At 59.7% G+C, this 54,121-nt stretch carries 48 protein-coding genes (1 of these 48 only partly in view); 33 read left to right on the forward strand and 15 right to left on the reverse strand.

Annotated elements, in window-relative coordinates:
- The 9 genes from MQW23_RS14185 to MQW23_RS14225 all read left to right on the forward strand — a co-directional run.
- Positions 1–2,499, forward strand: the 3' portion of a protein-coding gene (locus tag MQW23_RS14185) for a tape measure protein (RefSeq protein WP_252108848.1). The gene continues 723 nt to the left of window position 1, outside the view; the window shows 2,499 of its 3,222 coding nt (coding positions 724–3,222); its start codon lies beyond the left edge, outside the window; its stop codon occupies positions 2,497–2,499.
- Positions 2,499–2,993: a hypothetical protein gene (locus MQW23_RS14190; protein ID WP_252108849.1), complete on the forward strand. Its 495-nt coding sequence runs from the start codon at positions 2,499–2,501 to the stop codon at positions 2,991–2,993. The genes MQW23_RS14185 and MQW23_RS14190 overlap by 1 nt, the downstream gene beginning before the upstream one ends.
- 64 nt (positions 2,994–3,057) lie before the next feature.
- Positions 3,058–5,664, forward strand: a complete 2,607-nt coding sequence (locus MQW23_RS14195; protein WP_252108850.1) for an SGNH/GDSL hydrolase family protein — start codon at positions 3,058–3,060, stop codon at positions 5,662–5,664.
- Positions 5,661–6,155, forward strand: a complete 495-nt coding sequence (locus tag MQW23_RS14200; protein ID WP_252108851.1) for a DUF1833 family protein — start codon at positions 5,661–5,663, stop codon at positions 6,153–6,155. Before MQW23_RS14195 ends, MQW23_RS14200 begins: the two co-directional genes overlap by 4 nt.
- Positions 6,156–6,171: 16 nt before the next feature.
- Positions 6,172–6,558 (forward strand): C40 family peptidase, encoded by a 387-nt coding sequence (locus MQW23_RS14205; RefSeq protein ID WP_252108852.1) that lies wholly within the window; start codon positions 6,172–6,174, stop codon positions 6,556–6,558.
- Positions 6,548–9,202, forward strand: coding sequence for a host specificity factor TipJ family phage tail protein (locus MQW23_RS14210; protein WP_252108853.1), 2,655 nt, complete (start codon positions 6,548–6,550; stop codon positions 9,200–9,202). Before MQW23_RS14205 ends, MQW23_RS14210 begins: the two co-directional genes overlap by 11 nt.
- A gap of 68 nt (positions 9,203–9,270) precedes the next feature.
- Positions 9,271–9,723: a hypothetical protein gene (locus tag MQW23_RS14215; protein WP_252108854.1), complete on the forward strand. Its 453-nt coding sequence runs from the start codon at positions 9,271–9,273 to the stop codon at positions 9,721–9,723.
- Positions 9,723–10,613 (forward strand): hypothetical protein, encoded by an 891-nt coding sequence (locus tag MQW23_RS14220; RefSeq protein WP_252108855.1) that lies wholly within the window; start codon positions 9,723–9,725, stop codon positions 10,611–10,613. The genes MQW23_RS14215 and MQW23_RS14220 overlap by 1 nt, the downstream gene beginning before the upstream one ends.
- Positions 10,610–10,999 (forward strand): hypothetical protein, encoded by a 390-nt coding sequence (locus MQW23_RS14225; protein ID WP_252108856.1) that lies wholly within the window; start codon positions 10,610–10,612, stop codon positions 10,997–10,999. Before MQW23_RS14220 ends, MQW23_RS14225 begins: the two co-directional genes overlap by 4 nt.
- On the opposite strand, the gene MQW23_RS14230 is transcribed toward MQW23_RS14225, so the two are convergent.
- From MQW23_RS14230 to MQW23_RS14245, 3 genes are all read right to left on the reverse strand, one after another.
- Positions 10,996–11,274, reverse strand: coding sequence for a hypothetical protein (locus MQW23_RS14230; RefSeq protein ID WP_252108857.1), 279 nt, complete (start codon positions 11,272–11,274; stop codon positions 10,996–10,998). The genes MQW23_RS14225 and MQW23_RS14230 overlap by 4 nt on opposite strands.
- A 26-nt stretch (positions 11,275–11,300) precedes the next feature.
- On the reverse strand, positions 11,301–11,552 hold the full coding sequence (locus MQW23_RS14235) for a hypothetical protein (RefSeq protein WP_252108858.1): 252 nt from the start codon (positions 11,550–11,552) through the stop codon (positions 11,301–11,303).
- Positions 11,553–11,841: 289 nt separating this feature from the next.
- Complete coding sequence (locus MQW23_RS14245) at positions 11,842–12,738, reverse strand: endonuclease (protein WP_286086993.1); 897 nt, start codon at positions 12,736–12,738, stop codon at positions 11,842–11,844.
- 556 nt (positions 12,739–13,294) lie between these two features.
- On the opposite strand from MQW23_RS14245, the gene MQW23_RS14250 reads away from it, so the two are divergent.
- Positions 13,295–13,711: a DUF3617 domain-containing protein gene (locus MQW23_RS14250; protein ID WP_252108859.1), complete on the forward strand. Its 417-nt coding sequence runs from the start codon at positions 13,295–13,297 to the stop codon at positions 13,709–13,711.
- Positions 13,712–13,908: 197 nt separating this feature from the next.
- On the opposite strand, the gene MQW23_RS14255 is transcribed toward MQW23_RS14250, so the two are convergent.
- Together MQW23_RS14255 and MQW23_RS14260 are read right to left on the reverse strand one after the other, a co-directional pair.
- Entirely contained in the window at positions 13,909–14,268 is a 360-nt protein-coding gene (locus tag MQW23_RS14255) for a hypothetical protein (protein ID WP_252108860.1), read from the reverse strand.
- A gap of 120 nt (positions 14,269–14,388) precedes the next feature.
- Positions 14,389–16,305, reverse strand: a complete 1,917-nt coding sequence (locus MQW23_RS14260) for an acetate--CoA ligase (protein ID WP_252108861.1) — start codon at positions 16,303–16,305, stop codon at positions 14,389–14,391.
- Between the two features lie 311 nt (positions 16,306–16,616).
- Between MQW23_RS14260 and MQW23_RS14265 the strand changes: the two genes are divergently transcribed.
- Positions 16,617–16,937, forward strand: a complete 321-nt coding sequence (locus MQW23_RS14265) for an ArsR/SmtB family transcription factor (RefSeq protein ID WP_252108862.1) — start codon at positions 16,617–16,619, stop codon at positions 16,935–16,937.
- Between the two features lie 26 nt (positions 16,938–16,963).
- Here the strand turns inward: MQW23_RS14265 and sohB are convergent, their stop codons facing one another.
- Positions 16,964–18,004, reverse strand: a complete 1,041-nt coding sequence (gene sohB / locus MQW23_RS14270; RefSeq protein WP_252108863.1) for a protease SohB — start codon at positions 18,002–18,004, stop codon at positions 16,964–16,966.
- A 195-nt stretch (positions 18,005–18,199) separates the two neighbouring features.
- On the opposite strand from sohB, the gene MQW23_RS14275 reads away from it, so the two are divergent.
- Positions 18,200–18,511 (forward strand): SCP2 sterol-binding domain-containing protein, encoded by a 312-nt coding sequence (locus MQW23_RS14275; protein WP_252108864.1) that lies wholly within the window; start codon positions 18,200–18,202, stop codon positions 18,509–18,511.
- A gap of 19 nt (positions 18,512–18,530) precedes the next feature.
- On the opposite strand, the gene nudC is transcribed toward MQW23_RS14275, so the two are convergent.
- From nudC to MQW23_RS14295, 4 genes are read right to left on the reverse strand one after another with little or no spacing between them, the layout of a single operon-like run.
- The gene (gene nudC / locus MQW23_RS14280) at positions 18,531–19,316 is read right to left on the reverse strand and encodes an NAD(+) diphosphatase (protein ID WP_252108865.1); all 786 of its coding nucleotides are present in this window, start codon (positions 19,314–19,316) and stop codon (positions 18,531–18,533) included.
- A complete protein-coding gene (gene dnaQ / locus MQW23_RS14285; protein WP_252108866.1) occupies positions 19,309–20,046 on the reverse strand; it encodes a DNA polymerase III subunit epsilon in 738 nt (245 codons plus the stop codon). The genes nudC and dnaQ overlap by 8 nt, the downstream gene beginning before the upstream one ends.
- Entirely contained in the window at positions 20,034–20,534 is a 501-nt protein-coding gene (gene rnhA, locus MQW23_RS14290; RefSeq protein ID WP_252108867.1) for a ribonuclease HI, read from the reverse strand. Before rnhA ends, dnaQ begins: the two co-directional genes overlap by 13 nt.
- The gene (locus tag MQW23_RS14295) at positions 20,531–21,325 is read right to left on the reverse strand and encodes a methyltransferase domain-containing protein (RefSeq protein WP_252108868.1); all 795 of its coding nucleotides are present in this window, start codon (positions 21,323–21,325) and stop codon (positions 20,531–20,533) included. Before MQW23_RS14295 ends, rnhA begins: the two co-directional genes overlap by 4 nt.
- Positions 21,326–21,436: 111 nt before the next feature.
- On the opposite strand from MQW23_RS14295, the gene gloB reads away from it, so the two are divergent.
- The 6 genes from gloB to MQW23_RS14325 are packed head-to-tail and all read left to right on the forward strand — an operon-like array spanning position 21,437 to position 29,194.
- Positions 21,437–22,204, forward strand: a complete 768-nt coding sequence (gene gloB, locus MQW23_RS14300) for a hydroxyacylglutathione hydrolase (protein ID WP_252108869.1) — start codon at positions 21,437–21,439, stop codon at positions 22,202–22,204.
- Between the two features lie 24 nt (positions 22,205–22,228).
- Positions 22,229–23,461: a transglycosylase SLT domain-containing protein gene (locus MQW23_RS14305; protein ID WP_252108870.1), complete on the forward strand. Its 1,233-nt coding sequence runs from the start codon at positions 22,229–22,231 to the stop codon at positions 23,459–23,461.
- A gap of 48 nt (positions 23,462–23,509) precedes the next feature.
- Entirely contained in the window at positions 23,510–25,432 is a 1,923-nt protein-coding gene (locus MQW23_RS14310) for an extracellular solute-binding protein (RefSeq protein WP_252108871.1), read from the forward strand.
- 30 nt (positions 25,433–25,462) lie between these two features.
- Positions 25,463–26,536 carry a microcin C ABC transporter permease YejB gene (locus MQW23_RS14315; RefSeq protein ID WP_252108872.1) on the forward strand — a complete coding sequence of 358 codons (1,074 nt, stop codon included), beginning with the start codon at positions 25,463–25,465 and terminating at the stop codon, positions 26,534–26,536.
- A gap of 2 nt (positions 26,537–26,538) precedes the next feature.
- Positions 26,539–27,609, forward strand: a complete 1,071-nt coding sequence (locus MQW23_RS14320; RefSeq protein ID WP_252108873.1) for an ABC transporter permease — start codon at positions 26,539–26,541, stop codon at positions 27,607–27,609.
- Positions 27,602–29,194, forward strand: a complete 1,593-nt coding sequence (locus MQW23_RS14325; protein ID WP_252108874.1) for an ABC transporter ATP-binding protein — start codon at positions 27,602–27,604, stop codon at positions 29,192–29,194. The genes MQW23_RS14320 and MQW23_RS14325 overlap by 8 nt, the downstream gene beginning before the upstream one ends.
- Before the next feature lie 198 nt (positions 29,195–29,392).
- On the opposite strand, the gene MQW23_RS14330 is transcribed toward MQW23_RS14325, so the two are convergent.
- Positions 29,393–30,097 carry a pseudouridine synthase gene (locus MQW23_RS14330; RefSeq protein WP_252108875.1) on the reverse strand — a complete coding sequence of 235 codons (705 nt, stop codon included), beginning with the start codon at positions 30,095–30,097 and terminating at the stop codon, positions 29,393–29,395.
- Positions 30,097–30,912, reverse strand: coding sequence for an amidohydrolase (locus MQW23_RS14335; protein ID WP_252108876.1), 816 nt, complete (start codon positions 30,910–30,912; stop codon positions 30,097–30,099). The genes MQW23_RS14330 and MQW23_RS14335 overlap by 1 nt, the downstream gene beginning before the upstream one ends.
- A gap of 76 nt (positions 30,913–30,988) precedes the next feature.
- Between MQW23_RS14335 and rarD the strand changes: the two genes are divergently transcribed.
- Entirely contained in the window at positions 30,989–31,891 is a 903-nt protein-coding gene (gene rarD / locus MQW23_RS14340; protein WP_252108877.1) for an EamA family transporter RarD, read from the forward strand.
- Here the strand turns inward: rarD and MQW23_RS14345 are convergent.
- Positions 31,888–33,516 (reverse strand): methyl-accepting chemotaxis protein, encoded by a 1,629-nt coding sequence (locus MQW23_RS14345; RefSeq protein ID WP_252108878.1) that lies wholly within the window; start codon positions 33,514–33,516, stop codon positions 31,888–31,890. The two genes, rarD and MQW23_RS14345, sit on opposite strands and share 4 nt — an antisense overlap.
- Before the next feature lie 220 nt (positions 33,517–33,736).
- Between MQW23_RS14345 and MQW23_RS14350 the strand changes: the two genes are divergently transcribed.
- The 14 genes from MQW23_RS14350 to MQW23_RS14415 all read left to right on the forward strand — a co-directional run bounded on the left by MQW23_RS14350 (position 33,737) and on the right by MQW23_RS14415 (position 52,320).
- Positions 33,737–34,708 (forward strand): IclR family transcriptional regulator, encoded by a 972-nt coding sequence (locus tag MQW23_RS14350; protein ID WP_252108879.1) that lies wholly within the window; start codon positions 33,737–33,739, stop codon positions 34,706–34,708.
- A 46-nt stretch (positions 34,709–34,754) separates the two neighbouring features.
- Positions 34,755–35,909, forward strand: coding sequence for an acyl-CoA dehydrogenase family protein (locus tag MQW23_RS14355; protein ID WP_252108880.1), 1,155 nt, complete (start codon positions 34,755–34,757; stop codon positions 35,907–35,909).
- Positions 35,906–38,023, forward strand: a complete 2,118-nt coding sequence (locus tag MQW23_RS14360) for an acetate--CoA ligase family protein (RefSeq protein WP_252108881.1) — start codon at positions 35,906–35,908, stop codon at positions 38,021–38,023. Before MQW23_RS14355 ends, MQW23_RS14360 begins: the two co-directional genes overlap by 4 nt.
- An 86-nt stretch (positions 38,024–38,109) precedes the next feature.
- Positions 38,110–39,069 carry a Bug family tripartite tricarboxylate transporter substrate binding protein gene (locus tag MQW23_RS14365; RefSeq protein WP_252108882.1) on the forward strand — a complete coding sequence of 320 codons (960 nt, stop codon included), beginning with the start codon at positions 38,110–38,112 and terminating at the stop codon, positions 39,067–39,069.
- Positions 39,070–39,072: 3 nt separating this feature from the next.
- The gene (locus tag MQW23_RS14370) at positions 39,073–39,534 is read left to right on the forward strand and encodes a tripartite tricarboxylate transporter TctB family protein (protein WP_252108883.1); all 462 of its coding nucleotides are present in this window, start codon (positions 39,073–39,075) and stop codon (positions 39,532–39,534) included.
- 31 nt (positions 39,535–39,565) lie between these two features.
- Positions 39,566–41,092: a tripartite tricarboxylate transporter permease gene (locus tag MQW23_RS14375; protein WP_252108884.1), complete on the forward strand. Its 1,527-nt coding sequence runs from the start codon at positions 39,566–39,568 to the stop codon at positions 41,090–41,092.
- 190 nt (positions 41,093–41,282) lie between these two features.
- On the forward strand, positions 41,283–42,983 hold the full coding sequence (locus MQW23_RS14380) for a SulP family inorganic anion transporter (RefSeq protein WP_252108906.1): 1,701 nt from the start codon (positions 41,283–41,285) through the stop codon (positions 42,981–42,983).
- Positions 42,984–43,200: 217 nt separating this feature from the next.
- Positions 43,201–44,355 (forward strand): TAXI family TRAP transporter solute-binding subunit, encoded by a 1,155-nt coding sequence (locus MQW23_RS14385; RefSeq protein ID WP_252108885.1) that lies wholly within the window; start codon positions 43,201–43,203, stop codon positions 44,353–44,355.
- Positions 44,356–44,401: 46 nt separating this feature from the next.
- On the forward strand, positions 44,402–46,408 hold the full coding sequence (locus MQW23_RS14390) for a TRAP transporter permease (protein ID WP_252108886.1): 2,007 nt from the start codon (positions 44,402–44,404) through the stop codon (positions 46,406–46,408).
- A 63-nt stretch (positions 46,409–46,471) separates the two neighbouring features.
- The gene (locus MQW23_RS14395; protein WP_264297489.1) at positions 46,472–47,617 is read left to right on the forward strand and encodes a TAXI family TRAP transporter solute-binding subunit; all 1,146 of its coding nucleotides are present in this window, start codon (positions 46,472–46,474) and stop codon (positions 47,615–47,617) included.
- Between the two features lie 163 nt (positions 47,618–47,780).
- On the forward strand, positions 47,781–49,196 hold the full coding sequence (locus MQW23_RS14400; protein ID WP_252108887.1) for an enoyl-CoA hydratase/isomerase family protein: 1,416 nt from the start codon (positions 47,781–47,783) through the stop codon (positions 49,194–49,196).
- On the forward strand, positions 49,193–50,386 hold the full coding sequence (locus tag MQW23_RS14405; protein ID WP_252108888.1) for an acyl-CoA dehydrogenase family protein: 1,194 nt from the start codon (positions 49,193–49,195) through the stop codon (positions 50,384–50,386). The genes MQW23_RS14400 and MQW23_RS14405 overlap by 4 nt, the downstream gene beginning before the upstream one ends.
- A 10-nt stretch (positions 50,387–50,396) precedes the next feature.
- The gene (locus MQW23_RS14410; RefSeq protein WP_252108889.1) at positions 50,397–51,518 is read left to right on the forward strand and encodes an acyl-CoA dehydrogenase family protein; all 1,122 of its coding nucleotides are present in this window, start codon (positions 50,397–50,399) and stop codon (positions 51,516–51,518) included.
- Between the two features lie 10 nt (positions 51,519–51,528).
- Positions 51,529–52,320: an enoyl-CoA hydratase/isomerase family protein gene (locus tag MQW23_RS14415; RefSeq protein ID WP_252108890.1), complete on the forward strand. Its 792-nt coding sequence runs from the start codon at positions 51,529–51,531 to the stop codon at positions 52,318–52,320.
- Here the strand turns inward: MQW23_RS14415 and MQW23_RS14420 are convergent.
- Positions 52,290–53,249: an NAD(P)H-dependent flavin oxidoreductase gene (locus MQW23_RS14420; protein ID WP_252108891.1), complete on the reverse strand. Its 960-nt coding sequence runs from the start codon at positions 53,247–53,249 to the stop codon at positions 52,290–52,292. The two genes, MQW23_RS14415 and MQW23_RS14420, sit on opposite strands and share 31 nt — an antisense overlap.
- A gap of 114 nt (positions 53,250–53,363) precedes the next feature.
- Positions 53,364–54,121, reverse strand: a 758-nt coding sequence (locus MQW23_RS14425) for an electron transfer flavoprotein subunit alpha/FixB family protein (protein ID WP_252108892.1), incomplete at its 5' end; no start/stop codon positions are given.

A 54,121-nucleotide genomic window follows, 5' to 3' on the forward strand; every position in this document is an offset into this window, starting at 1 on the left:
TCCACGAACACGTTCGCCGATAACCTGACGGTTGCGCGCAACAACATGATCGAGTTCGTTGGCTCTTCCGACAGTGCCCAAGGCGTCGTAGGCAAGCTGGGCGAATCGGTCATTTACCTGTCGAACAATCTGGAGACCGTTACCCAAGGCGCTATCGCACTGTCCGCGGTGATCGCCGGGCGCTATGCCACCTCGCTTGGCGCCGCCGCGATAGCGAATATCAGTCTGGCCGGCGCCCATATTCGGCGCATGCAGGCGTTGCGCGCCGAGGCTCAAGCCTCCAATCAGGCAGCTACTGCGAAGGTCGCTGACCTCCAAGCCAGCCGAGCTATCATTCAGTCCACTATTCGAGAAATCGAAATCGACCGCGCTGCGCTCGCTGCAACGCTGAACACCAATCAGGCCAAAGGAACCCAGATCGCTATCAAGCGCGAGTTGGTAGCGATGGACAATGCGCTGGCGGCGGCAAAAGGACGTTTAGTGGCGGTAGAGAACGCTGAAACAGCGGCTACCATCACTGCTACTGCAACGCATAAGGCAAATGCCTCGACCCTTGCTGCTACCACTCGGACGACACAGATCGCCACTAGAGCCGTTGGCGGCTTAAGAACCGTCATGGCATTTTTAGGAGGCCCGGTGGGAGTTATCGCCCTGGCCGCCTATGGAATTTACAGTTTCAGAGAAGAGCTTGGTCTAGTTCCCAAGCCTGCAAGGGCCGCGTCAGATATCGTCGATGAGCTGCGTCAAAGAATCGATGGTCTCTCAGAGTCGGCGCTAAAATTCGAAATAGCGGGCCTCACTGCTGAGCTCTTCCGCCTTCAGCTTCAGGCAGAGCGCACGAAGTCTCGGCTGGAAGAGCTTCAGCCCGACACAAGCGCAATTAACGGTAGCCAAGGGCCTAGAGAGGCGCTTCGAGCTATCGACCGCCGCCGCGATAACGCTCCTGAAGTGCGAAGTCTTGAACAGGAGCTGGAACAGGCCGGTAATGATATCGAGGCTCGCCAGCGCATACTGGAGCAGATCCAAGATCAGCTGAATGGCTCAAATAGCAACAAGCCCCCCGTCACCCCGACATCTTCCAGCTCTTCAAAATCCGACAATGAAGCCAAGCGACTTGCGCGTGATTTTGACGCTATCCGACAGCAACTCGAAACCCAGCGCGAAACCATCGAGCGCGAATACCTGCGCCGCAACGAGACCATCCGAAAAGCTACCGCCGCCGGCAGCGCCGAGCAAGATGACCTGCTGCGCCGCAGCGGCAACCAGCGCGCGCGTGAACTGCAAGAGCTAACCGATCGTCTAGTGGCTATCAACGCCACCGGCATCGAGCGCATCAATCAGCAGTACGACGGCCAGCGCCAAGAGATCCTCGATATCACCGAGAAAGGCAGCGCTGAGCAGATTGAGGCGCTCGAGCGGAATAGCCAAGCGCGCGCCCGGGCGCTGGCCGAAGAGCGTCGCAACGAGCTTCAAGGCCTGATCTCGCACACAGATGAGGTCGACGCCGAGTACGAGCGTCAGCGCCGCGCGATTCTCGACCACACGCGGGCCGGCAGCGCCGAGCGCCAGGCAATGACCGAGCAGGCCGAGCGCTCTTTCATCGAAGCCAAGATGCAGGCTCAGAATGACGACCTGGCCAACATCGCCCAGCACAACCAGCGCGTGCGTGACTTGGAGGCAGAGCACTACTCGCTGATGCTGCAGCAGATGGAAGGGTTCTCAGCAGCCACCGCAGATAAAATGGCAGAGATTCGCCAGGCAACGGCCAATCCAATGAGAACGCTAGTAGAAGGCCTGAATCATTCGTTTGTAACGCTTGACGATACCATTGCAGGCGCTTTCTCTCGCGGCATGATGGAAGGCGAGAGTTTTAAAAACATACTGAATCAGATTGGACAGACCGTCGTCGGCTCCCTTCTACAGTCTTTCGTCAAGCTCGGCGTTCAGATGCTCATCAACGCAGCGACTGCGCAAACGGCTCAGTCCGCGGCAGCCGCCTCGGCCGCAGCTGGCGGCGCGGCTGCGCTTACTGCTTGGCAGCCAGCCGCCATAGCAGCATCAATAGCGACATTCGGAGCGGCCTCTGGAATAGGCGCGACGTCCTATATAGGGGCTCAGGCAGCCGGAGCCGGTGCCGGCTTCATGTCTCAGATAGCGGGCGTTAGCGGCCGCCAGTACGGTGGTAGCGTCACGGGCGGGCAGCCCTACCGCGTTACGGAAGATGGCAAGCCCGAGATGCTTACCCAAGGCACGCAACGTTACATCATTCCCGGTGCCAATGGGCGGGTAACATCAAACCGCGACATGAGCCGGCCTGCGTCAACCAATGTCACGATAAACCTGATCGAAGATCGCACGCGGGCCGGTAGTGTTGAGCAGCGTTCATCGCCCGAGGGAAATCAGGTCGTTGATATCCTAGTGGCCAACATCTTGGGCGACGGCAAGGCTCACAAAGCCCTTTCGGCAAAATACGGGCTATCAACTAGAGCGAGTAACTGATGGCAGACATCGACTTTCCCGAAGGCCTGCCAACCCCTCTGGATAATGGCAGGAGCGTGGATCACATTGACGCTGTGATGACCACGCAAATGGCCAGCGGCCGCTCTCGATCTCGGCAAGTGTTTACGAACACGCCTAGCCGAATCTCCGTTGAGTGGCTGTTCAATGCAGGCCAGGTACAACTTTTCGAGGCATGGTATTGGGCACCCTACAATCGTGAAAACCCGAGCCTCGGCGGCATTCAGGCGCGAGTAATGCCCTTCAATATCAGACTGCGGACGCCTATCGGACTTCGCTCCTACGAAGAAGTGAAGTTTGCTGAGAAATACCAAGGACCGACTTTGGTAAGTAAGCAGCTTTGGAGCGTGAAAGCCACGCTCGAGATCGCAAAGCGCCCGGTGCTGCCGCCATCGTCGCTCGAGTTCCCAAAATTCATTCTCTACAGCGCGACCATCGATTACGCGGTCAACAAGAAGTGGCCGCCCACCGCCTGACCTAAACCCTCTTTCCTACACCCAGCCCCGCCATCGTGCGGGGCTTTTGCATTGGATACGCGACATGGCCTACAACACCGGCAACCCGCTCGGCTCTACCGACCCCCGCGACTTTTCTGACAACTCCGAGAATCTTGATCGTGCGCTGAACAGCGATAGCCAGACATGGACTAACCGCCTCGGTCAGACACGCCCGACGCTGCGCGCAGGCGAGATTGCGTCGCAAGAAGTGGTGGATACTGCTGATCAGGCCAAGCAGAACATCAATGACCAAGTGGAGGGGCTGCGCGGCGAGGTTGATGATCGCCTGAATAACATCCTGATCGCGGGCGGCCGTATTTTTGATAGCGAAGCGCAGGGGCGCGCGGCGGTCGATAATGGGCAGTATTACTATGCCGCCAGCAGCGATCCGAACGTCAGCAAAACACTGTGGCGCCGGATTTCTTCCACGAGCAGCAAAAAGATCGCAGACGATCCAGATTCAAAACGCGTTGAAGAAGCATTCACTGACATTTCCGTCTATTTCGATGACGAAATTGTCTACGATAGCATTGCACAGACACTGTCTTTTCCATCTGGCACAGCGATGAAGGCCTACGGTATACCGGGTCTAATTCGGTTCGACGCAATTACGCTGGAGGCACCTGGCGCAATCCCTGGCGGAGCAATTTCAGGAGCCGCATATTATTACTATCTAGACTACAACGAGACTGAGTTGTCTCCCATCAAGTTTAAAAGAGGGAGCGGAGTTGATCAGCCATTGCAGGACGGTTCTATCAGAAAGCTGGGAACGCTCTATCAGGGTAACTGGAGCAATTCGGAATTTGCTTTTCGGGCTGTTAGTCAGTCTCGAAACTTTAAGCGTTTCCTCAAAAATGTGATCCCCGGCGCTAATGATGATCCGCGCCTCCAATCCGATTTAATCAGCCTATATGGCGATGTACGCCCAACGTCTACCGACAATGCACCGCTGGTTGCTGCCCCTAGTGATTTACGGGCACTGGGAATTTTTCAGGCAGTTCACATCGATCCGAACGACCAGTTGGTAGGCAATTTTCTGGTTTACCCTATCAGCTGGAAGAGCGATCAGCGGCCTAATATTTTTATGGCAATAACGGTGCACAGCTCTACCGGAGAGTGGAGTTTTGGAAATTACCCAGGACCCTTCTATTACCTTTCTGCCACGAACAAAGAGGGGCAGACGTACACAGTAGAGTCGGGCGCCCTAGAAGTTGTCAAAGAAATAGACGAAAAAAATCGCGTTTACGGAGCAAGCATAATTCCACAAGTCGAGCTGCCCGAAGTAACTGATTTATCGCAATTGACTCTTGGTATGCGGTCAGATTCCGGTATCGAGTACTTTTTTGGGGGCTGGTGGACCAGCATATCCGCTGGGATTGAAAAACTGTTCAAATTGACGACATTGCTCGAAACGTTTTGGCCGCGCTGGGAGTACGTTGACAGTGCCTACTTGCCAAAACCTAAGCCACTGCCTGATACCCCGCCCTCAGGCTTGAAAGCACTCGTTGATGCCATGAATAATCCCGCACACTCGCTGCGACTTCACCTGATAGGCGACTCAATCACATGGGGCTCCGGTGCCAGCGGTCTATCGCCTTCATCGCCTCGTTCGCAAAGTCTTAGCGATCCCCGAAACAATCTCGAATCACGCACATGGACAAATCTGCTGCGCGATTACCTCGGCGCTTGGGGTTGTGGCGTTTTGCGTGCTCGTACTGACTTGGGTGACGGGGCCAGCGTTGACGCTTATGAATACTCAATGCCGCCAATAAACTCACAGACAAGATATATCTACCCAAAGACGCGGCGGGGCATTACTCCGATCAAAGACGAGCGCTATGTAGATCAGACGCCGCATGGCTACGTTTTAGACATTCGTCAATCTGAACCGATCATCCCAGGCTACAACTACAACGCGGAGGTTACGACCCGATTGGTAGGAGACAATATCTCGTACACATATGCACAGCTGAACGGCGACCCTGCGATAGACATGGCAGAAGTGCTGGTAGACGGCGCGGTGGTTGGGGAGTTCTCGTTCGGGGGTGATAGTGCCTTTTTCGGAGCGCGATCTCCGGTTTTCGAATTCCCATTCGGTGAGCATGAAATAATTCTCCGCCGCAAATCATCGGCGAAAATTCAGATTCGATTAGAGGCTATCAATGTCATCAAAAAAGTCGTCGTTGTGAACGATGGCATAATCGGCTCTAACACTACAAGGTGGGTGCCCGATGGCCCTTTGTTAAATGATTCCACAAGTTCGGCTGACGAAGTAGTGATGATTCAGCTTGGCACTAATAACCGCACACAAAGCTCTAGTAATTCGCCGAAAATTTTTCGTGCGCAGCTTGTGGAAATAACCCAGTGGTTGCTAGATCGTGGAAAAAAAGTTGTTTTACTCGCTTCATGCGTAGCAACTATCGAAAACGAGACGGGAGATACTCGGTATCTTCACATGAATGAAATTTCATCGATCATTAAGAGCGTCGCAGAAGAACTTGGGGTTGATTTTATCGACCAGTATTCTTACACACTGCAACACCTTCTTGACGGTGAGGATGTACTATCCGATGGACTCCACCCGAATGATGCCGGGCATCGCATCATGTTCGACAATATCAAGCAGCGCTTGATTGGTGTTAATCAATGACCTATCTCGCCACCGTAAACGCCTCAGCCCCCGCTGGGGTCGTCAAAATCCCCACGCTTGAGATCAGCCGCCCCGGCGCCGCGCCGCTGCGCACCTGCGCGGGCTACGAGAATCAGACCGCAACACTCGAAACCGGCGAAACCGTTACGTTCACGGCGTCAGCCATGGCCGTCGCGCTACCCAAGCGCGGCGACTCTGGACAGCAGAACCTGACGTTCGCTGTCGAGAACGTGCAGGGCATCGCCCAGCGTTTCATTGACGACGGCATCGAGAGCGGCGAGACAATCAATGTGATCTACCGCGAGTACCTGTCAAACGATCTGAGCGCACCGGCGGCACGGCCGCTGCGTTTTCAGCTCGTCGATGGTGTGTTCCAGGGCGCTCACGTCGAGATCATCTCGAGCTATATGGCGCTGATCAGCCAGGAATTCGCAAAGCGCCGCTATACCGCTGCTTTCGCGCCCGGCTTGAAGTACATCGGTCGGCGATAACCCCAAGGATTACCCCATGATTGACCACTACCTAGCCTGCCGGCATGAGTTCGGGGGGCGTGGTCCAACTGCGTTCGATTGTTGGGGCCTGGTTCGTGATGTGCGCGCCCGCGTTTTCGGGTGGGCGTGGCTACCGAGCTACGGCGCTATCAGAGAAAACGATAAACGGGGCCTGACGTCCGCCTGTTGGGCGGAGCGCGAGCGATTTATCGCTGGCCCGGCGGCGCCAGGTGCTATCGCTACCTGCTGGCGGGGCCTTCTGTGCGTCCATGTCGGTGTCGCCGTCGAGCTTGATGGCCGCCTTGGCGTACTGGATACAAACCCGGAAACCGGCCCGCGCTGGCAATCAATCCGCGCGTTTGAGCAACAGCACATGCAGGTGATCTACTACCATGACGATTAATGTTTACCCCTCGACGCTTCCCGGAGAGCCGATTGAGCGCCACGAGGTATCAGGTATCAGTCTCGAGCAATGGCTGTCCGAGAATGCACCTGGCTGCCTTGAGGGTAGCGGCGAGGCACGGCCGATCAGCGCCACGGTTGATTGTCGTGTTGTGCCGCCCAGCGAGTGGGGAGCGTTGATGCTCGAGCAGGGTATCGATGTCGATCTACGCGTCCAGCCGCAAGGTCTCGAGGGCGCGTTACTCGCAGCGGTTGTCGCGGGCGTAGTAGCCACTGCCTCCGCGTTTCTGCTAAAACCGAGCATTCCGAACGTCAATAGTCGCGCTGGCTCTAGTCAGGGTTCGCGCTTACTCGAGGTCGGCGTGCAGGGCAACCAGCCGCGTTTAGGCGACGTAATCCCAGATCAAGCAGGCCGCCGCAAAATTTATCCCGATCTGCTTAGCGCTCCGGTTCGTCGTTTCGTCAATGGTCGCTCGCAGTCGCTTTATATGCTGTTCTCGCTCGGCCTCGGGCAGTACCAGCGCGACGTGAACGACCTGGCGATTGGCTCAACACCAGTTACGTCGTTGCCGGGAATCGCGTTTCAGTTTTTTGAGCCCGGCGAGAGTCTGGCTGGCCACCAAGCTGCCGAAAACTGGTTCAATGCGCCCGAGGTGGGCGCGTCTACCGGCGCAAGCGGCCTTCGCCTGCGCGGTATCAGCACGCAGGACGCCGAGTACGATGCCAGCGGCTCGAGCTCCGGCAATCAGCTAACGCTCAACAACTCGCTTCCAAAAACATGGGAGGGAGAAATACGGCTGATTGTTAACCTACGACAAACCGTCACCGTTGGCGGCAATCAGGCCTCACTGTTTGGCGATTTTACGCAGCTGTCGCCCGGTATTCTGGTCACGATCTCGGGTGAAACCCTGTCTGGCATCTACCGAGTGCGCAGTGTCAGCGATCTGGGAATGCTGCTCGAGGACAGAAATAGCGGCGAGCTAATCGAGAACTTCCCGGTTGGCGATCATATCGTCTTTATCAATCGCTCTAACGTGACGTACTCCATCGTTGATGTTAACGAGGATGACCGCGTAGTGACGCTGCAGCGTCGTTTGTCGGATGATTCAGTTGACCCGACATGGTCGTCGTTTCCTGATTTATCGTTCACTCAGATCATCGCTAGACCGAGCGACAAGACGGCGCCGGCGCTTTATACCGGCCCATTCCTTGCCTGCCCTGAACGAGAGAAAACCAGCACGATTGAATGGGATGTTTTTTGCCCCAACGGTCTTGGCTTCATCAATGATGACGGCAGCATCGGGTACCGCGAGCGCGAAGTAGAGCTTCAATGGCGCGCTTACGGAACCACGGCATGGAACTCTATTGTTCGCACCATAGGGGGCGATACCCGCGATCAGCTGGGATGGACATTCAAGGAGACGCTGCCGAGTTCAATCACACCCGAGGTTCGCGTTGTGCGCCGCACGCTCGAAGACACGAGCACCCAAGCGCTGGACAAAATCGAGTGGTACGGGCTGCGCTCTCAACTGCCCCAAGCCAACAGCTATGACGGCGTGAGCACGATGATCATGGTCATCAACGGCTCTGATCTGATCGCCGCGCAGACCGAGAACCAGGTGAACCTGATCCAGACTCGCCGCCTACCGGTATGGAGCGGCAGCGCTTGGATGGGGCTCGAGCCGACCCGCGACATAGCGCCCTGGATTCGTCATATCGCGCAGACCAGCGGGTACACCGATGACGATCTCGATGACGAGCTGATTCGCCTCGACGGCGTATGGCGAGCCCGCGGCGACCGGTATGATGACGTAATCAATGATTCGATCACCGTCAAAGAGGCGCTCAATACCGCGTTACGTGCCGGAATGGCCGAGCTATCCGTTGATCACGGACGTATCGTGCCGGTGCGTGAATCGACGCGCTCTCAGCCTGAGCACATGTACACGCTACAGAACATGCCGGGCGAGCTGTCCCGCAAATTCACCGGGCCTCGGCCAGAGGACCCCGACGGCATCGACGTTGAATACGTCGACGGCGAGACCTGGACAACAGAGACAGTCGAGTGCCGTCTTCCCGGCGACCAAGGTTTTCGCTCTCGTAAAGTCGTGCTCGAGGGCGTCACCGACCGCACCCGCGCTTGGCGCATCGGCATGCGCGAGCGCCGCAGGCTGAAATACCAGCGCTGGGAATACTCATGGGATACGGAGTGCGACGGTTTGAATTCGTCGTTCAAGAGCCTTTGCCGGCTCGCTGACGACGTGCCGGGTTATGGCCGGTCGGCAATCCTGCTTGACGTTGATGAACGCACCGACGGCGTGCACCTGCTGTCGTCTGAGCCATTCGACTGGTCGGGTGATGAGCAATACGTCATCGCCTGGCGAATGCCCGACGGCACGGTAGCAGGACCGTTCCCTGCGCAACGCGGCGAGTCAGACGATCACGTTATATCGCAAATGGACGACGTGCCGACAATCTACCCAGGCGTTGAGCCGCCGCACCTGCTTTGGGGCACGATGCAGCGCTGGTCATATCTCGCTATCGTCGAGGATGTCGAGCCGCAGGGTCTTGATAGCGTAACGCTCAAAGCGCTGAACTACGACGCGCGCGTTTATGCTGATGATGATGCTTTCCCGCCAAGCTAAGCAGCTATTTCTTTGCCGCCTCGAGCGGTTTTTTTGTGCCCTTAAAACGCCGCCAGGAGCGTCAACCGATGATTTTAGAAGGGACCCTATACAATGCTGGCGGCCCGCTGCCAAGCGTCAAAATCAAATTTGGCGCGTACAAAACGTCGCTAAACGGCGTGTTGAGAGATTCATCGCACGCGTTTACAACCGGACCCGATGGCAGCTATACGGTCGAACTCGAACCCGGTTACTACAACGTCGTGTGGTCGAATAACGGGCGCGAAGAGGCTTTAGGCCAAGTGATCGCCGATGCTGATTCCGTCATGTCGCTGCCGCAAGCCCTTGAAGCGTCGCCTACACCAATTACCGATGAGCGCGCCCAAGGCTTGGTCGAGCAAATTCTGGCGACTAAAGCTGAGGTACAGCGGCTGGCCGATCAAGCGGAGCAGAGTGAAAAGAACGCGGCGCAGGCGGCGACTGATGCTCTAAACGCGATTATGGTGCCCATCTTCGATGAGATGAATGGAGTGAAAATCTGATGGGAACTCTCAAAGAGAAATCAGATTACACGAGAGAAGCTCTTGTTCGACTCCGCGAGCTGGTCAACGAAAGTCGGGTTGAGCGTGGCGGAGATCCATTCCCGCTCGACGCGCCGCTGAAAGAAGTCGTTGAAGCCGTTCAGCCCGGCGCCCCGATTGAGTCTAAGCTGACAACGCAACAGGTCAATGAGTTGCTGTTCTCAAACGGAGAAACGGGCGGGCACTGCGTATCAATGCCAGTAGTTAATGGCATACAGGTCCTTTGGCAAGATGCAGCCGGCACTATTCCCGTCCTGTCACCCGGAGACCCGATAGGCTTGCGTGTTGACACAACAGGCAATGGCTACGATCAGTGGCAGGATATTAGCTCAAGAAGACCAATCTGGCGTCAGGACGCTGACGGTGTTGGCTATATCGACACAACTGATGCGGGCACTTGGTTTAATTTTACGCCGATCAATCTCGACAACGGCTGCATGTTCATCGCCGGCCAGCAAACTGGTGGCAGCGGCCAGATGACGCTTCTCGGTGGCAACACGCTCGGCTACATCCGTCTGCGTAGCGATAGCGTGTTCGGCAAGAACGATGCCAGTTCCGAGCGGTTTATCGCTGCGCCGACTCCCCTCGGGCTGAATGATGCGCCTGCCTTACGAGTCAACATCAATTCCGGCATTCTCCGCGCGCGCAGATCTGACAGCACGATTGAGCATTACAACACTGCGCCGGCGCGCTCAAACGGGCTCGCTAATGCTCAGCACCTGTACATCTATGGGCCCAGCTCAGGGTCTTACGTCACAATGCACGACTACGGCATCATTCTTCGTGAGCAGCAAGTCGACACGGCGCTGGAGCAATCTGTTTTGAACTATCTAGCGGGGCTAAGATCATGAGCACCGCGTACACGCTGCGCGTCACGATAGCTGTGCCTGAGGCATTTATCGCAGATGCGAACCAGCTTGCCTTGTGCCTGGGCGAGTCAAGATCTGACGATCAAACATTTGGCCCTCTTATGCACCAAGACACGGCGGGCAACCACTACAGCGTCGCATCTACAGTAGTCAAACCGGCATTTATCGAGCTGGCTGGGGCAAGTCTGGTGCCGACGCCCACCTTAAATGTGGACATTGAAGCCGCCGAGCGAGCCCGATCGCTCTTAGCGATCAATGTTGGCAATGTAAGCCCTGGGAAAATCACTGTGGCCATGGGTAATCGGCTGGATGCAGTGAGAGACCACCTCGATCAACTGGGGCTGGCGCCGATTGATTTGCTACGCTAGAAGGGTGCCGGGCGTACGATCATACCGACGCTGCCTGAGTTCGCACGCCGCCACACTCCGGCTGTCCTTAAGTCCTCCCGCTGTACAACGTAAGCGATTGTGCCCGGCGTCGAAGAGTCGCCCGGCAGGTTTTCGCTCCAGCACCGGCCGCTATAAAGCTTGCCAGCCTGAATGATGTGGAACTCGATCAGGCCTCGCGGCAGGCGAGCGCCGGTGAATTTTCGCCAGCCGCAGCGCTCGAGGCGCTTGCGCCACTGGATCGACTCATAGCTCATATTAAATCAGCTGGCCGAAATAGCACTTAGAGACCAATAATCCAGAGGATGACTGCAGCGACAACAGCAGTAATGATTGCAAAAGGCATCTTTAAAAACTCCCATCGAAGCTTCGACTTTATGCCTTCTGTTTTAGATCCTCGTCGATTCCTTTTTATCTCTCCGAAACTAGAACCTCGATCTTTTAGCAGCGTACCCGATTCGGTTTCATTGTCGTTAAACTTTTCGACTTGAGAATTACTAAGGTCAAACATGGATTGCTCGTCTTTATCTTTCATGTATTGCCCTATTAATAGCATTTGCAAGTGGTGTTAGCTGAAGGCTTCTAGACTTTATCCGCTTGTTATTAGTAGCTACGATCCCAGTCGAATGGATTGCGCGATATAAAGTACCAGAACCTATAATCTCGTTGCCAACCACCTGAGTACCGTGAGACCCAATGTCTTCTATCCCGCACTCAACCCCTTGGAATGAGCAATTTATCATCTGTGCATCAAAACAGTTTTCAAAAACCACGCCCTTCATACCCCCCCCCTGATGATCCCTGATTCCTAAACATACGCCTGATTAACGACAGATCGACTCACAAGGTACCCCATCATTATCACCGTCCAAGCGCCCGTTCCCGCATTGCAGAAGATGAAAATAGGACTCGTTACACGAGCTCATCTGGCCACAGGTTTTGCGTGTGTCGCAACTGAAGCTAGGCAGGGCGCCGGCAGTCGACGAACGATTCTCTAGCACTAAGGGTGGTGTGACGATTCCCCGAGCCGTCGGCAGGTCTTCATTGGAAACGTAAGTATTACCGTTACCCTGAATTGCCGCAATTCGCCGATTACGCTCAATCTCCCAGTCGTCGACAGGATCCTGGTTCGCCCAAGCAGTAAATAGTTGCTGCTGCTGTCGGCTGATCTCAATGCCGTAAGTGTCACGCATGTACCAGTACGTGCGCGCTATATCGCCGCGGCGATGTGGCGGCGGCTGGAACGCGCGTTCATCAAATGACACTGCGATATCACAGGCCCCGTATTCATGAACTGGCGAGTTGACCATCGCGAACCGCATGTTCGAGCGGTCGCCGTTCACTTCACCGATCGCCGGGACCAGGTTATGCAGATCCGCCTCCATCATCCGGAATACGAGATCCGTTCGCCGGCAGTTGTCGCGCCCGCCCTCTTGCCAACACTGTCGTTGTCGGCCGAAATCATACGCGGGCATGACGTGCTCCCACTCGATCCGGTTCGCCCGCGCCGGTTGCTTTCGAATCTGGTACCCGCACGACTCGAGTTCTGGCCCTTCCTCGAAACTGAACTCGCACCCACAATAGAAAGTGGCGTTCTGGTCGTGATAGATCTGCTGCTCGGCGAGGCGCTTGGCCGCGCTGAAGGATGACGGTGGGCTGGCCTCAGCAGTTGCAGCCAAGCAGAGAATAGCTGCAGTCAGCAACGCAAAGACCTTCATCATCACCCTACTCCCTCTTCACTCAATCGAACCTGATATGCCTCGAGCATATCGCGTTCAACTGCGTGACGACATTGTGCGCGCGAAGAACGCGGCGGCGTAACATATCGCACGTTTTGCGCTGTATTGATCTAGAAATCACGCTGCACCCGGCATCTAAAATCAATGAATTCAGCTAGTTATTGTGATACTGGCTATAGCTCTGCGGTCTTGAAAACCGGCATAGGTTAATAGCCTATCCAGGGTTCGAATCCCTGTCCCTCCGCCACTTATACTGGGGAATCAGCTACTTGGCTGGTTCCCTTTTTAGTTTCTAGCCTTCCAAAAATGCCAAAAGTATAACCAGGGGAACACCTGCCGTTATACTTTCTGAGCCAGACCAGTGCACTTTGGCACAAAATTAGACTAAAGCACTGGTTGTTACAGTGTTTTCAGCTCCTGCTTTTACCCCATCTCTGTTTAGCCTCGCTTGCGTTGGAGCTGCCTAATATCGCCACGCTTAAAGCCGCCCACGACTTGGGCTATCCATGGCGCTTTTTGATTTATGTATGGAGGAAATATGCTGAAGAAATGCCTGCTTGGCTCATTGCTTGTAGCGGCTTCTCTACCAGCCGGGGCCTTTGAGGTTAAACCTGGCCTATGGGAAACAACGGTCACGATCGAAAGCGAAGTGCCTCCAGAAGTACAGCAAGGAACCTACATCGAACACCAATGTATTACCGTGGAGGAAGCGCAGGATTTTGAGCCCACTATAAGACAACACTTCTCTGAAGAAGGCTTTCAAGAAATCGATATCTCGGATGATACGGACACGCTGGAAGTTAAAGCCTCAAAGTCCACGCCTGATTTGAATGTCGATATCGCTATATCGTCAACACGGCATAGCGGTAAACATTTCTCAACGAGAACTCACGTCACAAACGTCGACACCATGATCTCATCGCAAGAGAGCCATTGGGTTTCAGAAGACTGTTAACCCAGTCAGCGCCTCCATTAAAGGCCGCCCATTGAAGTGGCTGTTTTAATGCCTGTTATTCGCCTAATCCAATTTTTAGGATATTCGCAGCGTCCTACCCGAACGCTGGGTCACTATTCTGAGTCAGGCGCCAGCATCGGCCAGGGGTAACCAAGGAAAAAAGCCAGGCTCTCGCTGGCTGCTAGCGACTCGTTCGCTTAAATCCTTGAGCGCGGCGATAGCGAGTCGATAAACGTTTCCATCTTGCCGATTTCATCGATTTTTCGAAACATTTCGTCGATCCTCGACTCCTTGATACCGCCGTAGACGTTGTAATCAGCCGTGTTCATTTCCTGGCCGAATTTCAAAAGCCCGGTGGAGTAACGGTCGATGTGAAAGTCCCTGAACGCTTCGCACTCGGGCGTCATTACTTCATCGGTGCTGGCCTGGCACTCCTCTCCTTTAGCGAAGGCTTCATTCACCGTTTGCTCCATGTCATCGAACGTGTAGCGATTGTCCTGGGCGTGGGCTGCGCTCATTAGCAAAAGCGCCGAGAGCATGCCTACCGGTTTCATCATCCAACTCTCTCCTTGCATCTTTAAACGATTCCTATTGAGCGCGTAACATTCAGCGGACGATGTTACCTGCTCACCGGCATGCAGCATATTGCTCTCGGCCGCTTTAGGGCCGCGCTTGGCTCACTGCTCCGCCGGTCTGGCCTCATCGACACGCCCTACGCCGTGGCGAGCCATGGCGGCCTGGGCATCCTCGAGGCTCGTCGGGTCGTCGATGGTCGAGGGAACGGTATAGGGCTTGCCGTCGGCCAGCGTGCGCAGCAATTTGCGCAAAATCTTGCCCGAGCGGGTCTTGGGCAGGCGGTTGACGATCAGCACCTGCTTGAATGCGGCTACCGGGCCGATCGTCTCGCGCACCTGCTGAATGAGCGCGGCTTCCAAAGCGGTCTCGTCGCCGTCGAAGCCGTCCTTGGGAATCACAAGCCCCACCGGGCGCTGGCCTTTCAGGTCGTCATGGATACCGATGACCGCGCACTCTGCCACCGCTGGGTGGGCGCCGAGCACGCCCTCCATCTCGCCGGTCGAGAGCCGGTGGCCGGCCACGTTGATCACGTCGTCCGTGCGCCCCATGATGAAGAGATAGCCGTCGTCATCGAAATAGCCGCCGTCGCCGGTCAGGTAGTAGCCCGGGAAGGCGGCCATGTAGGCACTGTGAAAGCGCGCTGGGTCGCGCCAGATACCGCTCAAGCAGCCGGGCGGCAGCGGCTGTTTGATCAATACGCTGCCCTCCTCCATCGGCACGCTTTTTTCGCCTTCGCGGCCTATGATCTCGACGTTGAAGCCTGGCACTGGGTAAGTTGCCGAACCCGCTTTGGCCGGGGCGAGCTCGATGCCCGCCAAATTAGCGGCGATGGGCCAGCCGGTTTCGGTTTGCCACCAGTGATCGATGATCGGCACTCCAAGCACGTCGCTTAGCCAGTGAAACGTTGGCGGGTCGAGGCGCTCGCCGGCGACGAACACGCATTTCAGGCTATCAAGGGTATAGCGGCTTAGCGCCAGCGCCTCCGGATCCTCTTTTTTGATCGCGCGAAAGGCGGTGGGCGCGGTGAAGAAACTTTTGACCTTGTACTCATCGATAATGCGCCAAAAGCTGCCGGCATCCGGCGTTTTCACCGGTTTACCCTCGTATATCACGCTTGTGCACCCGCGCAGTAGCGGCCCGTAAACGATATAGGAGTGGCCCACCACCCAGCCGACATCAGAGGCGGTAAAGCACACGTCCCCCGGCGACAGGTCGTACACCGCCTCCATGGAGTAGGCCAACGCCACGGCGTAGCCGCCGGTATCGCGCACTACGCCCTTGGGCTTGCCGGTGGTGCCGGAGGTATAAAGGATATAGAGCGGATGGGTCGCCTCGACCTCGACGCACTCGGCAAACACGCCGCTCTGCTCAAGAGCTTGCCAGTCGTGCTCGCCCTCGCCCAATTGGGCGCGCTCGGCCTCGCGCTGAAACACCACCAGCGCCTCCGGTTTGAAGGTGCTTTGGGCAATGGCCTGATCGACGATCGGCTTGTAAGGCAGCACCGTGTTCACTTCGATTCCGCAGGAGGCGTAGATCACCACTTTGGGCTCGGCGTCCTCAATACGAAGCGCCAGCTCGCTGGCGGCGAAACCGCCGAACACCACCGAGTGAACCGCGCCGATCCGCGCGCAGGCGAGCATGGCGATGACTGCCTCTGCCACCATGGGCATATAGATCACTACCCGGTCACCTTTACCGACGCCCAGCGTCTCGAGCCCGCCGGCCACGTACGCCACCCGGTCGCGCAGCGCGCGATAGGTGATCGTTTGTTTCGTGCCGGTGACCGGCGAGTCGTAATAAAGCGCCGTCTGCTCGCCACGGCCTTCGTCGACATGATGGTCGAGTGCGGCGTGGCAGATATTGAGGGTACCGTCCTCGAACCATCGGGCGTGGCGCTGCTCGTCCCAGGCAAGAATGGTCTCGGGAAAGTGCGTCCAAGGAATACGCTTTGCCTGCTCCTGCCAAAACTCGGCGGGCGATTCGATGGAGTATGCGCGGGTAGCGTGGTAGCGGCTCATGGTCACCTTGTCTTTATTGTGTTAGCGATCAACCCCTGTTGTTGACACTTTAACCATAAAAACAAAAGCGCCGCCGTTAAACCATCGGATAATCCGGCACCAATGCGTGCAAAATAGCGCACATTGTCGACAGTCCGTCGCATTAACTACCATTGACTTAGCGTTAAACACCGACTTGGACAAAATTCGCTAATTTAACGACTATTGATTAACAATATTTCAACGAAAGACCGTCGACGTTACTAAACCGCACCGCCGCGACCGCATTGTGACGGGAAAACGCCTTCCCGCGTCTCGGCAAGGAGAAAACCATGGCTACTCACTCAAGCGCCGCCGCTCGTCTTCTTGAGCATAATGGGCAGGCGTTGGAAGCGGGCACCCTGCTTCTCAAGGCGCTCGCCAACGAAAAACGCTTGCAGATTCTCTGCCTTCTGGCAGAAAAAGAGCTTTCGGTGACGCAGATCAACCAGCAGCTTGCGTTGAGCCAGTCCGCGCTTTCTCAGCACCTGGCCATTCTGCGTCGCGATGGGCTGGTCCAGACCCGGCGAGAGTCGCAAACCATCTACTACTCGCTCAAAAGCGAAAGCGCCAGAGCGATACTCTCCGCCCTGGCGCTTCACTACGCGGCTTAGTTTTTTCAAGCCGATAACAACGGGCGCTAGCGCCGCTGCCAGCCAGTGGCGTCGATGGCGCCCAGCGCTTTGGTCACGGCCTGCTCGATACCGCTGGATACTGCAACGCTGATACGCCGCCCCACGGTTTTAGCTGGCTCGAGCTTGACCGTGAACGCCTCCACGTCCTTCATACGCTCGACCAGATACGCTTCGCTAGTGCCGAGGCTATCGATCAGTTTCACGTCCAGCGCTTCGCTACCGTACCAGCTCTCTCCGGTGGCCAAGCGGTCGATATCCATCGCCGGACGGTGGCGGGCTACGTACTGCTTGAAGAGTTTATGCGTATTTTCAAGATCGTCGATGAACTTGGCTCGCCCCTCTTCGGTGTTCTCCCCCAGCACCGTTAGCGTGCGCTTATAGCGCCCGGCGGTCAGCATCTCGACATCGATATCGTTGCGCTTTAAAAGGCGGTGGATATTGGGCACTTGGGCCACCACGCCGATCGAGCCGATCACCGCAAAGGGGGCGGCCTTTATATGGTGCGACGTGCTCGCCATCATGTAACCGCCGCTGGCGGCAACCTTGTCGATACACACCGTGGTGGTAATGCCTGCCTCGCGGAGCCGATCAAGCTGTGCCGCGGCGAGTCCGTAGGCGTGTACCAGCCCGCCGCCGGATTCGAGGCGGATCACTGCCTCGTCCTGGGCGCCCGCCACGTCGATCACCGCCGATACTTCCTGGGCGAACTGCTCGGTGCGTGAGGCCTTGATATCGCCATGAAAATCGAGCACCCAGAGCCGCGGCGCGGCGCCCTTTTCGCTCTTTTTGGCCGTCTTATGGCGCTCTTTCTCCTCTCGGCGAAGCTGCTTGATCAACTTTTTACGCGCGCCCTGGGCGGTGGCGTTCACCTTGAGGCGCCGATTGCGCGCGCGGCGCTGCTCGTTGAGCGACTCTACTTTTAGCGTAGCGCCGCGCTCGCCGCCGCGTTTGCCGCGCATGAGCAGAAAGCCTGCCAACAGCGCCAGCAGGGTAAGAATCACGCTTTGGACCAGAAAGGTGCCTATCTCAGCCGTCCATTCACTCATGTCCCTCTCCTTTGGGTCGATACGCCTCAATACGCATGTGCAACGCCTGGTTAGCTCACTATACTCGCTTGATTAAAACGCGTGCTTTAAATAGGCTCTTCGCGGGCACCACGTTAGACTCCTTCTACCCAGTATCCTCCTATCGTGGCGAAACATCGCCCGATTTTTGCAACGACACGCTACAGGAAACCATTGATGTCCTCGACCACCTTTGAAAAGCTCGAATCGCGCTTCGACCCGCAAGCAGCGAAGGGCATGGACGAAATTTTTCAGTTTCATTTCTCTGACGAACAAAGCCACTACCTGCACGTTCAGGACGGCACCCTCGGCATTCATGAAGGCGAACACGACGACCCGTCGGTCACGCTGACCACCAGCACCGAGACGCTGCGCGGCATCATGTCCGGCGACATCAGCGGCATGAGCGCGTTCATGAGCGGCAAGCTCAAGGCCTCCGGCAACGTCATGCTGGCAACCAAACTGACGAGCCTGTTCCCCGGTCAATAGTGACCTATCAAATCAAGTACTAGTCGCTGCGCACGCGCGCCAGGTGCGTCTCGATCAGCTCGCGAGAAATGGAGTAGGCCGGGGGAAGCGTTGGCAGCTTGCGCGGTGAAAACCAGGCCGCATCGCTGATCTCGACGCCGTCGATGTGGATGCGCCGGGTCGTGGCCTCGGCAAAATAGCCCAGCATCAGCGAGTGCGGGAAGGGCCACGCCTGGCTCTTGTGGTAGCGCAGGTTGTCGATGTACACGCCCACCTCTTCGAACACCTCGCGGTGAACCGCCTCCTCCGCTGACTCACCGGGTTCGATGAAGCCGGCAAGCGTGGAGTAGCGCCCGGGTGCAAAGCGCGGGCTACGCGCCAGCAGCATTGCCTCCCCCCGGGTCACCAGCGTGATGATACAGGGCGAGATGCGCGGGTAGTTGCGGTGACCGCAGGCGTCGCAGTGCATGGCAAACTCGGCGCCCAGCCGGGTGGCCTCTGCGCCGCAGCGCCCGCAGAAACGGTGGTTGTCGAGCCAAGCGCTCACCTGCAGTGCCGTCGACAGCAGGCTGAACCAGCTCTCCGGCAGTAGCGAAAGCCACTCCCGACCTTCGATCCAGCCCTCCTGCGGCGTTTGCTCGATAGAGAGCGCCACCGGCTCGTCGTCCCAGTAGCAAAGCGGCTGCATATCGGCGCTCCAGGGCTGAAACGGCTGGAGCGGCGTCAGCGTACCCTCTGGCGTGCTGACGCCCGGTGCTAGCCGCCCGCGCGCCAAGCGAATCACATGGCCTTCGCCGGCATTCAGCGGGATATTGCGTTTAAGCATCGGCGGGTGCGCTCCCACTCCAGTGAAGCGAATGCGCCTGGCACTTGGCGAGATGCGCCGCTTCCTCTTCCTCAGTGGGACGAACCACCTTGAGCGCGCCGGGCTTAAGCGACAGACGCTGGATCGATAGCCCCTCGCTTGCCTCGGAAGATTCCTCGCGCTCGGCGTTCGCTTCGGCATCGAGGGTGAGCGCGGTCTGCCCGCCGGTCATCGCGAGATAAACGTCGGCGAGAATCTCGGCGTCGAGCAGTGCGCCGTGAAGGACGCGGTGGCCATTGTCGATATCGTAGCGCTTGCACAGCGCGTCCAGGCTGTTGCGCTGCCCCGGATGCATCTGGCGCGCCATGGTCAGCGTATCGAGCACGCGACAGTGATCGCGTACCGGGCCAAGCGCCGGGCCCTGACGGCGCTGATTGGCCAGGTTCAGCTCATGATCGATGAAGCCCACGTCGAACGGCGCGTTGTGAATGACCAGCTCCGCGCCTTCGATGAATGCCCAGAACTCATCGGCGATCTGGGAAAATATCGGCTCGTTGGCCACCTTCGCGTCGTCGATGCCGTGGACCGCCACGACCTCGGCATCGATATGGCGTTCCGGGTTGATGTACTGGTGATAGGTGCGCCCGGTCAGGCGGCGGTTGATCATCTCTACCGCGCCGATCTCGACCATGCGGTGGCCGTCCCGGGTTTCGATACCCGTGGTTTCGGTGTCGAGGATTACTTGCCGCATGCGCTGCTCCTTTTCTGATCGTCGCTGGCCTCATCGATCGCTTCGTTGGCCAAGTCGTCGGCTTTTTCGTTGCCCGGGTGGCCGCTGTGCCCCTTGATCCAGTGCCACTCGACTTGGTGACGTTTCGTCTCTTCGTGCAGGGTTTTCCAAAGCTCGGCGTTTTTGACCGGCTGCTTCGCGGCGGTTTTCCAGCCGCGCTTGATCCAGTTATGAATCCACTGGGTAATGCCTTGGCGCACGTACTGGGAGTCGGTCCAGAGCTCGACCCGGCAGGCGGTGTTGAGCGTACGCAGCGCCATGATGGCGGCCATCAGCTCCATACGGTTGTTGGTGGTCTGCGGCTCAAACCCCTTGAGGGTCTTTTGGTGCGGGCCGCTTTCGAGTACCACGCCCCAGCCGCCGGGGCCCGGGTTTCCACGGCAGGCGCCGTCGGTGTACACCACGACGCTGGGCTCTTTCACACCGGACTCTTTGTCTTGCTTGGTCACTGACGTTCCTTTGACATACGAGAGGAGGTTTCGCTTGGCGGCGCAAGCCGGGCGCCTTGGCGCGTAACGCCCAGCGACGAGGACGGTGCCCGCGAGGGCAGCTTGAACCGAACCCGCTCGATGGGCACGCCGCGCTCTCGCCGGCAGGCCTGGATCATGTAACTTTGCCCCAGCGGCAGATTATGGCGCCGCCCCCAGGCCTCCCAGCGCTCGCCGCAGGCTGCGCTCATACGGGCGCGAAAACAGCAGTAGTCTACGCGTTTCACCTCGAAATCGACAAACGCCAGCCAGTCGCGAAGCCGGTTCACACCCTGCCAGTCGCCGTTGAAAGGGAATGCCGAGTGGCCCTGGCGCTGGCGCTTCAAAAGCCCGCTGGCGCACAGCGGGTTAAAGCCAAACAGCACCAGCACGCCGTGGTCGCTCGTCACCCGGGCGGCTTCCTTTAGCGTAAAGTGAGCATCAGGCAGCTGTTCGAGCCAGTGGTGAAGAATCACGGTATCCATGGAGCGCTCTGGCAGCGCGAAGCAGTCCGGCGGGCATACTAGGGTCGACGCCGACTCGGCAAGCTCCCAGGTCGGTGCCCATCGCACCCGGTGAGGAATTTGGGAAAGCGACATCAGCGAGCGGCCCATGCTCATCTCCAGGCAGTGCTGGCCGCGGCGATTTTCGACCACCGGCCCAAGGCAGGCGCGCTGGGCTTCCCAAAGCGAGCGACCCGCCGGGCCTTGCCAATAAGGCTGGCTTTGGACCATGCGCCGAGCAAGCTCTGCGGCCATCGGGGAATTTGACATGGAACGCGCTTCCCTCCAAAGTAGCGACTTTTTTGCGCGGCTACGTGCGATTTCTTGCAGACGCGGCAGGCACACGCAGTAGCGTTTTTCGAACGTTAAAGGATCTCGCCCATGATGAGCGTGACACCGATTCCCGCCCTTAGCGACAACTATATTTGGTTGCTAAGACAGGATACCAGCCCCAACGTTTGTGTCGTGGACCCCGGTGAAGCCGCCCCCGTTATCGAGCTTTTGGAGCGCGAGGGCCTGACGCTCACCACGATCTTGATCACCCACCACCATCACGACCATACCGGTGGGATCAAGGAGCTCAAAAAACGCTATTCGCCCCACGTCATCGGCCCGAAAGACTCCACCATCGAAGGACTCGATGAAGTGGTCGGCCACGGCGATGAAATTCGCGTCATGGGGCGCATGTTCGAGGTCATCGCCACTCCCGGCCACACCCTGGATCATGTGAGCTACTTTGCCGCGGGCATTCCGGCGCTGCTGTTTTGCGGCGACACGCTGTTTTGCGCCGGCTGCGGGCGGCTATTCGAAGGCGAGCCCGCGCAGATGCACGCCTCGCTTCAAACGCTTGCCAACCTTCCCGAAGACACGCTGGTGTTTGGCGGGCATGAATACACGAAGGCCAATCTTACCTTCGCTCGGGCGGCCGACCCGGATAACAAGGCCATTCCCAACGCACTGGATGAGTGCGAGAAAGCGCGTGCGATGGATCGCCCCACCCTACCCAGCACCATTGGGCGCGAGCTTGCCATCAACCCCTATCTGCGCGTGGACACCGACAGCGTGCGCCGCGCCGCCGGGGAACAGGGCCCAAATGGTGACGACCTCGCGACGTTTACCACGCTTCGCGAGTGGAAAAACCGTTTCTAACGCCTTTACCCGACAAGATTTTCTATGACCTATCAAACGATTCGCCAGCGCTTTGTGCTAAGCGCTGGCAGCACCGTCATTATGGGCCTTTTGATGGCCGCCGCGACGAACTCCGAAGCCTCCGCCAATCGCCCGGCTTTCACCCCGGCCCCGACGGTGCCGAGCGTTTCACAGCGCGCCGCCGAGCGCCCGGCCAGACTCGATGCCTATCACGCCCACTTTTGGGATTCGCTGACGCTGGAGCCGCAAAGCGTCTGGACCACGCTTCGAGACGCCTTTCAGTGGCAGAACAAAACGCTGCGCCCGGACGCCCAAGCGCGGGTCGATGAGTGGATCGAACACTACCGCGCTCGTCCGGAAAACATCGTCGCCATCATCGAGCGCGCCACGCCCTGGCTTGCCTATATCACCGAGCAGGTCAGCGAACGGGGCTTGCCCGGCGAGCTTGCGCTGATTCCCTTTGTGGAAAGCTCGTTTGACCCCAACGCGACAAGCCACATGGGCGCGGCGGGGCTTTGGCAGTTCATGCCACGCACCGGCGACGCGCTGGGCTTGACCCGCAACAGCCGCTACGATGGCCGCCTCGACGTGCTGACCTCGACCCAAGCGGCGCTCGATTATCTGGAGTCCCAGGCCGAGCAGTGGTATCACGGTGATATGATGCTCTCGCTTGCCGCCTACAACGCCGGCGCCGGTACGGTTAACAAGGCGGTGCGCCGCGCCCAAGGGCAAGGGCTGGAAGGCAGCTACTGGGATCTCAGCCTGCCTTCGGAGACGCTGCAGTACGTGCCCAAGCTCAAGGCGATTTCGACCATCATTCAGGACCCGGAGCGCTACGGCGTGACGCTGCCCGACATTCACGCCTCGCCGGCCTTCGCCAAGGTGCAGCTGGCAACGCCCTTGAGCCTGGCCGAGGCCTCGGCACTTTTGGACGTCAGCCAGCAGCGCCTGGTGGATTTGAACCCGGGGCTTCTGGCGGCGCAGGCCGGCCCGCGCAGCGCCCAAACGCTGCTGGTGCCCGAGGAAGCCGACACGGCGTTGATCGCCGAGCTTTCGCAAAACAGCGCCTCTGTGCTCGCCTCGACACAGACGCCATCGGTGCACCGCGTTGAAAGCGGCGATAGCCTTTCTGCCATCGCCGCGCGCTATAATCTTGACCAGCGCGACCTGATTCGCTGGAATGCACTCGAGCGGCCGGGCGCCATTCAGCCGGGCCAGCTGTTGGCACTGTCGGCGCGTCAGGAGAGCAATACTTAACGCTTTCAGGCGGCTGCGTGGTGACTTTTAACCTCAAGGACATCCTCGATGCGAAGCGGTGTGGCCTTTGAAAAGAGCTTTTGGATAAAGCGCTTACGGGTAAAGAGCTTGCGCGCACTGGCGCTTACCGTCTGCGCGCTGGCGCTACCGGCGCTGGCGCAGAGCGAGCACGTACCCCAGGCGCTTCTGGACGAACCCGAAAGCGAGATGGTCGAAACCACTCACGCGCTCTCGCTCTACGATAGCCCTGAGCTTGACGACGGCTTCGCCTACTTTCCCCACGTCAACCCTCAGGCGCCGAAAGGCGGCTCTATCGTTCACACCGCGGTGGGGTCGAGCTTCGATTCCACCAACCCGTTCATTATTCGCGGCACGCCCGCCACCGGCGTGAGCAGCTACGTTTACGACACGCTCATGGCGAGCAACCCGAACGAGCCCTTCAGCCTCTACGGACTTCTCGCCGAAGGCGTGCGCCTGGACCCGGACCGCGAGTGGATCGAGTTCGACCTGCGCCCGGAAGCGCGCTTTCAGGACAACGAGCCGGTCACCGCCTACGACGTGGTGTTTACGTTCAACCTGCTGCGCGAAGAGGGCAACCCGTTTTTTGCCAGCTACTACGCGGGTGTCTCGAACGTGATAGCCCAGAGCGAGCATCAGGTACGCTTCGAGTTCAGCGACACCACCTCCCGCGAGCTTCCGCTGATCGTGGCGCAGCTGCCGATTTTGCCGCGCCACTACTGGGAGCCGCGGGATTTCACCTCGCCAACGCTCGCCGCTCACCCGGGCTCCGGGCCCTACCGCATCGGCGAGGTCGACCCGGGCCGGCGCATCGTCTTCGAGCGCGATGAGAACTACTGGGGCAAGGACCTGCCGGTCAATATCGGCCGCTACAATTTCGATCGCATCGTCTACGACTACTACCGCGACCGCGACATCGCTTGGGAGGCGTTCAAGGCGGGGCTGATCGATTTTCGCGAAGACGCTCGCGCCGCGACCTGGGCGATCGGCTACGACTTTCCCGCCTACCGCGAGGGGCTGATCAAGCGCATCACCGTGCCGGACGTCAACCCGGCGATGATGCAGGCGTTCGTCTTCAACCTGAAAAAAGAGAAATTTCAGGATCCGCGGGTGCGCGAGGCGCTCGCGCTCACCTTCGATTTCCCTTGGCTCAACACCAATATTTTCTACAACGCCTACCAGCGCACCGAGAGTTACTTCCAGGACTCCGAAATGGAAGCCACGGGCCTGCCCTCGGCAGACGAGCTTGCACTTTTAGCACCACACCGCGACGAGCTTTTGGCCTCTCACGGCTCTGACCGCCTGTTTACCGAGCCGCTACCGATGGCCGAGCCTACTGCGCTTCGCGAACGCCTGCGCCGGGCGCTCACGCTGTTACGCGAAGCCGGCTACGAGGTGGTGGACGGCGAACTGATCCATCGTGAAACCGGCCGGCCGCTGCGACTGGAAGTGCTGATGTATGACGCGGCGCTCGAGCGTGTAGTGCAGCCGATGCTCAGGAACATGGCCAGACTCGGTATCGAGACCTCGATGCGTATCGTCGATATCAACCAGTACCTGAACCGGGTGCGCAGCTACGACTACGACATCGTCATCAGCCACTACCCGCAGTCGAACAACCCAGGCAACGAGCAGCGCGACTACTGGACCAGCGCGGCCGCCGAAGCGCCGCAAAGCCGTAATCGCATGGCGCTGGCGCACCCGGCGGTGGACGACCTGATCGATCACATCATCTCGGCCTCCGACCGCGAGGAACTCGATACCGCGACCCGGGCGCTTGATCGCGTTCTGCGCTGGGGCTTTTATGCCATCCCGCACTACTACTCCGGCGAGACGCGCATCGCCGTGTGGGACAAGTTCGGCTATCCGGAGCCGTTTCCCGCCTACGCCATGGACCTCGACGCCTGGTGGGTGGACCGCGAACGCGAAGCCCGGCTCGAGCGCCATCGCTAGGGCTTTTACGACTACCTCCAGGAGCGCACCGTGGCCCGCTACACTCTTCGCCGACTGCTGTTGATGATCCCCACGCTGCTGGGGATCATGCTGCTCAACTTCATCATCGTACAGGCCGCTCCGGGCGGGCCGATCGACCAGATGCTGGCGCGCTTCGAAGGCGCGAACGCAATGGCCAGCACGCGCCTGGACATGGGCGGCGCCGATATCCAGGTCAACGACGACTCCCGCGGGGCGCGAGGGATCGACCCGCGCTTCATCGAACAGCTCGAGCAGCAGTTCGGCTTCGACAAGCCCGCCCACGAGCGCTTTCTCACCATGCTGTGGGACTACGCACGGCTGGACTTCGGCACCAGTTTCTTTCGCGACCGGCCGGTCATCGACCTGATGGTCGAGCGCCTGCCGGTGTCGATTTCGCTCGGGCTCTGGTCGACGCTGCTGGTTTATTTGATCTCGATCCCGCTGGGCATTCGCAAGGCGCTGCACCACGGCTCGCGCTTCGATGTGTGGAGCTCGGGGCTAGTGATCGTGGGCTATGCCATCCCCGCCTTTCTGTTCGCGATTCTGCTGATCGTGGTGTTCGCCGGCGGCAGCTACCTGGACTGGTTTCCGCTACGCGGACTCACCTCCCCCAATTTCGACGAGCTCACAACACTTGGCAAAATCAAGGACTACTTCTGGCATATCGCGCTGCCGGTGGCGGCCACCGCTATTGGCAGCTTCGCCACGCTTACCATGCTGACCAAGAACAGTTTTCTCGACGAGATTCACAAGCAGTACGTGCTCACCGCCCGCGCCAAAGGGGCAAGCGAACACCGCATTCTCTACAGCCACGTGTTTCGTAACGCCATGCTGATCATCATTGCGGGGCTTCCTGCAGCGCTGATCGGCATTTTCTTCACTGGGGCCCTCTTGATCGAGGTCATCTTCTCGCTCGACGGGCTGGGCCTGCTCGGCTTCGAGGCGGTGATGCAGCGCGACTACCCGGTGATTTTCGGCACGCTATTTCTCTATACCGTCATCGGTCTGATTCTAAAGCTGGTGTCGGATTTGACCTACGTCTGGGTCGATCCGCGTATCGACTTCGCGACCCGGGAGTCCTGACCATGGCCGCTGCCCACCGCCTATCTCCCATTACCCGGCGCCGCCTGGCGGCGTTTCGCGCCAACCGCCGTGCGCGGGTCTCGCTCTGGATCTTCGGCCTACTGTTCATTGTAAGCTTAGCCGCCGAACTGATCGCCAACGACAAGCCGCTGGTCCTGCACTTCGATGGCCAGTGGTACGCCCCGCTTTTGGTCGACTACCCGGAAACCGAGTTCGGCGGCTTTTTGCCGACCCGCACCGACTACCTCGACCCCTTCATTCGCGAGCAGATCGACGAGAACGGCTGGGCGCTGTGGCCGCTGATTCCGTTCTCCTACCAGACCCTCGACATGCAGATGAGCCGGCCCTCGCCGGCACCGCCGGATTCGCGCCATTGGCTGGGCACCGACGACCAAGGCCGCGACGTGCTGTCCCGGGTCATCTACGGCTTTCGTTTATCGGTGGCATTCGCCCTGGTGCTCACCGCCGGGTCGATCGTGATGGGTGTGCTCGCCGGCGGCGTGCAGGGCTATTTCGGCGGCAAGGTGGACCTGATCGGCCAGCGAGTTACCGAGATCTGGTCGGGGCTTCCGGTGCTGTTTCTGCTGATCATTCTGGCAAGCTTCGTGCAGCCCGGCTTCTGGTGGCTGCTGGGCATCATGCTGCTCTTTTCCTGGCTGGGGCTTGTCGATATCGTGCGCGCCGAGTTTCTGCGCGCGCGCAACCTGGAGTACGTGCGCGCGGCCAAAGCCATGGGGTTACCCTCACGGCTCATCATGTGGCGCCACGTGCTGCCAAACGCCATGGTCGCCACGCTCACTTTCATCCCGTTTCTGTTCACCGGCGCCATCGGCACACTGACCGCGCTGGATTTTCTCGGCTTTGGCCTGCCGCCGGGCGCGCCATCGCTTGGCGAGCTCGCAGCCCAAGGCAAAAACAACCTCCACGCGCCCTGGCTTGGCATCACCGCCTTCATGACGCTTGCCATCATGCTTTCGCTTCTGGTCTTCATCGGCGAGGGCTTAAGAGACGCCTTCGATCCGCGCCACGTCAGCCACGGTGCCACGCCCGCCCCGGGAGCCTCGCATGCCTGAACCGCTTTTTCGCCTCGACAACTTCAGCGTTGCCTTCGATGGCCAGCCGGTGGTGGAAGGGCTTTCGCTCGAGGTTCAGCGCGGCGAGACGCTGGCGATCGTAGGGGAATCCGGCTCGGGCAAATCGGTGTCGGCGCTGGGAGCGATCGACTTGCTCCCCGCCAACGCCCGGGTGAGCGGCGAACGCTGGCTGGAGGGCACCGACCTGAACCGCCAAAGCAAAGCGCAGTGGAACGCGCTCAGAGGCAGCCGCGTAGGTTTCGTGTTTCAGGAGCCAATGACCTCTCTGAATCCGCTGCACCGCATCGGCAAGCAGTTGGGCGAGACACTGCGCCTGCACCAGGGATTGAGAGGCCAAGCCGCCCAGCGGCGCGCGAAGGAACTTCTGGAGCAGGTCAAATTGCCCCGCGCCGACGAGCTTTTGAATGCTTGGCCGCACCAGCTCTCCGGCGGGCAGCGCCAGCGGGTTATGATCGCCATGGCGATCGCCAACAACCCGGCCCTTTTGATCGCCGACGAACCCACCACCGCGCTGGATGTGACGGTACAGCAGGAAATTCTGGCGCTATTGAAAGCGCTTCGCGACGCGCACGGCATGGGCATGCTGTTCATCACCCACGACTTGAACCTGGTGCGCCGCTTCGCCGAGCGAGTGTGCGTGATGAAGGCGGGCCGCGTCGAGGAGACCGGCCGCGTGGGGGAGGTTTTCCGCCACCCGCAAAGCGCCTACACCCAAGCACTGATCGATGCCGAACCCGCCGGGCGACCGGTGCCGGTCAGCGCCACCAAGCCGCTTTTGCGGGCCCGCGGGCTCAGCGTGCGCTTCGAGCGCCCTGCCGCCGGGCTCTTCAAACGAAAGCGCCCCGCCTTCGAGGCGGTCAAAACGGTGGATCTCGACATCGCCCCGGGGGAAACCCTGGGCGTGGTGGGCGAATCTGGCTCCGGCAAGACTACGCTGGCCTCGGCGATCATGCGCCTGGTGCCCTCCCAGGGCGAGATCACCCTGGGCGAGACGCCGCTTGGCACGCTGGATGGCAGCGCCCTGCGTCGCGAGCGTCGCCGCCTGCAAATGGTGTTTCAGGACCCTTACGGGGCGCTATCACCGCGAATGCCGGTATTCGATATCGTCAGCGAAGGCCTGCGCTTTCACTACCCGGAGCTCCCCAAGGAAGAGATCGCGCGCCGCGTGGCGCATACACTCAAGGAGGTGGGCTTGCCCGAAAGCTGCGCCGCCCGCTACCCCCACGAGTTCTCCGGCGGCCAGCGCCAGCGCATCGCGGTGGCTCGTGCCATCATTCTGGAGCCCGAGCTTCTGGTGCTGGACGAGCCGACCTCGGCGCTGGACCGCACGGTGCAAAAGCAGCTTATCGCGCTACTGCGTGAACTGCAGGCCCGGCGCCAGCTCAGTTACCTGTTCATCAGCCACGATTTGGCCGTGGTGCGCGCCATGGCGCACCGCGTCATGGTGCTGAAGGATGGCGAAGTCGTCGAACAGGGCCCCACGCACGAAGTGCTGGCAAGCCCCCAGCACGCCTACACCCGCGCGCTGCTCGACGCCGCTCAGCTCGAACCGCAGGAGATTTAGCGGGCGCTGGATTGGCGGCTTTTCTTTGAGCCGCTTGTCCACCCAACGCTTTTAACTACCGGTTTTCCAGATCGTCATAGCTTGTCACACGATTACTACTCCAAAGCTCGTTATCTTCTGTAAAACCAAACAGAAAGATAACGGTATAAAAAACGCTCCCTAAGGAGCGTTTGGGCTGACACCGACATAAACCCGACATCAAAAGCGGTCGATTTCCTCCGCCGTCAGCTCACGCCATTCACCCGGGGCGAGCTCGTCGGGCAAGGCGATCGGCCCAATCGACTGACGATGAAGCGCTTCCACCCGGTTGCCGAGTGCAGCGAACATCCGTTTGACCTGGTGATAGCGCCCCTCGGTGATCGAAAGCGATGCCTGCGTCGGGCTCAAAAATTCGAGTGTCGCCGGCGCGGTGGGCGTTTCGTCATCATCGAGCAGCACGCCTTCGGCGATTTGCGCAACGGCGCGCTCTGCCGCGGCCCCTTCGACGGGCTCGGCAAGCTCAGCGATATAAACCTTGGCACAGCGGTGCTTCGGCGAGGTGATGCGGTGGGCCCACTGCCCGTCGTCGGTCAACAGCAAAAGCCCGGTCGTATCCACGTCAAGCCGCCCGACCGGCTGCAGCCGGTCGGCCTTGGGAAGCTCGATCAAGTCAACGGCGCGCGGGTAGAGCCCGCGCCGCGCGGTGCATTCGACCCCCTCGGGCTTGTGGAGCATCACGTAGCGAAGCCCGACCAGCGCCAAGCGTTCGCCGTTCAATTCGATGACATCCTGGGCGGTATCGACATGGATCGATGCCTGCTTGACCGGCTCGCCATTGAGCGTCACTTCGCCGTTTTTGAGCGCGCGCTTGGCCAGGCTTCGTGTAAGTTCGGTGGTTTCACTGAGAAAACGATCCAGACGCATTACTGACCGACTCCCGGCAGCAGCTCGAAGCGGTCCGCGTCCTGCCAAGCGGGAAACTTCTCGCGAAATTCATCGAGGGCGGTTTTATCGAGCACTCCGGTGTCGATGAACGCGCTATTGGCGGGCCGGTCGATAAGCGGCTCGCCCTTGAAGTCGACCAGCATCGAATCGCCGCTGTAGGCGAGCCCCTTGGCATCTTCACCGACGCGGTTGACGCCGATTACGTAGCTCAGGTTCTCCACCGCGCGGGCCTGAAGCAGCGTGCGCCAAGGGTTGCGTCGCGGGGCCGGCCAGTTGGCCACGCACAAAAGCGCGTCGTACTCGAAGTGCTCGCCCTCGCCCGGCTGCTGGCGCGACCAGACCGGGAAGCGCAGGTCATAACAAACGCTGAGCAGAATTTTAAATCCCTTGAGCTCGACGAGCTTACGCTCGCGGCCCATTCCGTAGCGTTCGTGCTCACCAGCCATGCGAAACAGGTGGCGCTTGTCGTAATAGTCGACCTTGCCGTCCGGGGTGGCCCAAATCATACGGTTGTAATACTCACCGTCATCGACGATCGCCACGCTCCCGGTAATCACGCAGTCGCGCGCCTTCGCCTGCTCCAAAAGCCAGGTCACGCTCTCGCTCTGCGCCATGGGCTGGGCCATGTCGCGGGAGTTCATGGTGAAGCCGGTGGCAAACATTTCCGGCAGTACGATCAGGTCGGTATCGCGACCGTCGAGTTCGCCCAGCAGCTCTTGAAGGTGGGCGTGATTGGCTTTTGGGTCTTCCCAGCGCAGATCGCACTGAACCAGGCTCGTTTTCAACTCGGCCATGGGATATCTCCTTGTCACTCTGCCGATGTATTCAATATTGTGTGATAGATTAGCATTTTTTGATAATGAGGCCGTCATGCTCTCTGCACCCGCGCGCGATCCGGAAGCCGTTAAAGGCGTCACTTTTGGGCTAACCGCCTACGTGCTGTGGGGCTGCTTTCCGCTCTATTTCGCGCTGTTTGAAGGCGTACCCGCCTTTGAGGTGTTGATTCACCGCATCGTCTGGTCCTGCGTGTTTTTGATCGGGGTGATTACACTGCTCAAGCGCTGGTCGCCGGTCATGAGCGCATTGAGAGCGCCCAAGCGGCTGGGGCGGGTGTTGATTTGCGCAGTGTTGATCGGCGCCAACTGGGGCCTCTATATCTACGCGGTGGAAAGCCACCAAGTGCTGCAGGCAAGCCTTGGCTATTTCTTGACGCCGCTGGTCAACGTTGCGCTCGGAGTGATCGTGCTGCGTGAAACGATGGCCAGAACGCAGCTCGCCGCCCTCGGGCTTGCGAGCATCGCCATCGTCATCCAGCTTTTGACGTTGGGCGAGCTCCCTTGGATCAGCCTGATGCTGGCGCTGAGCTTTGGAAGCTACGGGCTCTTTCGCAAGCAAGTACCCTTGGACGGCCTTTCGGGGCTGTTCGTCGAAACGCTACTGCTTTTGCCGCTGGCACTGCTCGCACTGACCTGGCTCAGCGCCCAAGGCGCTTCGCACTTTCTGGTGGATGCGCCGACGAGTGCGCTGTTGATCAGCTGTGGTGTCGCCACGGCGCTTCCGCTTTTGGCCTTTGCCGGCGCTGCCCGGCGGCTGCGCCTGTCGACCATCGGCTTTTTGATGTACATCAACCCTAGCATGCAGTTTCTGATAGCGTTGACGGTGTTCGACGAGCCGCTCGGCACCATCCAGCTCATTACGTTCATCATGATCTGGCTAGGGCTTGCGCTCTACTCCTGGTCTTCCTGGCAGTCACGTCCGCGCGCTGGCGCTTAACTTAATGAGGCAACCGCCATGGGCCTGGGCTCTTTGCGGTGCTCGTGTTCGGTGTGCTCGGGTGGATAGCCCACGCGAAAACCGCCCCAGTGCTTGCCGTTGACGAAGATCGGCACCGACAGGTCATGCATGATCTCGCCAGTATCGCGCCGGTACGTTTGCAGCAGTAGCGGCTGGGTATGAGCGCCGCAGCGCTTGCCCGTCGGGTCGTCGAAAATTCGCTTGCTGCGGCAATACTTCAGATCGTGGGCCGGGTCGCCGGTGGGTGTACGACTCACCGCCGCGTTGTGAGTGGGTACGTAACCCTGCCGGTCGCAGGCGATGGCGTAGTTCACCCCCAGCGCCTTCAGCAGCGGCTCTTGAAGCGCGGGCAGGTGGGCATCGGTGAAGGTATCGAAGCCGGTTCGGTAAAGCGTTGGGTTGGTATCAGGTACCGGTTGGTACTTCTGGGCAAACAGCGCCTCTCGGGTGAGTTCACCGCGGGCGATCGCTTTTTCAAACAAAGCCTGGATGCAATTGGCACTGTCGCGCGCGGCGGCGAAAACCGCCTGATGGCGACCGTGCAGGCGCTGCTGGGCAAGCTCGCCATCCACACCTTCGGCGGCGGCCATCAGCTCACGCGCCTGAACCGCCAGGTCGTGCATATCGCGATTTCCCTCGTCGACATCGCGCTCGAGCTGGGAGAGCGTTCGGGTCACCGTCTCGCTATGGGCCTTCGTGCTCTCCATCGACTGGGCCACCCCGCCGATCTCCTCCCCGACGTCATCGAATTCGCGAGTCGTTTCATCAAGCCCTATTCCTACTGCTTGCATGCCTTTGGAGCGTTCGCGAACCCGCGCCATGAGATCGTTCATGGTCGAGATCACCCGCTGACCGCTCTGGTGCATGTCGCGCACCAGCTCGTCTACTCGTTGGGTTGCTTCAGAGCTCTTCTGCGCCAGGCTTCGCACTTCGCCGGCCACGACGGCAAAACCGCGGCCATGTTCACCGGCGCGGGCCGCCTCGATCGACGCGTTGAGCGACAGAAGATGCGTTTGCTCGGAAATTGCTTCGATCATTAATGTCACACTACGCACTCGCTCGATCCGGTCGTTAAGCGCGGCCAGCTCGTCCAGCGCCTCGACGGACTGCTTCGCCACGTCGTTCATGTCTTCGACGATCGCCGACAGACTCGACTGATGGTGATGGCTTGCATGGCGCGCCTTTTCGGCGAGCTCGGCGACCCGCGTCGCACTGGCGCTGACCTGTAAAATCGTTGCGTTGATCGACGCCATGCTGGACGCCGCTTCGCTGGCCATGCGCTCCTGGTTAAGCAGCCGCTTATCCATCAGATCGGCGGTGTGCGAAACCTGCGCCGAGGCAATCGCCGTACTGCTGGCTCGTCCCATTAGCCGGTAGGCCATCGCCTTGAGCGAGATATAGTCGGCAAGCGCCTTCAAATGTCGTAAACGCGTCGGCACAGGGTGTCGTGCACCCAATACCCGCTTAAACGCATTCGAAACCAAGAGTGCGCCCGCCAATCCGCCAACGACCGGCGCCGCGTAGACATAAGCAGCGTCTAGTGTCACCAGCCAAAACGCGAGTACCGTTAACGCAACGGGGATCAGCCACTCAATCAGCCGCATGGATCATGCTCCTTAGGCTCAAACGTCTTCATGAAATTGCGGCAACTTTTTCCAGCTCATTAATGCTCAAATTTACCCGCTTTAGAGCCTGAGAGAAGTAACACTTTGGGAGTAAATATCCTTCGTTTTATTAGCTAACAGAGTTTTCGCTAACGGGTTAGTAAAAACATTTGCACAGCGAAAAAATTACGCTTAACGTAATCGAATACGGAGAACGTAAATGAAAGCAGAAAAAAACCGACTTCAATCGCTCTCGAGAGCGCTGGACGTGCTTGAACTGGTCGAAAGCGCCGATCAGCCGGTGTCGCTGACCGATATCGCCAAGGCGCTCGATGAAGCCACACCCATCGTCTTTCGCGCGCTGGAAACCCTTGAAGCACGTGGCTACGTGCACAGGCGCCCCAACGATAAACGTTACCTGCGTCTGGCGCCCTCGTCGGGCCATAGCGCCATACGCCGCTCCATTGCGCTAATGCGCGCGCTAGCCTCGACGGACAACCGGGGGTCGGGAACGCCGTGGCTTGCTACTCAAACCGGGCTCGAACCCCAGTTGGTCGACGAGCTTTTGGCCACGCTCGTCGAAGAGAACATGGTCGAGGCGCTGCCCAACGGTACCGAGTGGCGCCTGGCCTACTCGCTGCTCGAACTGAGCCGGCCGCTGCTCAACGGCAACGAGCTTGCCCGTATCGTTGGGCCTGCCATGCAGCGCCTGCACGCCGATACCAGCGAGACCGTGTCGCTTTTCAATCTGGCCGGTCACCACCAGGTGCTTTCGGCGGTTCTGCCAAGCCCCCACCCACTGCGCTACGTGCTCGATATTGGAAGCTCGTTTCCACTTCATCTGGGCGCGGCCGGCAAGGCGGCGCTCGCCGGTATGGAGAGCCCTGAGGTGGAGGCGCTGCTGGCGCGCGATGACCTTGTCAGACTGACCGACTACGTGCCCGATAGGGACCGGCTTCGCGACGAGCTCGCTGCCACGCGCCAGCGCGGATACGCACTCTCCTTCGGCGAGCGCGTCGAGGGTGCAACGGCAGTGGCCGCGGGCGTGCGCGACGCCTCGGGCAGAATGCGCGCGGTGCTCAGCTTGATGATGCCCTCTTCCCGGGCGCCTGCGGACAAGGCCCACGCGCTCGGCGAGCGTCTGGTCAGAGAGGTTGACGCCATTTACATACCGCCGCTTGCATTCGAGTGATGCCGCAAGCGGTTTGTATCGCACAACAATCACAAGGAGAGACTTGATGATACGCGACCAGCAACGCCTGGATGCCCTACTGGCGGACGTTCGCCGCTGGGTGAGAGAGGTAGCCATTCCAAGGGAAGCAGAGGTCGAAGAGCTCGACCGAGTGCCGGACGATCTGGTCAAAGAGATGCGTGAGCGCGGCTTCTTTGGCTGGAGCATTCCCGAAGAGTTCGGCGGTTTGGGGCTCACCACCGAAGAACTAGTGCGTGGCGCACTTGAACTCTCGCAGTGTTCGACCGCCTTTCGCGCGCGGGTGGGCACCAACACTGGCATAGGCTCCGAGGCGCTGGTCGCGGATGGCACCGAGGAGCAGAAAAAGCGCTATCTGCCCAAACTCGCCTCGGGAGAGATGACGGGCAGCTTCGCGCTCACCGAGCCCGAGGCAGGCTCCGATGCCACGGCGCTTACCACTTCGGCGGTGCGCGAAGGCGATCAGTACCGGCTTAACGGTCAGAAGTGCTATATCACCAACGGCCCGATCGCCGATTTGTTCACGGTATTGGCGCGTACCGATCCAAACGACCTGTCCAGTCGCGGCATCAGCGCCTTTCTGGTCGAGCGCGACACACCCGGGCTGACCACGGGCAAGCCTTACAAAATGATGGGACAGTCCGGCTCGCCGGTATCGGAAATCCATTTCAATGATTGTTTGGTGCCTGCGGCAAATCTGATTGGTGGGCAGGAAGGCGTCGGTTTCAAGACGGCGATGAAGGTCCTCAACAAGCAGCGACTTCACTTGGCGGCGCTATGCACGGGCCCGGCCATTCGCATGCTTGACGAGGCCACGCGTTTTGCACGAAAGCGCCAGCAGTTCGGCCGTGCGGTCGCTGATTTCCAGCTCGTGCAGGCACTGATTGCCGATTGCCAGACAGAAATTCACGCCGCGCGCGCCTTGATCCTGCAGACCGCCCGAGAGCGTGATGCCGGTGAGGACGTCAAGATGACCGCCTCGATGTGCAAGTACTTCGCCTCTGAAATGTGTGGCCGGGTCGCCGATCGCGCCGTGCAGATATTCGGGGGCGCCGGCTACGTCGCGGACTACAGCTGCATCGAGCGGCTCTATCGCGACGTTCGCCTGTTCCGCCTCTACGAAGGCACCAGCCAGATTCACCAGCTCAATATCGCCCGCCTAACGCTCAAGGAGTCGCCATGAGTACGCCTAACGATTCGAATACCCCGCCTCGCTCGTTGAAGCGGCTGTTCGAGCCCCGATCCATCGCGGTGGCGGGCGCCTCTACCAACCTGGAGTCGATCGGCGGACAGCCTATCAAGCACCTGCTCGACGCGGGCTATGCGGGCAATATTTATCCTATCAACCCAAAATACGACCGTGTGGCTGACCTGGTCTGCTATCCGAGCATTGATGACCTGCCCGAGGCGCCGGATGTCATTGTCATCGCCGTTGCCGCAAACCGCGCTCTCGATATGATCAAGGCGGCCGGTGAAAAGGGCATCCCCTACGCTATCGTGTTCTCATCCGGGTTTGCCGAAACCGGCGATGAGGGCCACGCCGCCCAGGCCGAGCTTCGCAGCGTAGCCCGCGCTGCGGGAATCACACTGATCGGCCCCAACTGCCAAGGGTTGATGAACATTGCCGAGAACATTCGCATCGGCTTCGGCACCCCCTACTCGCTTGATTATCATAAAGGCGGGGTTTGCATGAGCTCGCAGTCCGGCGCGTTCGGCAACTCCCTTTTGATGGCGCTCAGCGACGAAGGCATCGGGTTTCGCCACTACATCTCGACCGGCAACGAAGCCCAAACCACCTCGCTCGACTGCCTTGAGTATTTCATCGACGACCCGCAAACCCAAGTGGTGACCGGCTATGTCGAAGGCTTCCAGGATGCCTACCGGCTGCGTCAGCTAGGCCAGAAAGCACTGGCCAGCAACAAGCCCGTAGTACTCTGGAAGGTGGGCAACAGTGACGCCGGTGCCCGCGCTGCCTCGTCACATACGGCGAATCTGGCCGGCGCCTCTACCTATTACGAAGCGGCGTTTCGCCAGTTCGGCATCGTCAGTGCCAACGATGTCGGCGACATGGCGGACTGCGTGCGGGCACTCCTGACCAACAAGCGACCCAAGGGAAACGGCGTAGCGGTGCTCTCCGTCTCGGGCGGTGCCGGCATCGCCATGGCCGACCGTTGCGCCGAACAGGAGCTGACCCTACCGGACTTCAGCGAGCAAACGCTCGACGAGCTGCGCCCGCTACTCCCGGGCTTTGCGAGCCTTTCGAATCCGATGGACATCACCGCCGGCGTGCTTTCCGACCCGTCCAGTTTCGCCACCGCGCTGCGGGTAGTGATCAAGGACCCGGCCGTTGACATGCTTGGGCTCTGCCTCGCTGCCCTATCGGGCAAAGTGGCTACGCTCATCGCCGAGGAGATCGCCCAGGTCGCTGCGGAGTCCGATGTTCCCATTCTGGTTGCCTGGAACGCGCCAACTGGCACCGCCGATGACGCTTACCGAATCCTCGAAGACGCCAATATTCCGCGCTATGGCTCGCCGGTTCGCAGCGCCCGGGGCTTTGGTGCCATCTGGCGCTTCACCTCTGCCGCGCTCGCACAACACGAAACCGCAAAGGTTCGTCCTCATCAAGCGCCGGACAATGCCAAGCCACTCAACGAATACAGCGCCAAGCAGCTGCTGCAAACCTATGGCCTGCCAGTCACTCGGGAAGTGGTGGCATCCAACGCAAACGAAGCGGTATCGGCGGCGCAAGAGATCGGCTACCCCGTGGTGATGAAGATCCTTTCAAAGGATATCGCGCACAAGTCGGATGCGGGCGGCGTACTGGTCGGACTCGACAGCGACGAGGGCGTTCAGGAAGGTTTCGAGCGACTGGCCCGCCTGCCCGCCACCCTTGGAGAGAATATCGCCTTCGAAGGCGTACTGATTCAGGAAATGGTGAGCGGTGGCACTGAAGTGATCCTGGGGGCGGTCAACGATCCAGGTTTCGGCCCGGTGATCATGGTGGGAGCCGGCGGCGTCTATACCGAAGTATTCGAGGATGTAGCGTTCGCGATTGCCCCCATCAATCGACGCCAGGCTCAGGACCTGATCGACAGCACGCGTATCAGTCGCGTACTGCGAGGCGCGCGAGGCCGCCCGCCCGGCGATATCGAAGCGCTGGTCGATACTCTCGTACAGCTCTCCGAACTGGCCATGGCCGAGTCGGAGCGATTTACCGAGATCGACATCAACCCGTTGATCGTACTACCAGAAGGAGATGGTGCGCGGATCGTCGATGCGTTCGTTCGCACAAGCTAACCCAAATCAGTCTGTCGCATAGCGTTTTACCACTACTGCAGGTTTTATCTACAACACAACAACGAACGCCATAGTGGAGCACAAAAATGAAAACCGAATTCAAGAACAACACACGCCGTTTGCTCACAAGCCTTGCGCTCGTGGCCATTGTGCCGCTGGCCTCGGCCCAGGACTATCCCAACAAACCGGTCAAGGTCATCGTGCCGTTCCCCGCCGGCGGCAGTACCGATCTGATGGCCCGCGCTACGGCACGCGAACTGGCCGAAACGCTGGGTCAGAACGTGGTGGTCGATAACAGGGGCGGCGGTGCCGGTACCATCGGCGTTGCGGCGCTGGCCCGCGAGCGGCCGGACGGTTACACCCTGGGAGTCGTGCCGGCGGCAACGCTTGTCAACCAACCGCATATGCGCAGAACGCCCTACGATCTGGATCAATTCGACTACATCTGCCAGCTTTTCTCGAGCCCCATGGCGCTGGCAGTCAAGCCGGACTCACCCTTCGAGAATCTCAATCAGTTGGTCGACTACGCCAAGGAGCATCCTAACGAGCTGACCTACGGTACGCCGGGGCCTGGAACGTTAATGCATCTGGCCATGGAGCAGTTCCTACAAATTGCCGATATTGAACTCGAGCACGTCCCCTTCACCGGCGATGCGCCCGCAGCGACCGCTTTGCTGGGTGGCCATATCGATCTATACATGTCGATGACCAACGTGGTCAACGATCGCGGGCTCGCGTCTATCGGTGTGTTCAGTGAGGAACCCGCGCCATCGCTGCCCGAGGTCGAAACCGCCATTGAACAGGGTTACGACATCACCGCTGCATGGTGGGGCGGTCTGGTTGCGCCCCAAGGGCTCGAGGACGGGGTCAAGAGCCGGCTCGTTGAAAGTTGCCAAAGTGTCGTCTACGCGGAGCGTTTCGCACAGACCCTTGAGGATCTGGGAGCCGACGTTCACTTTCGAGACCCGGACGATTTCGAAGCGTACGTTCGCGGTATTTCCGAGACCAACGCGCAACTGATCGAAACCGTTTTCAAGGGAGAGTGAAAAATGAAAGCTCGCCTGCTCGACATCACTTACGGTGCCGTCTTTCTTGCCGGTGCGGGCTACCTCTTCTGGATCAGCACGGTAACTGGCACCGGCGCAAGTCGTATCTCCAGCGACCCCATGTGGTACCCCAAGCTACTGCTGGTTTTGCTGGCGATCTGCTCCGGGGCACTGATGTTGCGTGAAGCGCTCAAGCGTGGCCATCGGCGCGTACCTTCACTGGATTTTGAGCCCGTACTGATAGTACTCGCAACGTCCGGGGTCTATTTGGCGCTATTTCAGAAAGCCGGGTTCGTTCCGGCAAGCCTTGTATTGATACCACTAACCAGTTGGCTACTAGGGTTTCGTCGACCTCTCGTACTGACCATGGTGAGTATCGGCTTTGTAGCTTGCGTCTGGTACGGCTTTCACTATCTGATCAACATCACCCCTCCCGGGCCTGGCCTGCCAACGCTGGCAGGCTAGTCGGTTTTGCTGGCTCACAGGAGTCTTTGCAATGGATTCAATCCTGGCTGGATTACACCTGCTACTGGCGCCGGAGGCGCTGCTTTCGCTCTTCGTCGCCACGGTGGTAGGCATCATCGTCGGCGCCCTACCCGGGCTTGGCTCGGTACTCGCCATTACCATGGCACTCCCATTGACCTTCGTTCTTGGACAAGGCGCAAGCATCACCTTACTGCTAGGCCTCTACTGTGGGTCGGTTTATGGCGGCTCTATCTCGGCGATTCTGCTTAATACGCCGGGCACGCCTCAAGCGGCGGCTACGGTACTGGACGGCTACCCGATGGCGCGCTCGGGTCGGGCCGATCTGGCTTTGGGCTGGGCGACCACGGCGTCGGCCATCGGCGGCATCATCGCCACGCTCATCCTCTCCATTGCCGCACCGCTGCTGGCACGCGTCGGGTTAAAATTCGGTCCGATCGAGTATTTCGCCCTGGGCGTATTTGCCCTGACCTGCATCGTTAGCGTCTCAAAAGAAGACATGATCAAGGGGCTCATGGCCGCGCTGACCGGCCTATTCGTGGCCGTGGTCGGGCAGGACACCGTAACCGGCGCCCTGCGTTTCGATTTCAACTCTTTCGAGCTCTCGGCAGGTATCGGGCTGGTCCCGTTTTTGGTCGGTCTCTTCGCGCTGTCGGAAGTTTTCTGGCGAGCCTCCAAGCTTTACTCGGTCGAAAGCGTCAAGGCGGGAAAGTCACGCTTCACCTTCCCAGGCTTTGGCGAGCTTCGAAATCGCTGGAGTGTCCTGCTCAAATCCTCATTGATCGGGACTTGGGTCGGCTGCTTGCCCGGTGTGGGAGCGACGTCGGCTTCGATGGTGAGCTATGCAGAAGCCAAGCGCAGCTCGCCGCGACGCGCCAATTTCGGCAATGGCGAGCCCGACGGGCTGATTGCCTCGGAGGCCTCTAACAATGCCGTTACTGCAGGCGCCATGGTGCCTACGCTCTCTCTCGGCGTGCCGGGTGACCCCATAACCGCCGTCATGCTGGGGGCGCTGGCGCTTCAAGGCATTACGCCGGGGCCGCGACTGTTCATCGAGCAGGGCGATTTGATCAACTTCATCTTCATGGCGCTGCTGGTGGCCAACGCGCTGCTATTCGTATGCGGTGCGTTAATGACGCCACTTTTCTCGCGTATCCTTAAAGTGCCTGAGCCCATTTTGCTGTGCGCTATCGTGGTACTGGTTGCCATTGGCACGTACAGCATAAACGCGAGCACCTTCGATTTATTGATCATGTTCTGCGCCGGCGTTGCCGGGTTTCTACTACGTTATGGAGGCTTTCCCCTCGCACCTATCGTCATAGGCTTTGTACTTGGCCCGATGATCGAACAGAGCCTTCGCCAAGGACTGATCATCACCCGGGGTGATTTCCTTGCATTTTTGCACTACCCCATCGCTCTGGCATTTTTCATCCTGACCCTGCTTTTTCTTTTGCTGCCGATCATGCGCTCATGGCTAGGCTGCATTTTCGGCCAGCGCCAACGCAAGCTTGATAAGCAAGAGCACTCTCATGACCTTTAATGGCTACCATCTTTCTCAGCAGAATCGCAGCATTTCAAATAACGTTAAGGTATCTCGTATGAGCGTCAAAACGCCGGAGCGGTGAGTCATTAATTGGCACTAACGTTAAAACGTCGGACTATAAGCGCTGATTTAAAATAGATTATCCCTTACCCTCAATGTTCGCCCCATTCAATTGCTGAAAATCATTATGCTCAAGCGCTACTTCCCCATCCTCACTTGGCTGCCGCACTACCACCGAGGGCTTTTTAGCGCCGATTTATTGGCCGGGCTCATCGTGACGGTCATGGTGATTCCACAGTCGCTCGCCTATGCGCTGCTGGCCGGCCTGCCCGCGGTGGTGGGGCTCTACGCCAGCATTCTGCCGCAGATTTTCTATACCTTAATGGGCACCAGCCGTACGCTGGCGGTCGGGCCCGTGGCGATCATCGCGCTGATGACCGGCGCGGCGCTGAGCGCGGTCGCCGAGCCCGGCTCCGCGCTATATCTGGAGGCAGCGCTGGTGCTGTCGCTGCTATCCGGGCTCATTTTGGTGGGCATGGGCATTGCGCGCATGGGCTTTTTTAGCAACTTTTTGAGCCATCCGGTCATCTCCGGCTTTTTGACCGCTTCGGGCATTTTGATCGCCGCCAGCCAGCTTGGAAACCTGCTGGGCATCCAGAGCAGCGGCTTTACCCTCGTCGAGCGCGTCATGACGCTTGCGCCCAACCTGATATCCATCAATGTTTTCACGGTCGTGATCGGCGTGGGCACACTGCTCTTTTTGGTCGGTATGCGCCGATTTGGCAAACGGGCGTTTGCAAAAATCGGCGTTCCAGCGGGGCTTGCGGATCTTCTGACCAAAGCGGGACCGGTATTCGCCGTGATCGTGACTACGCTCGTCTGCTGGCATTGGGATCTGGCGTCACAAGGCGTGGCCGTAGTCGGCGACGTGCCCGGCGGCCTTCCCGCGCTCAGCCTTCCGCTGGGCGACATTGCGCTCTGGAAAGCGCTGTTTATTCCCGCACTGCTGATCAGCCTGGTAGGCTTTGTAGAGTCGGTCTCGATGGGGCAAATGCTCGCCGCCAAGCGGCGCCAGCGCATTTCACCCAATCAGGAGCTGGTGGGCCTGGGCGCGGCGAACCTGGCCGCCGGGGTGGCCAGCGGAATGCCGGTGACCGGCGGGCTTTCGCGCACGGTGATCAATTTCGATGCCGGCGCGCAAACGCCCGCCGCCGGCGCTTTTACTGCCCTGGGCATTGCGCTGGTCACGCTGGCTTTCACCGGCTGGCTGTTTTATCTCCCTATCGCCACGCTGTCGGCAACCATCACGGTGTCGATTTTAACCCTGGTGGACATTCCCATGCTGCGCCAGACTTGGCGCTATTCGCGCAGCGATTTTGCCGCCATGGCGCTCACCATCGTGCTGACGCTGGTGGAAGGCGTCGAGGCGGGTATTATCGGCGGCGTAACGCTCTCACTTGCGCTATTTCTCTACCGCACCAGCCGGCCACACAGTGCGCTGGTAGGGCGAGTGCCGGACACCGAGCACTTTCGCAATATCCAGCGCCACGATGTGCAGGCGCCGAAGAGCGCCGCGCTCTTGCGCATTGACGAGAGCCTCTATTTCGCCAACGCGCGCTACCTAGAAGATACCGTCTATAACCTGGTGGCCAGCCGCCCGGAAATCGAACACGTAGTTCTGATCTGTTCGGCGGTCAACCTGATCGACGCCTCTGCACTCGAAAGTCTGGATGCCATCAACGCACGCCTAAAAGACTCCAACGTCAAACTCCACCTCTCGGAAGTGAAGGGCCCGGTCATGGATCGGCTCAAGCAGAGCGACTTCTTGGATGCGCTTACCGGACGGGTGTTTCTGAGTACCTACACCGCTTGGCGCGAATTTTTCTGACGCTTCCTGAACACTGAATAGCCGGGTAACACCTGGCTTTTTTACGTCTCCCTCCCCTTACCCGGCCCTACAAACGTTGACGTTGACATTGGTCGCAAGGTATCTCTACTATCAATTGAAATATGCAAAACGAAGTACCGCTTAGCGGAACAACAAGTAACTAAATGTAACATACAAATCGCCATATCGGCCTATAACCACAATAAAGGAGCTCTCCATGCGCTCGCTTACTCAACGCCTGCTCATCGCTACTCTACCTCTTTCGCTCGTCGGCCCCGTGCTCGCCAATGAGGTCGATCTCCCGGGTACCATGGCCTGGACGGCCTACGGCACTAACTCCAGTGGCTACGCCCAAGCGGTAGCCATCGGCAACATGCTACAGAACGAGTACGGCTCGTCGGTCCGCGTACTGCCTGGCGAAAACGACGTGTCGCGGATGACACCGCTCAAACAGGGGCGTGTCGATCTTTGTGCTTGCGGTATCGCAAGCTACTACGGCGCCGAGGGCGTAATGATGTTCGCCGACCGCGATTGGGGCCCGCAGCCAATTCGTGTCATCACGACTTCGACTGCGTCCTTCGGGCTGTCGCTTGCGGTGGCCGGGGATCTGGACGTCGAGACGCCCGCGGATCTTGCCGGCAAGCGTATCGCCTATATCCGCGGTGACGATGCACTTAACAAGGGCACCGAAGCATATTTGGCCTTTGGTGGTCTCACCTGGGATGACGTAGAGCGGGTGGATTACCCCGGCTACGCGCGTTCCTTCGATGGCATCATCGCCGGCGACGTGGACGCCTCGTTCACCACCACCGTCACCCCGCCTGCCCAGCAGCTTGCCAGTAGCCCCCGCGGCATCAGTTGGCCGGTACTGGATCCAAACGACGAAGCGGGCTGGGAACGCATGGCCGCCGTTGCCCCTTATTTCCGTCCTCATGAAGTCACTGCCGGCGCCGGCGGTATCAGCCCGGAGAATCCGCTAGCCAGCGCCAGCTACCCCTACCCGATCGTGGTCGCCAATCAGGATTTGGAGGACAACGTTGCTTACGGATTGATCCGCGCGCTTCAGGAGCATTACGACGACTATAAGGATAACGCCCCTGGTGCCAACGGTTACGCGTTGGAATTCCAGGATCTGGAATGGGTGGTGCCGTTTCACGATGCGGTAGTCGAGTACTACAAGGAAACCGGCGCCTGGAACGATGACCTTCAAGCGCACCAGGACCAATTGGTCGAGCGCCAGCAGGTATTGATGCAAGCCTGGGAGACGTTCATGCAGGATGCACCCGACGATGACGATGCCTTCACCTCAGAGTGGATGGCTGCACGTGCGACCGCGCTAAGCGACGCCGGCTTCGAACCGGTTTTTGAGTGACTCGCCCGGGGCGGCGCTCGCCGCCCCTGCTGATGGACGACCCCCTATGACTACCCAGACACCACCTGCCCACCAGAATGGGCAGGTAAAAGAGAAGATCAGCCAGATTCGCGAGCTGCCCGCTGCGCTTCGCTGGATCCCCGCCGCGGTCACCGTCGCTCTGATGCTGATGACCCTGGACTACCTGTTCAATATGGGGCTTCTGACCTTCGTCACCGGCCTTGAGACCCAGTTCTACTACGCCGTGGTGGCGCTGCTACTGCCGCTGGTGTTTCTACTTTGGCCCTTGAGCGCGAGCCGACAGGAGCAGCCAATACCGTGGTACGACTATCTGCTCAGCGCCGTTACCCTGATCGTGGGCGGCTACTTCGTCTACAACGCCGTACCCATTCTGGAGCGCGGCTGGGCATTCTCGGCCCCAGAGATCGCCATCTACGCAAGCTACGCCTACTGGGTATTGATCATCGAGGCGGCGCGCCGTGCCGGAGGCTTGCCGATCGCTATCATCGCCGGGGTCTTTTCGCTTTACCCCCTAGTGGCGGATAAAGTGCCCGGTCCGATTCAGGCGTTTCCCTCGACGCTCGAACAGACCGCGATGTACCACACCATGAGCACCGAGAGCATCATGGGCGTGCCGCTGCAGGCCTTCGCGGGGCTGGTCATCGGTTTTCTGGTGTTCGGCGTAGTGCTACAGAAAAGCGGCGGCGGCAAGTTTTTCATCAACCTCGCCTTCGCGCTTCTGGGTCACGTGCGCGGCGGCCCGGCCAAGGTTTCTATCTTCTCGAGCGGTTTGATGGGATCGATGAGCGGCAGCGTGATCAGTAACGTTCTAACAACCGGTGTGCTGTCGATTCCGGCAATGCGGCGTATCGGCATGAGCCGGTCATTTGCCGGCGGTGTCGAGGCCTGCGCTTCGACCGGTGGTGTGCTGATGCCGCCGGTCATGGGCGCGACCGCCTTCGTTATGGCGATGTTTCTGGATATTCCTTACTCGGCGGTGGCGCTAGCGGCGGTCATCCCCTCGATCCTTTACTTTCTGGGGCTGTTCATACAGATCGATGCTTACGCCGCGCGCAACGACATTCAAGGCCTGCCCGAGATCGAGCTGCCCTCGCTAAAACAGACCCTGAAGGAGGGCTGGTACTTCGTCTTCGTTTTCGCCCTGCTGGTTTGGATGCTGCTGGTCATGCAACGCGAAGCCGTCGCGCCCTTCTACGCCACCGCGCTGCTTTTAGTACTCAACCAGCTCTCCAAACACAACCGCTGGGGCTGGTCGGATGTGACCGACACGCTCTCTTCAGCGGCCAAGCTCTTTGCAGAGCTGATCGCCATACTCGCTGGCGTGGGCATGCTGGTGGGCGCGCTTTCCATGACGGGTCTCTCAGGTACCATCGCCAACGACTTCATCAACATCGCCGGCGGCAGCGTCCCACTTCTGTTGATCATGGGCGCGGTTACAAGCTTCGTACTGGGCATCGGCATGACCGTGACGGCGGCCTATATCTTCCTGGCCGTGGCGCTGGCGCCGGCGCTGATTCAAGGCGGTGGGCTGGATCCAATGGCGGTACACATGTTCATTCTTTATTGGGGCATGTTGAGTTTCATCACACCGCCAGTGGCGCTCGGCGCCTTCGCCGCCGCCACGGTGGCCGGCGCCCGCCCCATGGCCACCGGCCTGCAGGCCATGCGCTTGGGCAGCGTGATCTATTTCATTCCGTTTTTGTTCGTACTCAACCCGGCACTGATCATGCAAGGCGCGCCGCTGTTGATTTTGGCCGTATTCGTGCAAGCGGTCATCGGCATCGTGCTGTTCGCTTCCGCCATGCAGGGCTATTTAATCGGGGTGGGCCGTTTGGGCTACGGCGTTGTGCAGGAGAGCATCATTCGCACCCTGGTGCTGTTGGCAGGGCTGCTGCTGGCACTACCTGGTGGCGGCCTGGTGCCGCTGAGCCAACTCGAGCTTATCGGTTTGGCGCTCGCCGCGCTCGTACCCGGCGTACTGCTCGCCCGCCTGAGCCAGCGCCGGCAAAAGCCGGCGCATCAGCCTGGCTAACGGTATTGGCAACGCGAAAAGCATGACAATGACAATCATAAAAATAGCTAAAAGGTGTTCATGATGAAAACAACCCTTAGATCACTTGCCGTCGCCGTGCTTTGTGCAAGCCCGGTGGGCATGCCCTTTGCCGGTGCGGATATGCCGACCACCTTGAACTGGACCTCTTATGGAACCGGCACCAGCGCCAATGCCCAAATCATGGCCATCAGTCAACTTCTGCAAAGCGAGTACGGCACGCAGTCCCGGGTGATTCCCGGGGAGAACGACACCATGCGCATGACCCCACTCAAGACGGGACGCGTGGATCTTTGCGCCTGCGGCATCGCCAGCTACTACGGCTCGGAAGGCGTGATGATGTTCGCGCGGCCAGACTGGGGGCCGCAACCTATTCGCGTCATCACTACCTCCATGGCGGGTTTTGGTCTCGGTATGGCGGTAGCGGGCGATATCGAACTCGAAACGCTGGCCGATTTAAAAGGCAAGCGGCTTGCCTACCTGCGCGGCGACGATGCACTCAACAAGGCTGCCGAAGCGTACCTCGCTTTCGCCGGGCTTACCTGGGATGACGTGGAGCGGGTCGATTTTCCCGGCTATAACGCCGCCTTCGATGGCATCATCAGCGGCCGCGCCGATGCGGCTATTACCACCACCGTCACGCCGGCAGCGCAGCGCCTGGCCGCCAGCCCTCGCGGTTTGCAATGGCCAGTACTTTCGGCCGACGACACGGCGGGCTGGGAGAGGATGCTTGAAGTAGCACCTTACTTTCAGCCTCACACGGTCACCTCAGGCGCCGGCATCGATCAAAGTGCGCCGCTCGCCAGTGCAAGCTATCCCTATCCTATCGTCGTCAGCAACGCAAACCTTGCCGACGAGACCGTTCACGGGCTCATCTCGACGATGGTCGAATCCTATGACGATTATAAGGACAACGCACCAGGCGCTAGCGGCTATGCGCTAGAAAACCAGAACATGGCTTGGGTGATTCCGTTTCACGATGCAGTGGTGGATTACTATCGCGATACCGGTATTTGGACCGACGCCATGGATGAACATCAGCAAGCTCTGATCGCGCGACAGACGCTGCTCATGGAAACCTGGCAACGCTATAAAAGCGATGCACCTCAGAACGAGGATGCCTTCATCGAGGGCTGGATGGAGCAGCGTCGTAGTGCGCTGCAATCAGCCGGCATGGCCCCGGTCTTCTAAATCAGAACGGTAGTTAGACGTTGGCGGTGCAACCTCTTCGTCATTAATTACATGATTGAAATCATCTTAATTTTGCATGGCGGAATATGGTTTCGCTATATTGACTCGCTGCGTCGCATTCGCCATGATTTGACGATCCATCATTTATTCAAGCGAGAAAGCCATGACCGTTTCTTACCAGCGCCAAGGGGATATTGGCGTCATTGAAATCGACAACCCGCCGGTGAACGCACTGGGTCACGCGGTTCGCAGCGGCTTGATCGCGGCGCTCGAGGAAGGCATTGCCGACCCGCAAACCCAGGCTCTGGTGCTTTTATCCAAGGGGCGAACATTTATCGCCGGTGCCGACATTCGTGAATTCGGAAAACCGTCGAAGCCTCCGGTGCTTCCTGACGTCATCAACGCATTGGAGGCCTGTCCCAAGCCGCTGATCGCAGCACTACATGGCACGGCCCTGGGCGGCGGGCTCGAGGTGGCGCTAGCCTGTCACTATCGCGTAGCGCTTGAAGGCACGCGTGTCGGCCTGCCGGAGGTAAAGTTGGGGCTATTGCCCGGCGCCGGCGGCACCCAGCGCCTGCCGCGCCTGACCGGCGTTAAGCTTGCGCTGGACATCATTACCAGCGGACGTTTCGTGAATACCGATGAAGCGCTCCACGCGAACATTATCGACGCTTTGAGCGATGCCCAGACGCCACTGGAGGCGGGCCTCGAGGCAGCGCGCGAGGCCTTGGCCGGGCGTATCACGCCGCGCGTCACCGGCGAGCTGCCCGCCCCGCAGGCGGACCCGGAAGCCGTGACGACAACCCGTGATCGACTTCAAAGTGAAACGCCCGATCTTTTCTCGCCCTTTCGCATCATTGAGGCCGTAGAAGCCTCTACTACCGCGACGACGCTCGCCGAAGGGCTCAAGCGCGAACGCGAGCTGTTTCTGGCCTGCATGGACTCCCCCCAGCGTGCCGGCCTGATTCATCTATTCTTTGCCGCGCGCAGCCCGCATCTGGTCAGCGGCGTTGAAGACGCGACTCCCTTCGAGCGTGTGGCGCTCATCGGCGAGCACCCGTTATTCGAAGCGCTTTCGAAAGCCGTTTCCCGCGCCAATATCTCGCTACTCGAGGCGCCGGATGCGCAAACCGAGCTCTGCCTGATCGCCCCGAACGCAGAGAGTGACGCCTGCCCGCCAGGCGCCGTTCGCGTCACACTTCAAAGCGCCTCGGACGGCTGCCCCGACACCGGGCTTGGCTTGATCCTCGCCAACACCGGTGCTTTTCACGAGCTGGTCGACTGCAACGATGACGCGCTTGCCCACCAGCGCACCGCGCTGACGCTCAAGGCACTGCGCGTCAACGTGGTTGCAAGCCGCCGTCACAGCATACTGGCCACGCTCAAGGGCGCTCTCGAGAACGCCTCTGCAGGTGAGAAGCGGGCCTCACTTGAAGCCGCAAGCTTGGGCATCGCCGAGCGCGGCGAATGTTTTCGCCCCGCCGATATCGACCTGCTGGCCGTCGAGGCGCTCGACTATCCGCGCGCGCTCGGTGGTCCACACCGACAGGCCACGCTGAGCGACAAGGAGTCGTCATGAACCTGACCTTTACCACCGAAGAGCAGCGCTTTCGCGCCGAGGTTCGCGAGTTTCTCGCCGACTCGCTGCCTGACGACATTCGAAAGCGCGTGCGCCTTGGCCGACACCTACGCGCCGATGATCACCTGCGCTGGCAGAACATACTGAGCCGCCAGGGGTGGCTGGCCGCCAACTGGCCCGTCGAGCACGGCGGCCCGGGCTGGGGCCCGGTACAGCGCCATATCTTCGATGAAGAGTGCGCCGCCGCTCACGCGCCGACCGTCGTGCCCTTCGGCGTCAACATGGTGGCACCGGTTATCATGAAGTTCGGCACCGCCGAGCAGCAGGCGCGCTACCTGCCGCGCATTCTCGATAACCAGGACTGGTGGTGCCAAGGCTACTCTGAGCCTGGCGCCGGGTCGGATCTTGCGAGTCTCAACACTCGCGCGGTACGCGAGGATGATCACTACATCGTCAACGGTCAGAAGACCTGGACCACCCTGGGCCAGCACGCCAACATGCTGTTCTGTCTGGTGCGCACCGATCCCGCTGCCAAGAAACAGGCCGGCATCAGTTTCTTGCTGATCGACATGCAGACACCGGGCATCACGGTGCGGCCGATCGTAACGCTCGATGGCGCCCACGAGGTCAATGAGGTCTTTCTCGACAACGTGCGCGTACCGGTCGAAAACCGGGTGGGCGAAGAGGGCCAGGGCTGGACCTGCGCCAAGTTCCTGCTCACCCACGAACGCACCGGTATCGCCGGGCTTGGCCATGCCAAGCAGGCGCTCGTCCACCTGAAATCGCTGGCAAGCCGTATCCAGCATCGCGGCAAACCGCTGCTCGAACAGCCAAGCTTTCGCCAGCGCGTGGTCAAGGCCGAGATCGAGCTGATGGCGCTGGAGGTGACCAATCTACGCGTGATCGCCGCCGCCCGCGACGGCGGCGCCCCCGGCGCCGAGAGCTCGCTCTTGAAAGTGCGTGGATCAGAACTTCGCCAGGAACTCAGCGAACTGACGCGACGAGCGCTGGGACCTGCCGCGGTGGCGTTTTTTCCCGAGTTTCTCTACCAGGATGAACCGCTGGACGAGGCCTACGCCGCGAGCGCGGCGGCAAGCGCCCAGTATTTCAATCGGCGCAAACTCTCGATTTACGGCGGCGCCAACGAGATACAAAAAGGCATCGTCGCCAAGACCATTCTAGGTATGTAAGGGGAGCGCCATGGATTTCGCATTGACCGATGAACAGCGCATGCTCGATGAGACGCTGACCCGCCTGGTGGCCGACAAGGTCTCCTTCGAGCAGCGCCGCCACATGCTTAACGCTTCTAAAGCCGGTGCCGACGACCCTCTTTGGCAGAGCTTTGCCGAGCTTGGCCTTCTGCATATGCCCTTCGATGAGTCGGTGGGCGGGCTCAATGGCGACGGCACCGATCTGATGATCATCCTGCAGGCTCTGGGCCGCGGTCTGGTACCGCAGCCCTACCTATTTGGACTCGTACTGCCCGGGCAGCTTTTGGCGCTGACGGCCAGCGCCGAGCAGCGGACCCGTTGGCTAGACCCTCTGCTTAGCGGCGAGCATCAGTTGGCGCTCGCCTGGCAAGAGGTTGCCGCACGTTACGATGCCAAGGGAATCACCACCACGGCGCGCCGCGAGGACGATCATTGGCGCCTCACCGGCCAGAAGACGCTGGTCATGAACCTTGAGTCGGCCGCAGCTATCCTGGTCACGGCGAAACTTGATAGCGGCAAGCTGGGGCTGTTCGTGGTGCCCACCGACAGCATCGGCGTATCGGGCTTCAATTACCGCACGATGGACGAGCAGAGCGCCGGCGATCTGACGCTGGAGGACGTGGTGTTAGGCGTCGAGCACTGCCTGAGCGAGGACGTGGAAAGTGCGCTGGACGAGGTACTCGCTTTGGGCCGGGCCGGGCTCTGCGCCCAGGCGTTGGGCGCCATGGAGTCCGCCTGCGACCAGACCCTTGAGTATCTCAAGGATCGCAAACAGTTCGGCGTGCCGCTTGCGACGTTTCAGGCGCTGCAGCACCGCATGGTGGACATGCACCTGCACCTGGAGCAGTCGCGTTCCATGACGATCCTGGCGGCCACCAGCCTGACGCTCGATTCTACTGATCGTGACTATAAGATCGCCGCCGCCAAGGCCTACTGCGGCGAATCCGCCCGTTTCATCGCCGAACAGGCGATCCAGCTACATGGCGCCATGGGCATGACCGACGAGTGCAATGTCGCAAGCGTCGCCCGGCATCTTGTGATGTTCGATCACTACCTGGGCGATTGCGATTTTCATCTTGAAACCGTCAGCGATCGAATCGACGCTGCCTAAGGAGCTTTGCATGTCGTCCTACCCCGACGAAGTGGTCACCGTCAGCGCCGTGGAAGAAGGCGTTGTCGAGGTGGTGATCAATCGCCCGAGCGTGCGCAACGCCTTGAACGAAGAGACTGCGCTGGCGCTTGGCGATGCCTTGAAAGGCGTTGCCGAAAATGCTGATGCGCGCTGCGTGATTCTGCGCGGCGAAGCCAGCGCGTTTTGCGCCGGTGCCGACCTTGGGGAGTTCGAGAAGGCCGGTGCTCAGCCGGCCAGCGAACGATTGGCGCGGCTTTTCCTGCCCGCTCTAAAAAGCCTGATGGCCATGGAGAAACCCGTGATCGCTGCGGTGGGCGGAGCGGCAGCGGGTATTGGCGTCTCCTACGTGCTGGCAAGCGACATGGTGGTAATGGGCCGCTCGGCCTACTTGAAGCTTGCGTTCATCAATATCGGTCTTATTCCCGATGGCGGTGCCAGCTGGCATCTGGTGCGCAAACTGGGCCACACTCAGGCTTTCGAGATGGCCGCACTGGCTACCCCCATTGATGCAGAGCGCTGCCGGTCGCTGGGTCTTGCCAACCGTGTCGTGGACGACAACGAGGTCGTGGCTCAGGCACGTGAGCTGGCAAGCCAACTGGTCAAGCAGTCATCCCAGGCGCTAGCGGCCACCAAACGAGCGCTTCGCAGCGCCCAGGAGTTCTCTCTTGTCGATACCATGAAGCTCGAAGGCGAGCTTCAGGATCAGTGCAAGGCATCAGACGAGTTCAAGGAACGGCTCGCGGCGTTTCGTCAGAGCCGGCGCAAGGCGTCCAACGCCTGACGGTAATCGCGCGATAATGTGGCGACCGAGGTCGCCACGCTCTCCAGTGAGTCGATCGACCCCACGCCCTGCCCCGCACCCCATATATCCCGCCAAGCCTTCGCCTTGCTGCTGCCGCCGGAGCCATAACGCATGGCGCTCTTGTCGCCCTCGGGAAGCGCGTTCGGGTCAAGTCCCGCCGCCTCGATGCTCTGACGCAGATAGTTGCCGTGCACCCCGGTAAAAAGATTGGTGTAGACGATATCTCCCGCTGCAGCCTCCAGCACCATCTGCTTGTACGACGCCTCGGCGTTGGCCTCTTGAGTTGCGATAAAGCGGGTGCCCATGTAGACCATGTCAGCGCCCATGGCGCGGGCCGCCGCGATCTGCTCGCCGCGTGTGATCGAGCCGGCAAGCACTAGCGGCCCATCAAAAAAGGCGCGCACCTCCGCCAGAAAGGCGAAGGGGTTGAGCCGACCGGCGTGGCCTCCGGCGCCCTGACAGACCAAAATCAAGCCATCCACGCCGGCCTCGACGGCTTTTCTAGCGTGGCGCAGCGTGGTGACATCGTGAAAGACCTGCCCGCCATAGGCGTGTACCTGCTCCACCACCTGGTTCGGCGCGTGTAGGCTGGTGATCACTAGCGGCACCTCGAACTCGGCGCATAGCGCCACGTCGTGCTCAAGGCGGTCGTTGGTCGGATGCACGATCTGGTTCACCGCAAACGGCGCCGCCGGTGCGTCGGGATGCTCATCGCTGTACTGCCGCAGTTGCTCGCTGATCTGTTCAAGCCATTGGCGCAGCGCCTCTGCCGGGCGAGCGTTGAGCGCGGGAAAAGCACCGATGATACCGGCCTGGCACTGGGCAATAACGAGCTCAGGGCCGGAGACGATGAACATGGGAGAGCCGATCACTGGCAGCGCCAGCGAATCGGTAAGATCGTTCAGCATGGTCAGCTCGCAGTCGAATCAGGTGAAAATAAAAGGTGCCACAATCGAAACGGCCGGCAAGCGCCGGCCGCAGACATCGTTACCACAAGAGGCCTTCGAGGGCCTCCTGCGCTGCTAGAGCTTGCTCTCGAGCTCCGGCAGCAGCTCGAACAGATCCCCCACCAGCCCGTAATCCGCTACCTGGAAGATCGGCGCTTCCTCGTCCTTGTTGATCGCCACGATCACCTTCGAGTCCTTCATCCCCGCCAGGTGCTGGATCGCGCCACTGATGCCCACCGCGATGTACAGATCCGGGGCCACGATCTTGCCGGTCTGACCCACCTGCATGTCGTTGGGTACGAACCCTGCGTCCACCGCCGCCCGCGAGGCGCCGACCGCCGCACCCAGCTTGTCGGCGATGCCGTCGAGCAGCTTGAAGTTCTCGCCATTGCCCATGCCACGGCCGCCGGAGATCACCACCTTCGCGCCCCCCAGCTCCGGGCGGTCGGACTGCGCGAGCTCTTCATTGACGAACTGCGACTGGTCGTTGTCGACCACGGTGTCCACTGTTTCGATGGCGGCGGCGTTGTCGCTACCCACGGCGTCAAACGCCGTGGTGCGCACGGTCATCACCTTGAGCGCGTCGTCGCTTTTCACCGTGGCGATGGCGTTGCCGGCGTAAATCGGCCGCTTGAAGGTGTCCGGGCCGTCGACCGCGACGATCTCGGAGAGCTGGCTGACGTCCCTGAGCGCGGCGACCCGCGGCAGCACGTTCTTGCCCGTGGTCGAGGCGCTGGTGAGAATATGGGTGTAGTCGTCGGCCAGCGCCACGATCAGGGCACTCAGCGGCTCGGCGAGCTGGTGGGCGTAGACGGCGTTATCCGCCAGCCGAA

Origin of the sequence: Halomonas sp. S3-1-1 (genome assembly GCF_023757625.1) — a bacterium.
Lineage (GTDB): Bacteria > Pseudomonadota > Gammaproteobacteria > Pseudomonadales > Halomonadaceae > Vreelandella.

Coding starts and splice junctions, on each gene's coding strand:
- MQW23_RS14350 (WP_252108879.1), top strand. CDS start 33,737: ATGAAAGCAGAAAAAAACCGACTTCAATCGCTCTCGAGAGCGCTGGAC.
- gloB (WP_252108869.1), top strand. CDS start 21,437: ATGATGAGCGTGACACCGATTCCCGCCCTTAGCGACAACTATATTTGG.
- MQW23_RS14355 (WP_252108880.1), top strand. CDS start 34,755: ATGATACGCGACCAGCAACGCCTGGATGCCCTACTGGCGGACGTTCGC.
- MQW23_RS14275 (WP_252108864.1), top strand. CDS start 18,200: ATGTCCTCGACCACCTTTGAAAAGCTCGAATCGCGCTTCGACCCGCAA.
- MQW23_RS14310 (WP_252108871.1), top strand. CDS start 23,510: ATGCGAAGCGGTGTGGCCTTTGAAAAGAGCTTTTGGATAAAGCGCTTA.
- MQW23_RS14405 (WP_252108888.1), top strand. CDS start 49,193: ATGAACCTGACCTTTACCACCGAAGAGCAGCGCTTTCGCGCCGAGGTT.
- MQW23_RS14255 (WP_252108860.1), bottom strand. CDS start 14,268: ATGATGAAACCGGTAGGCATGCTCTCGGCGCTTTTGCTAATGAGCGCA.
- MQW23_RS14225 (WP_252108856.1), top strand. CDS start 10,610: ATGAGCACCGCGTACACGCTGCGCGTCACGATAGCTGTGCCTGAGGCA.
- MQW23_RS14325 (WP_252108874.1), top strand. CDS start 27,602: ATGCCTGAACCGCTTTTTCGCCTCGACAACTTCAGCGTTGCCTTCGAT.
- sohB (WP_252108863.1), bottom strand. CDS start 18,004: ATGAGTGAATGGACGGCTGAGATAGGCACCTTTCTGGTCCAAAGCGTG.
- MQW23_RS14400 (WP_252108887.1), top strand. CDS start 47,781: ATGACCGTTTCTTACCAGCGCCAAGGGGATATTGGCGTCATTGAAATC.
- MQW23_RS14215 (WP_252108854.1), top strand. CDS start 9,271: ATGATTTTAGAAGGGACCCTATACAATGCTGGCGGCCCGCTGCCAAGC.
- MQW23_RS14265 (WP_252108862.1), top strand. CDS start 16,617: ATGGCTACTCACTCAAGCGCCGCCGCTCGTCTTCTTGAGCATAATGGG.
- MQW23_RS14365 (WP_252108882.1), top strand. CDS start 38,110: ATGAAAACCGAATTCAAGAACAACACACGCCGTTTGCTCACAAGCCTT.
- MQW23_RS14295 (WP_252108868.1), bottom strand. CDS start 21,325: ATGTCAAATTCCCCGATGGCCGCAGAGCTTGCTCGGCGCATGGTCCAA.
- MQW23_RS14415 (WP_252108890.1), top strand. CDS start 51,529: ATGTCGTCCTACCCCGACGAAGTGGTCACCGTCAGCGCCGTGGAAGAA.
- MQW23_RS14245 (WP_286086993.1), bottom strand. CDS start 12,738: ATGATGAAGGTCTTTGCGTTGCTGACTGCAGCTATTCTCTGCTTGGCT.
- MQW23_RS14230 (WP_252108857.1), bottom strand. CDS start 11,274: ATGAGCTATGAGTCGATCCAGTGGCGCAAGCGCCTCGAGCGCTGCGGC.
- MQW23_RS14380 (WP_252108906.1), top strand. CDS start 41,283: ATGCTCAAGCGCTACTTCCCCATCCTCACTTGGCTGCCGCACTACCAC.
- MQW23_RS14345 (WP_252108878.1), bottom strand. CDS start 33,516: ATGCGGCTGATTGAGTGGCTGATCCCCGTTGCGTTAACGGTACTCGCG.
- MQW23_RS14205 (WP_252108852.1), top strand. CDS start 6,172: ATGATTGACCACTACCTAGCCTGCCGGCATGAGTTCGGGGGGCGTGGT.
- MQW23_RS14410 (WP_252108889.1), top strand. CDS start 50,397: ATGGATTTCGCATTGACCGATGAACAGCGCATGCTCGATGAGACGCTG.
- MQW23_RS14320 (WP_252108873.1), top strand. CDS start 26,539: ATGGCCGCTGCCCACCGCCTATCTCCCATTACCCGGCGCCGCCTGGCG.
- rarD (WP_252108877.1), top strand. CDS start 30,989: ATGCTCTCTGCACCCGCGCGCGATCCGGAAGCCGTTAAAGGCGTCACT.
- MQW23_RS14250 (WP_252108859.1), top strand. CDS start 13,295: ATGCTGAAGAAATGCCTGCTTGGCTCATTGCTTGTAGCGGCTTCTCTA.
- nudC (WP_252108865.1), bottom strand. CDS start 19,316: ATGCTTAAACGCAATATCCCGCTGAATGCCGGCGAAGGCCATGTGATT.
- MQW23_RS14235 (WP_252108858.1), bottom strand. CDS start 11,552: ATGAAAGATAAAGACGAGCAATCCATGTTTGACCTTAGTAATTCTCAA.
- MQW23_RS14385 (WP_252108885.1), top strand. CDS start 43,201: ATGCGCTCGCTTACTCAACGCCTGCTCATCGCTACTCTACCTCTTTCG.
- MQW23_RS14195 (WP_252108850.1), top strand. CDS start 3,058: ATGGCCTACAACACCGGCAACCCGCTCGGCTCTACCGACCCCCGCGAC.
- MQW23_RS14260 (WP_252108861.1), bottom strand. CDS start 16,305: ATGAGCCGCTACCACGCTACCCGCGCATACTCCATCGAATCGCCCGCC.
- dnaQ (WP_252108866.1), bottom strand. CDS start 20,046: ATGCGGCAAGTAATCCTCGACACCGAAACCACGGGTATCGAAACCCGG.
- MQW23_RS14200 (WP_252108851.1), top strand. CDS start 5,661: ATGACCTATCTCGCCACCGTAAACGCCTCAGCCCCCGCTGGGGTCGTC.
- MQW23_RS14420 (WP_252108891.1), bottom strand. CDS start 53,249: ATGCTGAACGATCTTACCGATTCGCTGGCGCTGCCAGTGATCGGCTCT.
- MQW23_RS14190 (WP_252108849.1), top strand. CDS start 2,499: ATGGCAGACATCGACTTTCCCGAAGGCCTGCCAACCCCTCTGGATAAT.
- MQW23_RS14305 (WP_252108870.1), top strand. CDS start 22,229: ATGACCTATCAAACGATTCGCCAGCGCTTTGTGCTAAGCGCTGGCAGC.
- MQW23_RS14210 (WP_252108853.1), top strand. CDS start 6,548: ATGACGATTAATGTTTACCCCTCGACGCTTCCCGGAGAGCCGATTGAG.
- MQW23_RS14395 (WP_264297489.1), top strand. CDS start 46,472: ATGAAAACAACCCTTAGATCACTTGCCGTCGCCGTGCTTTGTGCAAGC.
- MQW23_RS14360 (WP_252108881.1), top strand. CDS start 35,906: ATGAGTACGCCTAACGATTCGAATACCCCGCCTCGCTCGTTGAAGCGG.
- MQW23_RS14220 (WP_252108855.1), top strand. CDS start 9,723: ATGGGAACTCTCAAAGAGAAATCAGATTACACGAGAGAAGCTCTTGTT.
- MQW23_RS14370 (WP_252108883.1), top strand. CDS start 39,073: ATGAAAGCTCGCCTGCTCGACATCACTTACGGTGCCGTCTTTCTTGCC.
- MQW23_RS14330 (WP_252108875.1), bottom strand. CDS start 30,097: ATGCGTCTGGATCGTTTTCTCAGTGAAACCACCGAACTTACACGAAGC.
- MQW23_RS14335 (WP_252108876.1), bottom strand. CDS start 30,912: ATGGCCGAGTTGAAAACGAGCCTGGTTCAGTGCGATCTGCGCTGGGAA.
- MQW23_RS14390 (WP_252108886.1), top strand. CDS start 44,402: ATGACTACCCAGACACCACCTGCCCACCAGAATGGGCAGGTAAAAGAG.
- MQW23_RS14375 (WP_252108884.1), top strand. CDS start 39,566: ATGGATTCAATCCTGGCTGGATTACACCTGCTACTGGCGCCGGAGGCG.